The sequence below is a fragment of the Cytobacillus sp. IB215665 genome, assembly GCF_033963835.1.
GTDB lineage: Bacteria > Bacillota > Bacilli > Bacillales > SM2101 > Nanhaiella.
This window is the reverse complement of record NZ_JAXBME010000003.1, coordinates 288,358-346,028: the sequence shown is the minus strand read 5'-3', so window position 1 is coordinate 346,028 and position 57,671 is coordinate 288,358. Positions and strand designations below refer to the sequence as shown.

The window sequence follows — 57,671 nt, the reverse complement described above, 5'->3', positions numbered from 1 at the left end:
ATGATCCCACACATGTGATGAACTAAAATCAATGACAATTTCATCAGGGTCTGCATGATAATCGAATAACTCTACGAAGTGAGCCATCGTACCAAAAAACATTTGTCCTTTTATATGGTATGTTTTTATACCGTCTTTAACGACTTCGTTTGATTTGATTTTTGCCATCTTCCAACCAAAGAATAAGGCACTTAATAATACGCCTGAAAATACACCCATTGCAAGGTCATGAGTCGTTACAACGATCGAGACAGTTGCTATTAAGACAACAGCATCAGGACGAGGGATTTTGGCAATCTCACGTAATGATGTCCAATCAAATGTACCGATAGAAACCATGATCATAACACCTACAAGCGCACCCATTGGAATTTGTGTTACGATGTCGCCTAACACAATAATTAAAAATAGTAAAAAGAGACCTGCAACTAAAGAGGATAAGCGTCCACGACCACCTGAACGAACGTTAATGACTGATTGCCCTATCATAGCACAGCCTGCCATTCCTCCAAAAAAGCCAGTTACAAAGTTTGCAAATCCCTGACCTTTTACTTCTCTATTTTTATCACTTTTTGTTTCTGTCATCTCATCGACAATTGTTGCTGTTAATAATGATTCAATAATACCAACAAATGCTAATGGTAAAGAATAAGGTAAGATAATTAATAATGTTTCAAGTGTTAATGGTATATTTGGTAAATGGAACATAGGTAAAGATCTCGTAATTGCCCCCATGTCACCAACTGTACGAACATCAAGGCTTAAAGTAATTGCCAAAATCGTCATGACGATAATCGCTACAAGTGGGGATGGGATTGCTTTTGTAAATCTCGGTAAAATATAAATAATCGCTAAAGATCCAGCAACCATCGCATACATCATCCAAGTTTCTCCAATGAAGTGGGGTAGCTGAGCCATAAATATTAATATCGCTAATGCATTAACAAAGCCAATGATAACGGCTTGTGGAATAAATGTAATAAACCTGCCTATTTTCAAAATACCTAATATGAACTGTATAATTCCTGTTAATATCGTTGCAGCTAGTAAATATTCTAGGCCATGATCTTTAACTAAATCGACCATCAATAATGCCATTGCTCCTGTTGCAGCTGAAATCATTCCTGGTCGACCACCAAAAATCGAAATTAGCACAGCGATACAGAAAGAGGCATATAAACCAACCATTGGATCAACACCAGCTATAATGGCAAAAGCAATCGCCTCAGGGATTAGGGCTAATGCTACTGTAATTCCAGCTAATATGTCACCTCTTACATTTGAAAACCATTGATTCTTTAAAGTTTCAGTATACAAATAATCACCTCTTTGTTTATATGAAATGGTTCGGAAAATCTGGAAAAAAAGACTTGTGAAACAACTTAATAAAATGTGCAAATCCCGTGCTTGTATTTGAATTTTGCTGTTTTAGTAGGATTATTTTACACATGTATGTGCAAGTGTCATTTTGGACATCAATTTTTTTGCAGAGAATTAAGTCCACGAAACGATGCAGCAAAGATGTTTTTCCAAGGAGCTTCACTCCGATGCTACATTTCCGACGCATGTCCTTATTGTTGAACTACTATAATTAAAAAATTAAAGTAATGATGAGTTTTATTTTAATAGGCCCTTTTCGATTTATCTTGAAAATTTACTGTAAGATAAGTTTTTCTAAGCCTTATAAGATGAAAATAGCAAAGGTGCAGGATGCTAGTTGTATCAGTGGTTATACTGTTTGCACAAAAAATAACAATTAGCAGTTTAATAAAACAATTAATTATGTGTACACTATGAATTTGACATTAATACACAAATAAACATTATACACATATTTATCAAAAACTCCAATATAGTTTTTATGTAGTGAAAACGCCTACATTAAATGATTGCTCTTAAATGCTTAGCTATATGTAGAAAACCACCAAATTACATTGCTTTAAACAATATACTTTTCTGACTAAGATTTAAACACTTAACGCCTACAGATTTTGACATGTATTCACGTAGCTGTATAGTTTTGGTGAAATGGAAATAATAATTTATAAAATGTCTGCCAAAAAAACAACAAAAAGGTCCCAAGATTATCTTGAGACCTTAGCCATGTTATTTAGTTTTGTTTGTTATTACGGTTGTTGGTGACCACCAAGTTGTGATTCAGCCATAGAAACTAATCTCTTGGTAATTTCTCCTCCAACTGATCCATTTGCTCTAGAAGTAGTGTCAGGTCCTAAGTTTACACCGAATTCATTTGCAATTTCATATTTCATTTGATCTATTGCTTGTTGAGCACCGGCTACGACAAGTTGGTTTGACGACGAATTGTTTGCTTGTGGTTGATTTTGCATGATTTGTTTCATCTCCTCATCATAATTCTAATTTTGGTTGGGTAGGCTGGATTTGCACCAGCTGTATGGTCTTTAATCATATTCAGCATCTATTACTGAACATCATACATCCACATGCCAAACTTGGCTTTACCCAATAAATTAAATGTTTATCTAGTATTATGACGTATTTGAAAGATGATATTCATGAATTAGATTGGTAATGGTTGTTAGTTAACAATCATTACTTTTTCATGAAATAATACATTTATCCACCTCGTTATTAACAAACTAATTTTATGCGTATGTAAATGAGGTGGTTTAATGTTTATGTGCCCACTTTGTAATGGGCTAGGAAATTTCGCGGTTAATTGTCCTGTATGTGGAGAAGGAACTGAGGATAGAGGAAGGGTAATGGACTATTATGATGATTACAGTCCTTACATGGAAATTGACCATTTAAAGAGAAATGATGGATATGGGACTACGTTAAGTAACCATGAATGTCCACACATTTTATTTTGTGCATCTTGCCAACATGAGTTTGTGAGCTTAATTAAAGAACAAGAAAATAATATCATTTGAATGTTACCTAATTTGAACAAATGGACGGTAAGTAATAGCAATTGATTGAAACGTGTTTAGGTGTTAGTACAAAAAATACTAATTATGCGAAAACAGCCATATAAAAAAGAGCCTAACACTACAGTCATATTGTCTTATGGGATAATCCCCATTATACAAATATTGTGTAGTGCTAGACCCTTTTCTATTGTAGGTATTTATCGAATACGTTCTTCTGTTTCATTGTCGAAGAAATGAGATTTGTTCATATCGAACGCAAATTCCACTACATCTCCGTGAGAGATTTTTGAGCGAGCATCAACACGTGCGATAAAGCTTTGGTTACCAAGCTGTGAATAGAGCATAGTTTCTGCACCCATAAGCTCAGCTACCTCGATTGTAGCTCTGAATTTTGTATTTGGTGATGATTCAAGGAATACGGGCTCATCATGAATATTTTCAGGACGAACACCTAAAGTTAACTCCTTGTTCACATACTTTTTATCACGTAATGTTTTCATTTTTCCTTCAGGAACTGAGATAGTAATGTTACCAATTTTGAAATTACCATCTTCCTGTAATGTACCTTTAAAGAAGTTCATAGCAGGAGAACCAATGAATCCACCGACAAACATATTTTCAGGGTTTTCATATACTTCTGTAGGAGTACCAATTTGTTGAATAATACCATCTTTCATAACAACCAAGCGTGTAGCCATTGTCATTGCTTCTGTTTGGTCATGTGTTACGTAAATAGTTGTTGTTTGTAAGCGTTGGTGTAATTTTGTAATTTCTGAACGCATAGCAACACGTAGCTTAGCATCTAAGTTTGAAAGTGGTTCGTCCATTAAGAAAACTTTTGCGTCTCGAACAATTGCACGTCCAAGTGCAACACGCTGACGTTGACCCCCAGATAATGCTTTTGGCTTACGCTTTAAATATTCTTCTAATCCTAAAATTCTCGCAGCATCATTAACACGCTTTTCGATTTCAGCCTTTGGTGTTTTTCTAAGCTTAAGTCCAAATGCCATGTTGTCATAGACGTTCATATGTGGGTATAATGCATAGTTTTGGAACACCATCGCAATGTCTCGGTCTTTTGGTGCTACATCATTCATTTTTTTATCTCCAATATAAAAGTCACCAGAAGAGATTTCTTCAAGTCCAGCAATCATACGTAGTGTAGTCGACTTACCACATCCTGATGGTCCTACAAATACGATAAACTCTTTGTCCTTAATATGAAGGTTAAAGTCTTTAACTGCTGTTACGTCATTATCGTATTTTTTATAGATATGTTCTAATTTTAATTCAGCCATTGTTGTTGCCTCCTAGTAGGATTATTGTGAACGCTTTCTTAATATAGTAATAGTCTACATAATAATATATCTAATAGTAAATGTAAGGGTTGCACAAAAAAAGAAAGTACGATTGTGCATGTTTCACAAAATGGTACATAAAACACCAAAAATCCTATGCTATCGTCACTTTATTGTAACAAGTTTCTAGCAGTGTTCTGTAAAATGATTAACAAAATGGAGACAGCAAGTTGTAAACCCAACTTATATCGTCTCCATTAAACATTAGGAATATTACATTAATAGTTAACATGTTTATAAACAATTGCTACATACGTCGTAAAAGCACCTTTGAAGCTTTTAATATCAATCCCTGTTTTTTCTATAAAACGATCTATTCTATATTGTAAGCTATTGCGATGAATGAACAGTTTTTTTGATGCGAGGGAAATATTTAAGTTGCATTCAATAAACAACTTTATTGTTTGAAGTAATTCATCATCTTTTCCAATATTTGAAAATAAATTTTCTGCTACATGAGGCAAAATATTCTTTGATGGTTCATGTAAAAAGAGGATTGGAAAAACGTCTTCAAGCTTATATAACTTTTCATGTGAAAGTTTAGCTTTAGCCTGTTGAAAAAATACTTTTTCCTCGTGAAAATATTGTTTGACCTTCTCGGAGAATAGATGTACATGACCTACAAATAATTGGATGTTTATAAACAGATCACTAGCAATAATTTCAATAAATTCATGAAACTGAATTCTATCTTGCTTCGGCTCATAATATTCAATGATCGTACCCATTTGATTGCTTTCCCAAAGAATGAAAATTTTAGAGTAAAAAAGCTCTTTCATAGTATCTAGAAAGTCATCTTTATCGTATAAAGCTGTAGGGATGTAAAAGTGAATAAATCGTATTTGTGAAGGCTGAATGTCTGATTCATTATGTACCTTATCGTTAAACAGTACATTTCTCCAAAATACTTCTTCCTTTGATAAGGCTTCTTTATAGTTATGCACAGGTGTTAACAGCAGTGCTAGTAGTTCTTTCTCTTTCTCTGTTACTGCGTTTTTAGCTAGATAGATATCTGTGCCGTCTTTCGTTTCAAAACAATCATAATTATGTATGTTTGTTGTTGGTTTTTCTAGCAATACTGCTTCACCATATAATTGTTGCAATTTTTCAATCATCGTAACTCACCTTAATATGTATTTTTAGTTCAACATGATTTAGTAAAGTATATCACGCTATGAACGTTCATATCACCTATCATTATAACAGTAAACGACAGGTACGTTATGTACCTGTCGAGCTTCTTTTTAGAGGTTTATTCAGTGACAATTATGTTATTTCATGTGGAGGTTCCTCTTCAACAACATCTCTGGCTTCTTCAATATTAGTACAATTGTAGCATGAATGAACTGAACCACCAGCCATTCCTTCGTTAATCATCCGATCAATATCGAAGTAAGCTTTGTCTCGTCCTTCATTTAGAAGATCTTTTTTGTCAGTTCTTTCATCAGTCATCAATGAACACCTCCTATTGAAGTTACATTCATAGTTTGTGTAGAATTTAAAAAATTATTTTTAAGGGGCTTGATAAAATATTTCATGTAGGTGTTTTAAAGTCGGTGACTTCTTGAAATAGTTGGACGAGGTTGTTTATTCCATTTTTTTGTATAGGCTTTTCATCAAATACCATCGGTTTTGAATTGATTTCATAAATATACAACATACCTTCTTTCGATCTACCTATATCAATTGAAAATTCTCCAATAAACCCCATTTTTTTATTTAACGCTTGCCCACATTCATCAACCAAAGTATATAGTTCATTTATATTTATACGGTCTTGGATAGTTTCAAATGGAAGGAGCTTCCCTCCGTTTGGTACGTGGGTAGTAACATCTTGTGTAATAGACTGTCTTACACCGATACCACTAATAATAAATTGTTTTGCTTGCTTATGGGCAAAAATACGCAAATCATACCGCTTTTGATCTATTTCATCTGAATCAATTGCTTGCTGAATAAGATAACTGCCGTTGAAAAGTATAGGGTATGCATGTAAAAACATATCAATGCTCGAGAACTGTTCTGTTGTTTTTACATCTTCTACTTGGACCGTATCATTGTGTTTTATCGTAACTCTTTTAATACCTTCCCCTTTACAACCACGATTTGGCTTTATATAAACAACACCATAAGTGGATAACATGTCTTTGCACTGCTGGGGTTTTTTTAGCTGTGAAGTTTCAGGTAAATATTTTTTAGTTATGTTATTTTCAGCTAGTGAGGAAAATACATCTTGTTTTAAGAAAAAGGAAGGGTTTACGATCGGTATTTTACGATCCTGAAAAAATTTTATTGCTTTAACATTTGCTCCTAATTGTTCATCCTCTTGAGAAGGTATACGGTTATATATGATATGTGGCAATGGAGCATGAATTTGTAACCACCCTTTTTTCTTCTTGTAATATACGTAACCAGTTATGCCATTACTACGTATACCCTCATAAGAGAAAACTACACATACTCCTCCAAGTGACTGTAACGCTTCTTGAATTTGTCGAAATATATGATGGTTCCCAGAAAAAGCTTTGCCTTTTTTTGATGCACTTGTCATAATACCAATTAATGGTCCAATCATTGACCCTTTACATAGAACGGGGAAATGGATAAGGTGAGGCAATATTGTTTCTAAATAAGTAGTGAGCTGTTTGTTCTGACCGAAAAAAAAGGGGGTGTCCTTTGCAATAGATTGATGCCACTCTTGAGAGCTTGGGTCATAATATAACTGTTTCATTGAAAGATAACCTCGGGCTCTAATATTGATTTTTCTGTTAAATAAATGGCAAATAACATGGACAGCTTCCTGCTTAATAAATCGTACTCATGTAGTTTAGGATGATTAAAAATTGCTCTTCCTGGCTTAGAATTTGCTTCAAATAACCAGATATTTAGCTCTTTATCAATGCCAATATCAAATCCAATTTCTCCAATTAAGCCTACTGTTCGAATTTCAATGCTTTTACTAAGTGAGATAACAGCATCTGTTAAGCGGTCAATTATATCAGCTCTTTGTTCTTCATCTGTAAAAACTTCCTCTATTGTTTTAACCATTCCTCCATTTTTTAAATGAGTAGTAGCGCTCCCTTTCCCAGCAATTTTAGCAGCTATAACACTGACTTGCCAATTGCCCTCTCGATTTTTATTCGTATGGATACGAAAATCAACAGTTCTACCGTCAATTCTTAACAATGATATACCTTGTTGAACAATATATTGTTGAAGTTGGTTTTGTTTAAATAAATGATTAATCATTGATTCTAGATTTGGAAATTTTTGAAGCCGATTTTTCGTGAATTTGTCTCTATATCGACAATAATAACACTTCTCATCTTCAACATAAAAAAGTTGAAAGACACCATATCCAAGACTGCCATTAATAGGCTTTAAATAAACATGTCGATATTTTTTTAGCAAATCATTTAATTGTGATAAGTCAGCATATCGTTCTGTTTCTGGAAGAAAATGTGAAATGGAATGATCGGTAATTAACTGCTCGTGAATACTCCATTTATTAAAAAATCCTGGATTATACCAAGGAATAGAATATTCTCTTTGTAGTCGTTCTTTAATATGTTTAAAGTAATGTTGATTTTCTGTTTTTCGATTTGGTAAACGATCGTATACAACGTTTGGGAGAGGGACCTCAATTTGTTTCCATCCAGCATCTGTATAAAAATGTCCTGTTACCAATCCTTTCTCCCAGCATATATGATGAGCACCAAATACATAAGCGTAAGCTCCGATTGCTTCTTCTACAGCTAATAGCTTTGCAAAAAACAATGATCTATTCCCTATCGGGCGCAAATTTGACTCAGTAAAACCAGCTGTAAATATACCTATAAGCGGACCTACATATATTCTTTCCTCATCTGTGAAAAGGTGAACTTTACTACATCGAGGTATATGCAGTTGTTCATAGACATCTTTAGACATAATAACCTCATGATCATTGTATGAATGTGATTGTATCGAGCATGCGCATGATATCGTTCCGAAGAAAATTTGTTCCATTGAAGGTTTGAATATCTCTTTAGGAATATATACAGTTTGACTGTGTTCATTTGTAACTGTTAAGGAATACTTCATGCTTATTCAGCTCCTACTAAATCGTCTTAATGATTGTTTCATTTTAAAATGGCTCTTTTCGTAAACTATGTTGCTTGTTTTCCTCTTAAAGTTGAGAATCTGATGATTATTATGAAATGATTGTTCAAGTATTTATAGAAGAAAAGATGCCCCGAACGTTAGTTAACTTCGTGTTTAGCTCTTTTTACTCAAAGTAACAAGTAATGCGAAAACAGCCTATTACAAGGCTTTTTTCGTAAACTATGTTTTTTTATTTACTTATATTTAAGAAATAGTATCTAAGGAAGAAAAGATGCCAGGAAACTGTATTGTATATACGTGTTTATGTCTTAAATGGACAAAGGACTAATTATTAGGATGTGTAAAACGGTAAAAATTTCTTTATACACTAGTATTCAAGTAGCTAATACATCATGTAATTATTAATAAAGGGTTTCCTGACTCTTTTCTTTTATGAAGTAGTCATATTCTTCGTAAGGTGTTTGCTATATAGGAGGGGGGCGGCAAAGAGCTCCAACTCTTTATTCGAATTAAGTTGAAAAATAACGCTTCTCCCAGGTTTAGAGTTCGTGTCAATTAGCCAAATTTTATTATCTTGATCAAGTCCAATATCAATTCCAAGCTCAAATAGTTCAGAAAATTGCCCCTCTAATATTTGTGGTACCCGATCGATGATCGTTTCTAATTCATCTTTAATAATGTTATTTGTATTCGTTGAGAGTGCATCTAACCAATTTTCAAATGGAATGTACATACCCCCACCATGGATATTTGAAATTAAATCGTTTTGATGCCCCCTTCGAATACCACGTCCTCTTTCAATCCAATGACCTGTTTCATTTTTTTGTAGGAGAACACGAATATCAAATGGTCGATGTTTTTCATCGTGAAGCGACAACAAAGGTTGCATAAGGTAGGGTTGGACTGTTAACAGTTTTGTTAACCATGATATAAATTCTGGCTTATGTTGAAATTGTTTTGTAATAACTTTTTCCTTACGATGGGTTTTTGCTTCAATATATTGATCTTTAACTGAAAGGCTTATAACGCCTCTTCCTTGTGAACCACTTTCAGGTTTTAGTAGTACTTGTTTTGTTTTTCTAAGGGATTGGATCACTTTATGCCGAGATGTAACCTTTTCAGTTTTTGGAATATAGTGAGAAAGGATAGGGTCATTGTTTAGAATTTTATAGATTTCCCATTTATTCGGTAAGCCATAGCCGAGAAAAATAGTATCTGGCCTTGTCTTTAGCCAATTAACGATAGGTTTACTTTTCATTGAAATTTCATTTTGACTGTAAAAGCAACGGTCGTAAAGGACAGTTGGGATAGGAAATGTATCCTGCACCCACGTATTTGTTGTCAGATCAAATTTTTCTCCATGTACTAATTCAGTATTTGGATCAATTGATAAGGGTGTAAGTCGATAAACTGTGATATTAAATGCTTCAGCATGCTTTGCAATTTCGGTTGCATAACCTCGTTCTTGATTTGGAAGAAGGGTTAAAAAACCAAATTGTTTCATGTTAATTCACTCCTTCGTTAAAAAAATTGGCTAAATTAAGACAATGATTGACAATTGCCTTCGCTGAAGGTCTAATTGTATCTTGTTTTCGTTTTGGGTCATGATTTTTTGAAGGCTTAGTATTTATTTCGATAATCCATGGATGCCCCATGTTATCTACTGCTAAATCAATACCTAATTCACCATACAGGCCATCTATTGCTTTACTTATGACAGAAGCGATTTCAATTGCTAGCTCTTTCAGTAATTTATGAATATGTTTAGCAGTTGTTTGATCAAAGCTCTGTTGTAAACAGTCTGCAACACGTATGAATTCTCCTCCTTGATATATGTTCGATACGAATTGACCAGCAGCAGAAACGCGTGCTACTGCGGACGTGATAGTCCATTCTGTATGGTTTCTACAATGACATAGAATGCGGAAATCAACTGGACGATTGTCAACAGTTAATAAATTTAACCCTTGCTGACCGACAAATGCTTCTTTGATTAGCCGTGGTCTAAGTGATTTAAATAATGTAATAAATGAATCATATTTGTGTTCTATTTCAGCAGTAAAGGTTGTGTAATCAAGTATAAATTCATGATCTTTTCTTTTTATTTGAAAAATTCTTTTGCCTTGACTGCCGTGAATAGGTTTTATGAAAACTGTATCAAATTTTGTTATTAAGTCATGAATGTCTTGCTTATTTTGCAATAAAAGTGTCTCTGGAAGGTATGGTTGTAGATAATCTTCATTCGAAAGTATAGTATAAGCATCCCATTTATTAATATATCGGTCGTTAAAAAATGGTATATTTAATTCATGAAGTGCCTCTTTTACGTTTGAAAAAGTTGTTGATTGCTCGCTTTTTCTTGAATGTATTCGATTGTGTACAACATGAGGCAGCGGTACAGATGACTCAACCCAGTTGTTGTCTAAATTGTTATATATCAAACCTTTCATTTGTTGTTTGCGGAAGGTTTTGGGTGACAAGGTGTAAAATAGTACACCTACTTTATGACAATATTGAGCAATCTCTTCGCAATATAATTGGAGTGAACCAAAAGTAAATTGATCATCATTCTTTTTAATATCAGTTAATATTGCTATGAAGGGGCCAATCTCTAATTCATTCGATTGATGTATATGTTTTATTGAAGCAGTAAAAGGAATTGTAGGTAAATTAAGCTTATTTAGCAGTTGTATGCTAAAATATAAATTTAGGTCTTTTTCCTCAATACGAACGATTTCTGCGTTTTTGGTAAGCTTGTGACAAGTAATATTCATTGTCTCTTGACATTTTAATAGAGCAAATATTCTTTTAGGTATTTGAATAGTATCTGATTCTGTAGGTATTTCAGTAATTATTGGAGAAATTTGAACTCTTAATGGCTTTGTCATCATAAGAAACCCCATTATTTCATTATTTTATATAGGCATACGCTGATATCGTATCGTATGATAATGTTATATATTTTGTGACGATGAAAGGTTGATGGATGTTGGAAAGTGTTTTAGTAATATTTACTATGGTTTTGATCGGAGCAGCTATTGGTGGGATAACGAACTCCTTAGCAATTAGAATGTTATTTCGTCCTTATCATCCGGTGTATCTATTTGGAAAGCAGTTACCGTTTACTCCAGGCTTAATCCCAAAGCGAAGGGAAGAATTAGCAAACCAGCTTGGAAGAATGGTAGTTGATCATTTGCTTACTCCAGAAAGCTTACGAAGGAAGTTATTAGATAACAACTTTCAAGAAGATGCAGTGAAGTGGGTTAAGGAAGAAGGAGACCGTTTATTTTCTTCAACTTTTACAATTGAAGAGTTAATTACAAAAATGGGTGTGGAAAATCCTTCATTAGTTGTTGAACATAAATTGTCTATGCTTATAGAGAATAAATATATTCAAATGATGAATGACAACGGAGAAAAGTCTATTCGAGAAGTCATACCGACTGACTTACTATTAAAGGCAAATGATAAGCTTCCTTTATTGACAGAATATATTATTTCGAAGGGTGTTGTTTTTTTCGAAAGCAGCGAAGGAAAAGACAGACTATCACGTATGATTGATGATTTTTTGGCTAGTCGAAGTGGTATGCTAGGAGGCATGCTACAAATGTTTCTTGGCAACACAAGCTTGGTAGACAAGGTTCAACCAGAAATAATAAAATTTTTAAAGAATGACGGCACAAAACAATTAGTTGTCAACATGTTAGAAAATGAATGGCTTAAACTTCAAGAACGTAAAATAGGAGAACTAGAAAAAGATATTCCTCGAGACAAAATATTATCATTCTTAAAGCAAACCATTCATAAGCGCATAGCTGTGAACGTGTATATGGAGAAAGAGGTAAGTGAAGTATTAAAGCCGTATAAAGATCGGGTACTGAATGACATGGTTCCAAAAACAGTTGAGCTAGCTACGGATTTTATAGCGAATCGAACAGAAAGAATGATGGAGCGATTGCATTTAGCAGATATAGTACGTACACAAGTAGAATCATTTCCTGTTGAGCGGTTAGAAGAAATGGTATTATCCATTTCACGAAGAGAATTTAAAATGATCACCTATTTAGGGGCATTGCTTGGTGGTATGATTGGTTTAATTCAAGCTTTTATTGTATTATTTATTAAGTAATTATACAAAATGGATATAAAGTATACTTAATTAAAGTGTATATTGGATAATTGCAAGCACTGATGCATAACATCTAGTATGGATTTTGCATACTCATAGGTAAGAAGGAATGTGTTAATCATACTTTAGATGTTTGTTATAGTGTAAGAGTTCGCATCGTAAAAAAAACTAGGAGGCTATTTAATGTCAAATAATTTATATGATGTTGCTTACGAATTAGAGAAAGCAATTCGCAATAGTGAGGATTTTAAGCAATTACAACAGCTCTATAATGAAGTAAACAATGATGCTTCAGCTAAGCGTATGTTTGATAACTTCCGTGAAGTTCAGCTAATGCTACAACAAAAGCAAATGATGGGTGAAGATATTTCTGACGAAGAGGTAGAGAAGGCTCAACAGTCAGCTGCTTTAATCCAACAACATACGACCATCTCAAAACTCATGGAAGCTGAACAAAGAATGAGCATGGTTATTAGCGAGCTTTCCAAAATAATGATGAACCCACTAGAAGAGTTATACGGTAATATGGAGCAATAAAATCATTATGTGTTGTGAACAGTGAAACAGGGATGCAGTTTATGCATCCCTGTTTTCGATTGTTACAAAATGGAGTGTCATTACGGTATGGGGACTTGCTCAATTGTATATTTAGTTACAATTCAATTCCTAAAAAAAAGCTGTTTTCACATTGATTGTTGTCTTCGTATTAAGAAGTAAACACGTACACAAATAGAGTTCGTGGTATCATTTTCTTCTGTACAACAATGACTAACAAAATAAAATCACTTTTTTTAGTACTAATTTGATAACAAAACAATATTTACGAAAAGAGCAATAAAAAACAGCCCGCATTAGGCTGTTTACGTAATAATCGTTATTCAATGAAATAAACTCGGTATAACTAAAGGTTCACGGCATTTTCTTCTTTAAAAGGCTGTTTTCTAGCTAAGAATAAATACTTACACAACTAGAACGCCTAGCACATTTCCTTCTGTAAACCTATGACAAACGTATAAAACCATGTTTTACGCTCCTAATTTGATACAAATAGCAACAAAGTTTACGGTTAGAGATTTTGAACCGAAATTTTTTTAAATAATCAAATAACGTTTAGGGGAAGCACTATCCTTCATCAACACTTCTTGCTTTCTTTCTTCAATTTTCTTATATATATCTATATTAACTTTATTTTTTCGTTGGCGTCTAATGATTCCTTTTAACACTGTCATCACCCTTTACTTTTGATACTTTAAGTATAAGCCGATGCGCTATTTTTTAAACCGACCGTTAGATTGTTTTTCTCTCATCCTTAAGACTGAAATATCATCATCCCAATACTCCATAAGTTCAAGTTATTTTACGTATCAGAACTTTTTATAAACACAAATAAATTACTGACTAGTCTATATAACAAATCATAGAAATGAAATTAAGCTGAAAAAATTTTATTGAAGCTATCCTTTATTATAGGTCGGTACACGAGTAGTACTTTTAGAAGGTGAGTCCATGTTGTGCAGGTATACAACTACAGTAAAAGATGAGAATTGTATTGTTTGTGACTGCCCATTTGTCATTGATACATTTCAACGCAATGATGGTATACGGCGGGGCAAACATGTGTTATTTATAGTGGATAAAGCCTTGGGTTCACAGGAGCTGTTTGAGAGTATTTGAATCAAAGAAAATTTCAATTATACGAAAACGTACAATAGATCAGTTAAGGTTCTACAAGAATTAACTACTAGACTAACTCCAAAAATTAGAGGTGCATAAATGTGCACCTCGCTGTTTACTCATTTCACATAGATGACATGTGTTTATAGGTAATGAAAAATTATATTTACAAGAGTTAATTATCCGTTTCCTTTTGAAGAATATCATTAACAACATCTTCGATCGTTACACTTCCTAAAGCTTTTTCTAAAGCTAATTGGGCAACTGAAAAAAGGGGAGCAATAGTATCCTGAATGTTTCTTCCCACTGGACAAGCTGGATTTGGACTTTCATGAACACTAAATAATTCTTTTTCTTGAACGACATTAACGGCCTTATAAACGTCTAGTAAAGTAATATGAGATAAATCTCTAGCAAGGTCAGCTCCCGCTATACCTGGTTGAACTTTGACCAAATCTGCTTTTTTTAGCATCCCCATAATCTTTCGGATGACTGCAGGATTAGTGTTTACACTTCCTGCTATATATTCTGAAGTGCTAACACCGTCTTTGTTTATTTCGATGAGAGCTAGTATATGAATTCCAACAGCAAAACGACTGCTTATGGACATTGTAGTCACCTTCCTCATAAATATATTAATTTCAGAATAAAGTTGTAACTAATTATATTACAAGTATTTATTATAACTTAAAAATTTAAAAAGTGTTGACAAACATACTAATTGTAATTAATATAGTTACATGTAATCAATATAGTTACAATTAACTTTAGGAGGCTTTATAATGACAACGAATAAAGAAAAAGTAATTCAAGTATTAACTAGTCTTGAAAATGGAGATTCAACTGCTATTCAAGAATTTATAAATCCACATAAATACATCCAACATAATTTAACTTTTCCAAATGGCAGAGAAGTCATGTTAGGGGCATTAAGTGACCTTAAAGCAGCTGGCACAAAGGCTAATATACAGAGAGTCCTTGTGGACGGTGACTTTGTTGTCACTCACACAGATTATGACTTCTTCGGACCGAAAGTAGGATTTGATATTTTCCGTTTTGAAAACGGTCAGATCGTTGAACATTGGGATAACTTACAGCAAAAGGTAGATAAAACACCAAGTGGACATACAATGCTAGATGGTCCGATTGACATTCAGGATGAGGATAAAACAGCAGAAAACAAAGAATTAGTTAAAAGCTTTGTTTCGGATGTACTAATGGGTAATAATCCAGAAAAACTGACCTCTTACTTTGAGGGTGATCACTATATTCAACATAATCCAGCAATTGCCGATGGCCTTTCTGGATTGGGTATTGCACTTGAAGGTATGGCAAAACAAGGTATTGAAATGATCTATGATAAAATTCATATGGTTATTGGACAAGGTAATTTTGTATTAACAGTTAGTGAAGGAACATTTGCAGGTGCTCACACCTCTTTCTATGATTTATTCAGAGTAGAAAATGGTAAGGTTGCTGAGCATTGGGATGTAATGGAGACAATTATTCCTGAAGAGGAGCGTAAAAACAATAACGACAAGTTCTAGATGAACAGCATTCTCAGTTCATAAATTGTTATTCATAACCATTAACTTTATTTGACAAACAGTAAAGGAAATCTGTTGAACGTTCAATGTAAATGAATATATATAAATATCTAGTTATTGTTTAACAATTCATCAATTTGGGCAACAATATAAACCGAATAAGAAGCAATTATAAAAGGAGAGATTTTTTTGAAGCACTTAGTTATTTATGCACACCCAAATCCACAAAGCTTTAATCATGCTATACTCGAAACAGTGGTAGGTAGACTAGAAGATCAAGGAAATGAAGTCGTTGTTCGCGATTTATACGCTTTAAATTTTGAACCAGTGTTAAGTGGAAATGATTTTGCTGCTTTTCAATCTGGTAATACACCAAATGATATTCAGACTGAGCAGGAACATGTAAAGTGGGCGGATGTTATTACATTGATTTACCCAATTTGGTGGACTGGACTTCCAGCTATTCTAAAAGGATATATAGATCGAGTTTTTGCCTACGGTTTTGCTTATGCTGTGAATGAACAAGGAGGGTACGAAAAACTGCTAGCGGGGAAAAAAGCAGTAGTATTAAACACGATTGGTCATCCAGAGGATTATTATGAACAAATTGGTATGATTGGAGCAATGAAGCAAACAACAGATAATGGTATTTTTGATTTTGTTGGTATTGAAACACTTGAGCATAAGTTTTTTGGTTCTGTTCCATCAGTTGATGATAATACTAGAAAGCAAATGCTCGTAGATGTAGAACACATTATTGCTAGATTATTCGGATAAAATACGATTAGAATATAAATGGTCTTACTATAGATGTGAAACTTATCTATAGTAAGACTTTTTGTTTATCATTTTTTGGTCAGACTCCCGTTTCTGTCAAGGTCGTGAGGTTTGTTGAGTATTGGATAGTTCAATTCTTAAGCCAAGATAGTACTTAATGATAGTAATCATAAGCTTAGATCATATGTGACGAATATGTAGGTTGAGCAATCTAAGGTTATTGGCTGCTAATCATGGGCAACATTTTTATACTTTACTGGATAATTTGTCCCTTAATATGGAAAGGATAACGATAGTAAGGGATGTGAGGTGAGTATATTGTGGAAGTTTGGGAGGATTCTTTAAAAGTAATTATACGTATTATTACGATTCTTCCGTTAATGCTTGCTCTAGGACTTTTTATGGGGAAGCGATCAATAGGTGAGTTGCCAGTGTTTGATTTTCTTGTAGTAATCGTTTTTGGAGCTGTAGTTGGGGCAGATATTGCAGATCCAGAGATTGATCATATCCATACAGTGGTTGCGATGATTACAATCGCGATTCTTCAAAAAGCTATCGTGCTTGTTAAGTTGAAAAATAGAAAGATTGGCAAGCTGTTGACCTTTGAACCGACTATTGTTATATACAATGGTGAATTTCTCATGAAAAATATGAAAAAGATCCAATACTCAATCGATAACATATTACAAATGCTACGTGGAAAAGATGTATTTCATGTTGAAGATGTTGAAATTGCCATTGTTGAAGCAGATGGTAATTTATCTGTTAAAAAGGTTCCGATGAAGGAATTAATTACGAACGAGGATTTCGGTCTACATAAAAATGGACAAAATTATGAAATACCTGTTATTTTAGACGGTGAAATTCAATTAGATTTATTGAAATGGCTAAAAAAAGATGAAGCATGGTTAAGGACAAAATTATTAGCTGAGAATATTACGGATCTAAATACTATATTTTATTGTTCATTATCTCAAAATGATAAGCTCCAATTTTCCCTTAAAGTTGATGAACAAACAAATATCCCTCCAATTGACCATTAATAAAAGTTAACCTTTTCTTCTTATTATAGAAAAATGAAGGATTACAGGTTATAAAAATGATATGAATACTTAATGTGGTCAAACATGAGAGGAGTTACATAGTAAATTGTCTAATCAAAAGCAACTAGTTCTTGATATTGGAGGGGTTCTTGCTACAAATTTATCACCTTTATTTTGGGAAGAGCTATCTACAACATCAAAGATACATTATGACAAACTAATAGAATATAAAAATAGTGTACGTACTGGGCTTTGGACTGGGAAAATAACAGAGGACCAATTTTGGTCAGGTCTGTCCATGAAACACCCTTCATTTGAAAAAGGAGTAGCAAAGCCTATGCTGTTATCTCATTTGAAATTACTCCCTGCTGTACACCATGTTGCTAAATGGAGTCAGTTTGCTGACATTCATATACTAAGCAATCATCGTATGGAGTGGATTGAGCCAATTTTAAAGGAAATACAAAATGATGTTAAAAGCATTACAGTATCTAGTGAAGTAGGTTATTGTAAGCCTCATAAAGCCATATATACAACCATTCAAACTAAGCTAGACAGTGAAAAAGAAACGTTGTTTGTAGACGATCAAGAGCAAAACTTTGTAGAGGCTCGTACACTTGGATGGAGAACTTTGCTTGCAGACGAACAAGGAAGTTGGATAAATCAAATAATGCCACTATTATTGTCAGCAAAATTTAGTTTAGGGAATTAATTGTACAGCAATTCTTAATGAATCATTTAACAATTATAAAGGCTAACATAGTAACTCCATCATCTTATCTTGCCACTATTTTAATTTGATGGAGCAGTTTTTTTAAAACCTCGTAACACATCTCCTCAATTTTAGCTCACTTAACAGTCATTCAAAAGTTGTAGAGACATATCATTCTTACTCCTCATGAGATATTGTAGAACCATTTTGTACAATGGAATTAAGCTAAATGAATGAGAAGTTAATACTGAACATAGTATTATTGAGTCATAAAAGGTGTTTCATTCATATATTTAACCAGAGTCACTTAGTATGCAAAAATCAATTTAGGAGCTGTTATGAATGAATCAACAACAACTACCAAACTGGGCATGGAGATATTTGGAACGATTAAATTTGACACCACCTAGCACAGCTTCATATGAATTTTTAGAGCTGTTTTCAAAAAGGCATCTTTCTTTTTTACCTTTTGAAAATGTTAGTAAATTAATTTATTCTACTAGGAACAATTCAAATGGTTATTTCATTCCTTCTGTTGAACAATATGTTGATAATCTATTTAAATATGATTTTGGTGGAACGTGTTTTGTACTTAATCCGTACGCTTTACAACTGTTAACACTATTAGGGTATGACTGTTATCATGTAAGGTTAGGAGAGAGTCATATAGCGATTTTAGTACAATTACCAGACTTTCCTGATGAAAGACTATATTTGGATTTTGGATCAGCAGCACCTATTATGAAGCCAGTCCGATTTGAAAACATGCAAAATTCTTCATCATTTGGTGCAGATGACATTCAACTAATACCAGATGATGAACAACAAGGTTATTACAGATTTACACGTTTTCGTCATGGGAAATTTGTCAATAACCACTGGTCATTTAATCCTAACATTCGTAGTAAAGTAGGAGATTTTGATGAAGCGATTCACAAATCATATTCCAAAGATGCTGTTTTTATGACTCGACTTCGAGTAAATCTGTTTCAAATTGACAAAGGACGTACACTTTCTTTAATCAACAATAAATTAACAATTACAACGCTGGATGATAAAGAAATAGTACGGAAGCTAAAGGACATTGAGGAAGTTGAGAGCATAATTTCTGAAGAGTTTATGTTACCAAAATTGCCAGTTAGGAAGGCTATCAATTTGTTAAGAGATTTAGGTACAGATATATTTCACGTAGAAAACAGTTAAGAGCTACTAAAAGATTTTTCAAGTAGCTAGATTTTGATTTTACTTACTGTTCGATGAGATGCCAAGATTGATATTTAAATAATTAGTTTGGACAGTAAACCGTGTAATTGGCAAGTATGTAGGAGTTTGGACAGTAAACCGTGTAAATTGGCAAGTAAATGTGGGAGTTTGGACAGTAAACCGTGTAAATTGGCAAGTAAATGTGGGAGTTTGGACAGTAAACGATGTGAATTGGCAAGTAAATGTAGGAACTTGGACAGTAAACCGTGTAAATTGGCAAGTAAATGTAGGAGTTTGGACAGAAACCGTGTAAATCAGTCAGTAAAAACCTAAGAGTTAGATATATTAATAGTAAGTTGCTTTAATGTAATATTTAAATAGGAAATATTTCGATATGATTATGCATGTTTGCAAACATATTTATTAACTTTTTCCAAAGAGTTGACAAACTCTATTACAATCCTTAGGAATTACGCATTAAGTGATTTTTAAAATAGCATTCACATAGGCTTTTTTCGTAAAATTTGTTGCTATTTTTACTAAAAATATACAGTATGAAGAGTTTTATGAAACCTCAATAATTGTAAAAGTAGAAAAGACGAGGTTTTATACGTGCTAATATACAGAACGAAAAGCAACAATCAAAGAGAAAACAGTCTTCATTTAAAATAGTTCGCTTAACATATAGCGAACTATTTTTGTAAGTAAATAGAAAAATAATATATATAGTGAGGGTCACTAGTGTTAGTTTTAAGTAAAGGCTCTTTTTTATATGCAAAATTAGAACGGCATAGGCATGAATTTCTTTGTTCTATAATTGATATAAGTTACTGTCTAATCTTGGTTTGCTATAAATGAATGTGATAAAAGCCTTGATGAACTTTTAATTTTATTGGTGTATGATGGGTCTATATTCCAATTTTTAAAGGTGTGATTGAATGAGTAAAAAATATCAAGATATTATCTCTACAAGAGAAGAATTCGAATCTTTTCAACAGTTCGTAGGCAACCCGAGCCCCAGAGCTGCTAATAAGGTTATTTCATTTATCGATAGCCATTGTAGAGAGTTTATTGATAAATCTCCATTTCTATCTTTGGCAACTTCTAATTCAGAAGGACAATGTGACGTTTCACCAAGAGGAGATTACCCAGGGTTTGTTTCTGTTCTTGATGATCATCACTTGTTTATTCCAGAACGACCAGGAAATCGAAGAATGGACTCTGCTAATAATATAATTACAAATCCAAATATAGGACTCTTATTTTTTATACCTGGGTTAGGAGAAACGTTAAGAATAAACGGAAAAGCTTATATTTGTCGTGACCCTGAACTATTAGAAAATAGTAAAGTAAATGGACGTGCTCCGTTATTTGGAATTTTAGTAGAAGTGCAGGAATGCTATGCGCATTGTGCAAAAGCCTTTATTCGATCAAATTTATGGAATCCCGAATCATGGTATGCTAAAAAGACACTTCCATCGGTCCCACAAATGTTGGTAGCTCACTCGAAGATACCAAATGCAACTTCTGAACAAGTAGCAAAAGAGTTACAAGAGGGCTATAAAAATAGGCTCTATTGAATATATCTTGCTAAATAAACAATAGGGCACATTTCTCAGATAAAAAGAATGGGTGATAAGTAAGGTGATTAAATATTTTGATTAGTAATAGTTTGAAATGTCATTTAGAAGAAAAATACGGTGCATTTACACCTGTTCCTTTAACTGGTGGATATACGAATGAAGTTTTTTTATTAAAAGGTACTAACCCTACCATAGTTATTAAAATGGGTAAGATATTAAATAAAGATATTGTTAATGAAGTGAAGTGTTTGGAATTAACTAGAGAAACAGATTTAACTCCGAGGTTATATGAATTATTGGAAACAGATGAAACTACATATACAGTAATGGAATATCGACAAGGTGACAATGCTCAATCAATTCTCGATCATAGTAATGTAACGATATCTGAGTATATTTATATTGAATTAGGAAAAACACTCGCTAAACATATACATTCCTTAAAATACGATTTTAATTCTTATGGAATAAGAGAAAGCACTGCTAATGAACTTAATCTAAATCTAGCATTTGTACCTGAAGGTCTTATTAACAAATCTAAAGAACTATTAAAGAACATGAATGACTCAAAGGATGAGTGGGTATTGACTCATGGAGATTATGGAATACATAACGTATTATGCAATTCAGGCAGAGTACATACTGTTTTAGATTGGGAGTGGTCAGAATGGGGAAATCCTTTATCTGACTTAGCATGGGTATGTTGGTTCACTAAGTTACATTATCCAAAGCATGCGAGTGTATTAAACAATCATTTTATTAAGGAATATTTAAAAATCAATCCTATTCACTTATCCTCTAACACATTAAAAAGTTATTGTGTTAATAAAGTATGGAAAGTCTTAAATAGGGTACGTCATGCACCATTAGAAGTCCAGGAAGAGTGGTGTAAACGTCTAGCATGGACCTTGCATACAGATATTTTTGATTTTCTGGACAGCATAAAATAATGCACATTAATCTATATTATGAAATTGAGTTGATCTCACGCTTGCATAGTGAATGACAATTGAAAAAAGAGAATTGAAGTTCTATAATACACAATTGAATTAATAAATGTAGGAAATGAATTGAAATATACTTATTCATTTTGCGGTTATAAAAACTGAAGATGAAGAGATCCCCCGTAACATTTGAGATTTTCATGGTTTACTTTTGGAATAGGTGGTTATATTCAATATCTTACGCCTAATCTCGAAGGGGGATCAAAAAGTAATAATTAACTAAATTGGTTATTTTTGAATTTTAGTGTAAATTTGAAATGTAAAACCAAATTGATCCGTTACAACTCCGTAACAAGGACTAAAAGGGATTTCTTTCAATCGCATATGAACAGTACCATTTTCTTTTAAGCCATCAAAAATTTGCTTGGTCTCTTCCACATCTTATGTTGTAATACGTATTCTCACATGATTTCCCATTTGATAGGGCTGACTTGGATATGTATCTGAAAGCATTAGGATTGAGTCTCCGATTTTTAAGGTAGCGTATCCAACCAAGTCTTTATCGTCATGTGATATAGCATAATGGGTGTTTTCAAGCATTTCTCCTAAAGATTGGTGAGAAAAGATTCAGCATTCAGTGCTTTTTGATAAAATTGTATGACTTTATTCCTATTTCCATTCACCCTCAAATAAGGACAAACTTGTATTGACTCAACTCCATGTGTAACTTAAATATCCTAATTATACGAAAAGATTAGCCTTTTATAACATTTATTTCCATTTAGTATCGACTGTTAATTTATTTGCGTGTTTATTGAGTACACAATGGTGTGATAGAGCTTCGTAATATCCTAGATAAAATGATTGTTTGACTGAAAAAATGAATGGTGAAGACGGTATGTAATTAGCATGTTAAAATGTTAAAATTGGATAAAATAACTTATTGGTTACGGGAGTGAGATCTTTGGAAAAAACTGTTCTTGTCATCGATGACGACAAAGATATCGTAAGGCTTATTGTGGAAACATTAAAGTATGAGCGGTTTAATACAGTTTTTGCTTACTCTGGTATAGAAGCAATGAAAATGATTGATAAAGAAAAAATAGACTTTGTTATTTTAGATATTATGATGCCAGAAATGGATGGTATTGAAGTATGTAAAAAAATACGCGATCAACATAACATGCCGATTTTATTACTTAGTGCAAAAGATCGTGATATTGATAAGATCGTTGGTCTTGAAGTAGGAGCAGATGATTATTTAACAAAACCTTTTAATGTACATGAACTAACTGCGCGGGTAAAGGCACACTTTCGAAAAATTGGAAGATTAAAACAAGAGTTATCAGAAAGTTATCCTACACATTCAACAGCTAAGACTCCACTTAAGTTAAATGAAAATTCGTATGAAGGATTTCTAGAAGGAAAGAAAATACAATTATCTTCTAAGGAATTTCAAATCTTATTATTCTTCACTCAACATCCAAACCAAGTGTTTAGTAGGGAGCAGATTTATCAGCGTGTTTGGGGAGATGATTTTGGTGATTTAAACAATGTGACTGTACATATTAAAAATATTCGAAAAAAGCTTGGGAGAAATCATGATTATATAAAAACGATATGGGGTGTTGGCTATAAATATACTTTAGATGGTGTGAAGCTATGAAGCTAAAATATCACATTCCATTATTGTTTTTAATATTTGGTATTGTATTCTTTTTTATCGTTTTATTGTACATACAACTCGATGTTCGAGATTCAATTACTAGTGATTTATCCACAAATAATGAACGTTTTATAGAAAAACATGAAGACATTGCTGAAGAAGTAGGAAGATTATATCCTGATCAACAAAAAATGACGACATTTTTAAAGGATTTAGGAGGGAGGGAACAATTAACGATAAAATTGACAAACCCAGCATTTGAGCAAATATTATTTGAGTATGACGCCATAGAAAAAGAAATTTCTACAGGTGATAGGTGGTTACCTGTTAAAACACCAGGTACGAATGAGGTCGTTTTATTTATGTCTATAGAGCGTAAGCTCGACGAAATAAATGAAGCAATTTTCCAAGTAGCCATCGATATTTTTATATTTGTTGTTCTTACCCATCTTACTCTATTCATATTATTAACACTATATTTTCACGAGACAATTACGAACCCAATAACCAATTTAATAAACCGTTTTAAAATGGTTAGTTTACATAAACAGCTTCCAACGGTACATCCTACACGGAAAGGTGAAATAGGCGAGCTCTATCATCGCTTTTATGAATTAGAAGCAAGACTTCTTCGTGCATATCGAGAGCAAATTGATATGGTGTCGTCGATAGCACATGATTTAAAAACTCCGTTAACATCAATTAATGGGTTTCTCCAGCTAGCGGTATCGCCATTACATCAAACAGCAAACCAAAAAGAGGAATACATTAAATTAGCTCAAAAAAAAGCATTGTATATGACAGAGTTAGTACATGAATTCTCAATCTTTTCTACTAATGAAATTGCTCTACAGGAAATGGACCGCTTTGACGTTCTAATAGGTAAGTTTTTTGAGTCAATAGGAGAAGAATACGAAGCCGAGTTGGCTGGGTTAGATTATTCTTTTCATTGGGATCATGATTTTCACGACGACACATATTTTCTAGGAAATGAAAAGTTTCTTCGTAGATTGTTTGCAAATATTATAAGTAATTCAATTAAACATGCATATAATAATGAACTGAAAATTACTATGAAAGGCACAATAGAAGAATCATTTATCGTAATCAATATAGAAGATAATGGGGTAGGTGTTGATGAAGGTCACATACCATACTTGTTTCAAAAGTTTTACACAGTTGAAAAATCGAGACAACGTGAAAAGGGAGGTACAGGACTAGGACTAGCGATTGCTAAGTCAATCGTAGAAAATCATGACGGTTTTATTTCAGCATATCTGTCAAAAGGACTAGGTGGGTTAGGCATTAAAATACAACTACCTATCTCTCGTTTTCAACAATAAACGTTTTGTAATTAAAACGTTTATTTTTTTTTATTTTTATTTCATCTTAGTTTTATTTTTCAATGTTAAATTAAGGACGAATGGATAATAAAGGAGGATTTCGATGAAGACAATTATAAAATTTCGTTGGGCAATGATTATTTTTTGGTTAATTGTATCTGCTTTATTAATAACAACGATGCCTAATTTAGATGATTTAGTTAGGGAAAAGGGGCAGCCCAAAATACCAGATGAATATTCATCAGTTGTGTCTAATCAATTACTAGATGACTTGAAGGGTACAACTACAAGTAAAGAAAATATAGACGTCGTCGCCGTCTTTCATGAAGATGAACCTCTTACATCAGCTCAGCTAAATAACATTGAGCAACAAATAGCCAATTTACAGAACAAACAAGAAGAACTAGCGATCACTCATATCGCTACACATTTTAAAAACGAAGAATTATTAAATCAATTTGTTTCTGAAGATGGTACAACAGTAATGGCGGTTATCAGTGTAGACAAAGCTGGAAAGAAAGTGAGTGAAGTACGTGAAGATATCCAAAAGGAATTAAATGATAGTGAGGTGAAGACTTATTTAACAGGTAATGAATTTATTAATGAAGATCAAATTCAGAATACAGGAGAAGGTGTTAAAAAAACCGAACTTTTTACAGTTATTTTTATTATCCTTGTACTAATTGTCGTATTTCGTTCTCCAATCACACCGATCATTTCATTATTAATCGTTGCTCTCACTTATATTTGCTCATTAAGTATTGTAGCGCATTTAGTTGATGCATTTGATTTCCCATTTTCAACAACTACACAGACATTTTTAATCTTAGTTTTATTCGGTATTGGTACGGACTATAATATTTTACTATTAAGCAGGTTTAAGGAAGAGCTAAGTAATGATCAAGAAATAACAGAAGCGATAGTCACCACATACAGAACAGCTGGTAAAACAGTTGTATATAGTGGTTTAGCTGTGTTTATTGGTTTTAGTATATTAGGTTTTGCTCAGTTTTCTGTTTTTCAATCCTCTGTCGCTGTAGCTGTGTCAGTTGCTACTTTATTACTTGTGTTATACACAATGATGCCATTTTTTATGAGTGTAATTGGTAAATTCATGTTCTGGCCAGTGCAAAAGCAGAAAGGGCATAGTGAAAGCAGACTATGGTCTACATTAGGAAAGTTTTCAATTGCTCGTCCGCTTATTTCAATTATTATTGTAGCTATGATTACGATCCCATTTTTACTATTGTCTAAAGGAGAGTTATCGTATAACAGTATAGATGAAGTAAATGATACGTATGAATCAGTACAAGGATTTAACATTCTTGCTGAAAAATTCTCACCTGGTAAAGCATTACCTACTACGGTGGTTATTGATGCTGATGAAAGCTTAGATTCTAATGAAAAGTTAGCTCTCATCGATGATTTAACTGCATCACTTATGAATATAGAGGGAGTGGAAACAGTATACGGTCCAACAAGACCACAAGGAGAGAAAATAGCAGAGCTATATATTGAAGATCAAGTAGGTGAAGTGAACGAAGGTTTATCAACAGCTAACGATGGACTATCGGAAATTGCAAATGGATTATCAGGTGCGAATGAGAATTTCTCGTCACCAAAAGATTTTGCTGATTTAGATAGGCTCATTAATGGCACTGAAGAAGTTGCAAATAATATGAACCAGCTTACAAATGCATTACAGCAAGTTAATAATGGCTCAGAAATTGGAGTACATGGAGCAAGAGAATTAGCAAATGCTGTAGCAACTTTAGAAAATAATTTAACAAAGCTAGATACATCATTGGCAGGGGTACTTGCAAACTATGAACAGCTTCAAAGTGGGTATGGTTCATTTGCATATGATTACGATAATTTGGAAAAGCAATTAGCATTCATTCAGTCAACAACAAATGAAATGCAAAGCTTAGTTATTCAAATTGAAAGTGCATACCCAGAAGTGGAATCTGACCCAAATATGTTGGCACTGAATACAGCCATTGATACGTTAGCAGTACAGTCTACAGCTTTAACAGATGGTTTGATTGAGCTAAACAATCGATTTTCTTCGACTAATGATTTGTTTGCTCAAGCAAACGAAGGCCTTGAGAAAATCATTGCAGGACATACTCAATTAGTTACTGCATCGAGTGAATTGACCCAAGCAGCTTCAGAGCTTGCTGATGGCTTAGAAATAGGCAGCCAAGGACAATCAGCAATCATAACAAATATGGAAGGGATAGAAAATGGAATTTTAATGATCAATGATGGTCAGCAACAACTGAAGAATGAACTAGAGGAATTATCTTCTGGAATGAATGAATTAGAAAAAGGTCTCTCTAAAAGCTCAGAAGGGTTAAACGAAATTTCAGTAGGACTTCACGATGCAACCGACTATTTAGATGAGGTAACACAAGCGGAAGCACCTTCTTCGTTCTTTATTCCTGAAGAATTACTTGAAGGAGAATATCAGGATGTCCTAAATACGTACATGTCTGATAATAGAAGTACGTTCAAATTGACAGTTGAGTTATCTGTAGATCCGTATTCAACAGAAGCAATTTCAGTCATTAATCAACTAAGCTCTGTCATTGAAAGTGAACTAGTATCTTCTAACATAAAGGGCACAACGTATGCAATAGGTGGAATTTCTTCAATTAATAACGATTTAAATATGATGGCAAACGATGACTTTTCTCGCACAATTATTTTAATGTTAGTAGGAATTTTCGTCGTACTCGTCTTAATTATGAGAGCCTTTTGGATACCAATATTTATTATTGCATCACTCATTTTAAGTTATTATACAGCTCTATCAATGACTGACTTACTTTTTGTTCATGTATTCGGATATAGTGGATTGTCTTGGACCATTCCATTCTTTTCATTCATTATGATCATAGCACTTGGAGTAGATTATAGTATTTTCTTAATGATGAGATTTAAAGAAAATATTGAACATACAACAATTGAAGCATTAGTAATTGCTAAAAAACAAATGGGTAAAGTCGTTATTTCAGCTGCTACAATTTTATGTGGAACGTTTGCAGCAATGTATCCAGCAGGTGTGCTGTCGTTAACTCAAATGGCTACTGTAGTAATCATTGGTTTAACACTCCTGACTGTCATTATGCTACCTGTTTTTATACCAGCACTTATTTCTTTGCAAACCAAAATGAATAGGAATCATTTCACCAAAACTAATAGGTCTAAAAGTTTAACAGATTGATAACTATTTCCATGCCACTTTTCTGAATATGGAAGCGGTTAAATGAGTTGCTTTGAATGATAGATTTAACGAAGACACAAGTGGACATTCATCCTTTTAAAGAATACTGCAATTCATTAAAAGGATAGAATGTCCTTATACTTAACGACATATAGGCTAGTTATAAAAAAGTTAGCTTGGTCAGATAGCTATTAATCTTCATTCACTTTGTTGTAAATGTGCTATAGCTTTGTCTAAGGCATCTTCAGGAGCACATTTGATATTTGGTATGATACCTTCGCCCTCCCAGTTAGAACCGGTTATTTCAACAATAGGTTCCCCAGTTGAAATAGATAGTCTTATTCCATCAGTTAATGGATAATACGTATTTCTATTTGCAGCTCCTGCTGAAGGTTCACCTACAATAATTGCTTTCTCATGAGCTTGGAGTACATAAGTAAAGTACTCAGCTGCTGATCCAGTTTTACAGTTAATTAATATGTAAAGTGGATGATGATTTAGTTTGCGTTTGCCAACAACAAAAGGATGGGTGAAAGTTTGGAAATCTTTTATATTCATATCATGAGTAGTAGATAGTAGTATAGGTTCATCATCAAAAAAATAGCTAAGTATGTATTCTCCTAGCTCTCCATACCCCCCACGATTGTGACGTAAATCAATAATCGTTGCATCCGTATTTTCTAACATTTTCATCGCTGCAATGGCTGTATCTATACCTCTATCAGGATTCATAAACTGTGTTATTTTCATGTAACCGATATTATTTGGCATAACCTTTACCTCGGTAAACCCAAAGTTGTTTGTTCTTTCTGATTCCAGTTCTTTTTTTAGCCAATCCTCCTCTAGAAAGTTACCGTCTTCTTGATTAGTGAATAATTCAATGTATAAATGCTTGTCTCCACTAAGCTGCATCAACATCTCTGTTACAAATGTAGCAAATTCGCTTAGGGATTTAATATTTTTAAAATCGTCAGAATTCTTTTCGCGTAAGCCACTTAGTAATTTTTCTTTTTTAGATGCAACAACGTAATGCTGCTCTAACAGTTCTATCGCTGTTGAAAAGTGATTAAATAATATATCTTTGTCCATCGAATAACCTCCATCTATTATAATTGTTTTCGCTTCTGTACCTTGTTGAACAAGGCTTTACTTTTGATTTTATCATCAAAATATTATAAAAACTAATTATTTAAAAAATTATAAATAAAAAGAAAGTTATTTTTTTATGATAAACTTATTTATATAAATTACAAAATATTCCTGGTGGTTTGTAAAGGGGGTACACACAATTAAAAAGCTAGTACTTTTTTTATGCTGTTTATTACTAGCTGCTTGTAACCAATTCAAAGAGCCAAGTTTTCAGATTAAAGTGAACGTAGCAAATTTAACTGAAGAAGAATATCAATATGTAGGAACAGGAGGTTTAGTCAATCCAACAATAAATGATTTTAGAAAATTGATATTTCACTTTGAAATAAACTCTAAGCATAACGTTATAGACTTAAATATTGATACCCCAGAATATGGAGAATGGAAAAATGCAATTAATGCTATTGACGAGCAGAGGTATTGGTACGGTAAAGGTAGTTTTCAAACTAACTCAACATATAATCACGATTTTGTCTTTTATGCGAAGGGCTTAACAGAGAATGATATTACAAAAGCCTTTGATGAAATGATCATTTCAGCTTCTTGGAAGACGGATTATGGAGTTGAGCAAATAAGGAAATTTTTCATTAGTAACCTAATAGTGTTTGATGGTGAAAGCTAAGCTAATAAAAGCTGTTTACTATAGAAATACAGCTTGAGCTTGAGTCTTCAGGACAGGAGGAACTAAATTGAAAATTATTGAAAATAAAAGCGGTTTACAGTATCTTGATTTTATTAAATGCAACGAAGTACAGATGAAAAAATATGAACCGCTTAGCGGTTCTTTTGCGGTAATCATATGTGGAGAGCACATTCTTTTATGCTATAACAAATGGAGAAATCAATGGGAGATACCTGCAGGTAGAAGGGAAGAAGGTGAAACCCCGAAGCAGTGTGCTATAAGAGAGTTGTTTGAGGAAACAGGACAAGAAGTAAATGATTTATCATTTAAAGGTTTACTTAAGGTCAAAAATAAATATAGTGGAGAAGTAAAGTATAATCCTGTTTATTACTCAAAAGTAAATAAATTGCAACCTTTCATAGATAACGATGAAACTTCAGAAATTATGCTATGGGACTGTAAGGAGGATATTGGATATATTGATCTTGTAGATATACAAATTTTAGCTTTTATCTAGTTTATTTTTAAATACATTGCTGTTATTTACTTAATTAACAATCCCCTTGATGATGTTTACTAAGTAACAATGAATGCGAAAACACTTTTAACTGATAGATGTGTTCTGACATTGGTATCAGAAAAATAAAAAAAGGTGTAACAAATGTGAGTTGTAGACGTCTAATATTTCATAGTACATACATGAGGATTTATAACTGTAACATAGGATACCTCCATTCTAAAAAGGTATTATTTTAGTAAATTATGGGTAGAAAACAATATATAACAATGCTAAAATCATAAATAAAAATACAAAAATTCCCTTTGTAGGTGCCATGAATTTGGGAGGAATTTAGGGATGAATAAATCATCATTGTTAAAGATGTCATTCGTATTCGCCGCAACAACTTTATTATGGTTTAAGACATATATTGTCTATAAAACTAGCTTCGATTTAAAGATTGAATCTTGGAAGCAAGAATTTATCCTGTTTATAAATCCATTAAGCTTTTTACTTATTATTTTTGGAATTGCACTGTTTATTAATATCAAGAAACGTAATCGTTATTTAATAGTTACAAGCTTCATAGTTTCATTCACGTTATATGCGAATGTATTATATTATAGAGAATTTTCAGATTTTATTACAATGCCATTACTTTTCCAAACTAGCAATATAAAGGATCTACATAATAGCATTTTTGAGCTATTGCATGTTACTGATATTTTTATGTTTGTCGATGTGCTTGTGTTATATTTCATTATTCGTCATAGTAATAAGATGTCCAATGAAATAATTTATACAAAGAAAGATAAACGAGCTTATTTCATATTAGTTGCAAGCATTACTTTAGTAAATTTAGTGCTTGCGGAAACAGAAAGACCGCAGCTGTTAACGCGTACATTTGACAGAGAAATATTAGTGAAGAACATCGGGTCATACAATTACCACATTTACGATCTTTTGTTAACATCTAAAACAAAAGCACAAAGAGCATTTGCAGATAGTAGTGAGTTTGTTGAAATAGAAAATTATATAAATGCAAATTACAAAGAACCAAATCAAGACTTTTTTGGTATCGCAAAAGGTCGTAATGTGATAATCGTTTCAATGGAATCTTTGCAAAACTTTGTGATAAATGAAACCATTAACGGGGAAGAAATTACGCCTTTTTTAAATGATTTTGTGAAAGAAAGCTATTATTTTGATAATTTTTATCATCAAACCGGACAGGGGAAAACTTCTGATAGTGAGTTTTTAGTTGAGAATTCATTATATCCTCTAGGTAGAGGAGCAGTATTCTTTACTCATTCAGAAAATGAATATAGTGCGACACCAGAAATCTTGAAAGAAGAAAATTATTATTCAGCTGTATTCCATGCGAATAAAAAAAGTTTTTGGAATAGAGATGTGATGTACCCTAACCTAGGCTATGATCGTTATTTCTCATTAATCGATTTTGATGTTAATGAGAGTAATTCTATTGGCTGGGGATTAAAGGATGTAGAGTTTTTTTCCCAATCTGTAGATATATTAAAGACACTAACGCAGCCGTTTTATACAAAGTTTATTACGTTAACAAATCATTTTCCGTTTGTACTTGATGAAGAGGATAAGATGGTAGATGAATTTACGTCTAATAGCCGAACAGTTAATCGATATTTTCCAACTGTACGATATATGGATGAGGCACTTAAAGATTTCGTTGAATTACTAAAGCAAGAAGCCATATATGAAAATTCCATTCTCGTATTCTATGGTGATCACTACGGAATATCCGAAAATCATAAAAGAGCTATGGGGGAGTTTTTAGGAAAAGAAATGACACCATTTGATGTAGTGAATTTACAAAAAGTCCCTTTAATAATTCATATACCAGGAATTACCGATGAAAGTCCACTTGTAGTTTCGAAAGTATCAGGACAAATTGATGTGAAGCCGACACTTTTGCACTTATTGGGGATTGAAACAAAAAATGACGTTCATTTTGGTGCCGATATCTTCTCAACAAAAAAGAGTGATCTTACTGTCTTGAGAGATGGAAGCTTTATAACGGAGGATTATATATATACAAAATCTATATGTTTTGACAAACATACTGGAGCAAAGACGACTAGTTCCAACTGTGAACCATATGAAGAAAAAGTAAAACATGAGCTAGAATACTCAGATAACATTGTTTATGGAGACTTATTAAGGTTCTATGAAGGGACATCATATAATGAAGCTTTAACTGGTCAATGATGAAGCCTCTTGGAAAGTACGGGTATTTGATTAAAGCTTCAATGTGACACCTATTAGTAGTGGTTAGTGAATTTAAATATAAAAAGTCATGCACATTAGCTAAAAGCTACTTGCATGACTTTTTTATTTTGCTTGTTTTTGTAAAATTGTTGCTAAGATGAGGTTTTATCCTTACTACAAGGGGTTTATAGCAATAAAGGTGTCCCGATTGTTAGTTGTGTACGTGTTTATATCTTAGTACTACTCCGAAAACAACATTGCATTAAGACATAACGAATCTTATCTTCGGAAAAACAATAAAATTCCATTTTTCTATTCAATACCTCTGCCAAAGCTATTCTTTTCAGCTGAAAGCAATAAGATATATGGGCGTTTAGTCATGAATGACAGTTGATTTTTGCGTCATTTGTTTAGGCATATTTATGCCTTTTATATTTGCTCCGACAACACCTATGATAATCATAACAGTGCCGATCAAGTGATAAGTGTAAAACGTTTCATGTAGAATGAAAACACCTGCAAGTATACTTACAATTGTTGAAAGGTTCATGAAGACAACCGACTGTGAAGCTTTCATTCTAGATACCATGTAATTGCTTAAGAAAGATGTAACTACAGAAGATAAAATCGCTAAGTATAACATCGGTAAAACAAAATTAACTTTTAATAAAACTGTAAAGTCAGCTTTTTCAGGTGAGACAAAAAGTACTAAGTTAAACATGAACATGCCCATGCCCATCATTGCATACGTTAATTCGATTGGTGAAAATTGTTTAGAGAACTTCCTTGCCAATACTGTATACAAAGCCATTGATACAACAGATAAAAAGATGAGTATAATACCAAGCAAATTTGCTTCACCGTCAACGCCTTTCATAACAGTAATGTAACTTACGCCTCCTACAGAAAGCAGAATAGAAGCTTTCTGTATTATTGTCGTGCTTTCTTTTAACATGGTAGCTGCGAATAGCATGACAAAAATGGGGACTAATGCTGTAATAATACCTGCTTCACTTGAAGAAGCATATTTCATTCCATAAGTTTGAAATGAAAAAGAAAGTACAGGTTGAACGATTGAGAATAATATTAGCGGGAGTATGGGTTTATGTCGAAAATCTACACGTATTACTTTTAATAAAACAAATGCAGTCATGACAATAAATGCAATCGTAAAACGGTAGGATAATATAGCTAAAGGTGACGTTTCACTTACAATATTTTTTAAAAATAAAAAGCTGAAACCGACTATGCCAGCACTTAATACACCAGCAAGAATAGGTAATAGATTGTATTGTTTCATCTTTCATTCCCCCTAGTTACTATCTCTTATGTATAGCATACTTAAAGGAAGCTTATCGTACATCAATGAATAGGATGAACATGATCTACTACTTTAGCCTGAGGTACTCATCCAGTTAATATCTACATAAAAACTACCGTTGCGACTGACCTATTTGCTTACGCTTTTTCGTAAACTTTTTGTCATCCTTCCCTAAAAATAGTATTTTTATTTATATGTCATTGTTTTTCATATGAAATGCAAAGAACACTAGTTGTTTACGTTAGTACAAAAAACACGTAAACAGCTTTTACTTATATGTTATTAACTTGCCATGATTTGTCAATATTTTTGGTTACTTATTGCGGAACTAAGCTAAAAAAGGTAATAAAACATATAACAATACAAATAATATATTGATATAATTAATATGAAATACCATTTTATAACATTATATTTTTCTCATATTACAAACACAGTCCACAGTTATAAATTTCTTTGTTACTTCTTTTTCAAATTGAGTTACTAATGTGTAAGGTTAAATGATTTATTACAGTCTTTAAAGAAAAAATATGTCCCGAGCTTTAGTTGTTTTCATATTTAGCATTTTTTACGATAAAACATCAATGACTGCGATAACAGCCAACATTGCAGAATGACCAAAACGAAGAGAGTTGTATTATATGGTGTATTCCTATGGAAGTTATAGAACATAGCTTAAGGTGATTGTATATTTTCCTTAAGAAATTCTTCATATTTTTCTAATCCAAATGTTAAGAAATGACAAGTATAATAATGAGCAAATGAGTAGGAGATGAGGTGTAATGATGAACGAATATACAATTCTAGTTACCGATGACGACAAAGAGATAAGAGATGGCATTGAGATTTATCTTAGTAATGAGGGATATAAGGTCATAAAAGCAGCAAATGGAATTGAAACACTCCAACAGCTTGAAAATAATGAAGTGCATTTAATTATAATGGACATCATGATGCCACAGATGGATGGAATTGCGGCAACATTTAAAATACGAGACAAGTACAACATTCCTATCATTATGCTCAGTGCAAAAGCTGAGGATACAGATAAAATTCATGGACTCTCAGTAGGAGCTGACGACTATATTACAAAGCCATTTCATCCTATGGAGCTCATTGCGCGTGTAAAATCACAAATGCGCAGGTATGTACAGCTAGGCACATATCATGAACAACAAACAATTACTGAAGTAAATGGCTTAGTGCTTGATCAGGAAGCAAAAGAAGTGAAGCTAGACGGCAAATCAATTAAGCTTACACCGATTGAGTATAAGATCACTGAGCTATTATTACTGAATGCAGGGCGTGTGTTTTCCATTAATGAAATTTATGAACGAGTATGGAACGAGCCTGCATATAACGCTGAGAATATCGTAGCAGTGCATATTCGAAAAATACGTGAAAAAATAGAAGAAAATCCAAAAAATCCTCGTTATGTTAAGGTTGTTTGGGGAATTGGTTATAAGATTGAGAAGTAACCTTCTTCAAGAAAGTTTGCAAACATATAGATAAACAACGTTTTAATGGATTTTTTATAGCTTAGACAGTGAAAGAAGGGGGTCTGTAAAATGAAGAAGAATTTTTATAAAACAATTGGTTGGAGCTTATTAGTTAGCATAATTCTGATTGCCGTAACTTCAACTCTTGAAAATGCACATCGATTTATCGGTAATCAAGATTATTTTCAAACCGATGAATTTCAATCAGAATACCATAACTATATAAGGGAATTAAGTTCAATTGTGTTAAATAATCCTGATAAGGAGAAGTTGAAGGATACAGTTTCTGTTTCTCAACAAGAAATAGATCAGTATAGATTTTACTACGGGGACTTAACTACGCAAATTCAAAATATACAGGCGCAATACCAATCACGTATTTCAGAAGCGGAGGCTTCAGGTAACACTTCTGTGAAAGATGCCCTTACGAAAGAACGAGACGCAAAAATAGCTGACATACAAAAAAACTTTGAAGATGATGCATATGTCGAAAAAAAGATAAAAGCAGTTATTAACACAAATATTGATTCGTATATAGCGGAACTAAACGCGAAAAAACAAGACTTCGTGTCCGATTTCACATATTTCTCATATGAGTTGAAAAATATTGAGACAGGCGAAACCTTCTCATCTGGAGATGTATCAGAAAAAGCTGCGTTTACTATGGAGTTCAGTAAAAAGAATGGATATTTAAAGGCATCACAATATTTAGATAGTGCATCATATTATATCGGTGGAGAGTACAACGAAGAAACTGGAATCGATGTCAATAATAAAATAACCACATTATTAAAAGCTTCTCCATCAACATTTGAAGGAAAAATAACTATACCCGTTGCAAACATGAATCAAGTAGAAAGGGCACAATATTTCATTTATCAAAAAAATCTGTCATTAATCATGCTGGCAATAGCTGTTGTTGCTTTATTAATTATATTATTAATATTTAAATTTCGTAAATCTTGGTACGTAGATAGTTCTGTAAGACGACAATATGAAAATTGGCCATTAGACATAAGGCTTGTATTAATTTTGATCAATGGCTGGATTGTCATGATATTTACTTTCATGCTTAAGCAAGATTATTATTCATTATTTTCTTATTACAATTATCAGAGTGTTGAAGGGCTATTATTTAATCATTTCATTCATTTATTTGCAATATGGTTTGGCATATACCAAGTTGTATGGACGTATGATGAGCTAAAGCAAGGATTGGGCTTTATCGAAACACTTAAAAACGGTATTGTTGTTAAAAATATAAAGTTAGTAAGGGATGCTTTTTTAAAAACCGCTATCGGGAAGCAAATGTTGGCGATATTAATCGTTATCTTTTTTTGGGGGATTGGAACTGCAATTGCTTTTGCTAATTCTTACGATGATGGTTTAATCATGTTTTATCTTATTTGTGTCTTCTTCATCGGTATACCGTCAATTTTGTTTCTGATGAAAAGGATTCGTTATTTAAATCGTGTATTTAGAGCAACCGAACAAATGGCAAGTGGCACATTACTTGAACCAGTTCCTGAAAAAGGAAAGTCTGTTATAGCTAAGCACGCAAAACATCTTAATAAACTAAGAGCTGGATTTAAGACGTCAATAACAGAACAAGCAAAAAGTGAACGATTAAAAACCGAGCTTATAACAAATGTAAGTCATGATTTAAGAACACCTCTGACCTCAATTATCACATATACCGATTTGTTAAAAAATCAGCAGTTGACTGAGGAAGAGAGAAATGAGTATGTAAATATATTAGAACGAAAATCCAATCGATTAAAAATACTCATTGAAGACTTGTTTGAAGTATCTAAAATGGCGAGCGGGAATTTAGAGCTTCATAAACAACAGGTAGATTTAACACAATTAATACACCAAGTAATTGGTGAACACCAAGAGGATATTGAAAAATCCGGTCTTGATTTTCGGGTAACAATTCCAGACACTTCAGTTATGAGCTACGTAGACGGACAAAGGTGGTGGCGTGTGTTAGACAATTTAATCGTTAATGCACTGAAGTATTCACTTACAGGTACAAGAGTATATGTTAGTCTAAAGCATGAAAATAACCAAGCAGAATTTGTTGTTAAGAACATTACTAAATATGAGCTTGGTGAGAATATTAACGAACTACTTGAAAGATTTAAACGAGCAGATACATCACGAGCTACAGAGGGATCTGGCTTAGGGCTTGCGATTGCTCAATCGATCGTTGATTTACATGATGGTACATTACAAATAGATCTAGATGGCGATCTATTTAAAGTAATTGTTAAAATACCAACATATTAGAGTTGAGATTAGAATAAATTTACATTTATGTCAGGGGATCATTTATAATAATAAGGACACTTCTTCGTAGAATGATAGGCACATTTATCATATGAGAGAAGTGTCCTCTTTTTTATTTTAGCTGTTTTTGCATCGATTGCTCTGAATCCAAATTAAGAAATGATACACGCCCTCTACTACTTTTCCATTGTAATTTCTTCTGTTGTGATTTTAGTGAGAATTGTAACAATATTTAAGAAGAGAGCCTTAACTGGAATCTTTATCATATGAAAGGGAGAGAGCAGGAATGAAAAAGATATTATTTTTGCCATTGTTAAGTATGCCTTCTGGTCATCATCAAGTAGCAGAGTCTTTAATACATTCAATTAACAGGACTACCAATGGGATAACAACGAATAAGGTTGACCTACTTAGTTACTCTCATCCAGCTTTAGAAAAATTAATTACAGCATTTTATCTCAAATGGATAAAAGTATCACCTAAAACGTATAAGTGGGCATATAATAATTTCGGTTATTCAAAATCAACAACCTACTCATTACAATGGTATGAAAGGTTGTTTTTAAAAAACATGGAGCAACTTATTCAACGTGAACAACCTGATGTTATCGTAGCAACACATGGCTTTCCATCGTTTTTAGTTAGCCGCTTAAAGCAAAAGAGAATGATTGATGTTCCGTTAATTAATGTTTATACAGATTTTTTTATTAACAATGTCTGGGGAAGAGATGGTGTTGATTATCATTTCGTACCGAGTGAGCATATACGTACTTCCTTAATAGAGGATAGCGGGGTAACTGCAGAAAAGATAGTTGTGACAGGTATTCCTATTAATGACAAGTTTAATCGGGTGAATCGACAGTTCGAACAAAAAAAAATCCATCATATTTTGTTAGCTGGTGGGAGTTGTGGCTTAGGAAATATGGTAGACCTTCTAAGGGAAATAGATCATTCAGCAAAGCATTTTCATTTTTCCGTATTATGTGGAAATAACGTGAAGATGTATGAAGAGTTAACAAACTGGAAAAAACCATACATTACACCGTTGCAGTATCTTTCTTCGCGAGATGAAATGAATGATTTGTATGAAAATGTTGATGCTATTGTGACGAAGCCTGGCGGTGTAACTGTTAGTGAGGCTTTGCATAAAAAGTTACCAATCTTTGCAATAGCTGGTTTACCAGGCCAGGAAGAAATTAATTTATCTTATCTTCAAAGTGAAAGCTTAGTGTATAAACTTGATTTGAATATGTCTATCTCATCACAGATCATTGAGAAACTAACGAATAAGCAGGAATGGAATGAGCACCAACAAAGAATTGAGGGTTATGTGCAGACGTGCCAGTTTGCTTCTGAGAAATTATTAACAGTCATAAAATCTATTAACAACAAAAAGGTAGATAAGGTTGGGTAGTCTATGTCAAAGGTGAATTTAACAGATTAATAGGATAATTTGTGATTGTTGAAGTCTCAAAACCAGCATCTTATATAGGAAAAAAGGTGAAAGATAGATGAACATACTAGAACTTATACAAAATCTAGGTACGATTGGTTTATTTATATCCATGTTTTTAGAAGGCTCATCTATACCATTCCCGGGAATTGTGGTCGTTTTATCGTACGGTCTGTTGCTAAATCCTAGTCATATGGAGATTGTACTCATCTCGCTTGGTATGGCAAGTATGTATACGATAGCGAGCCTCATTCCCTATGTACTCGGTGCAAAAATGACCTTCTTATTCCCAAAGAGATTTTGGATAAGTATGGAGAAAGCTAGATGTTGGTTTAGAAAGTATGGAGTTTGGAGTATCTCTTTATCAAGACCATTCGGTATAGGAAATTATATTTCTTATGTAGCTGGTATAAGTAAGGTAAAGTTACGTATTTATCTTGTTCACACTTTTTTTGGAATCCTGCCATGGTCAGTTGCAGTTCTCATGATTGGCAAACTTGGAAATGTAACGAAAGTAAAGCATTTGTTTCAGGAATATGATGTATATATTTATCTCTTAGGCGCATTAATTCTCATTAGTTATCTTATTTTATTGTGGATAAAGGTAAAAAATTATGCTGGAACTTATATGAAGGAGGAAATCGAGAACAGCAAACAACAAGATAGTGTAGCTTTGAACAAGTGAAATACAGTATAACGACATCATCATGTGTTATTCTGAAAGCTGTTACCAACCTCTAATCAAAATATTGGGCTAGGAGGTAATTAGAATGATCAGAACAGGCTTATCGTTGAGTGGTGGCTCCATAAGAGGTGCTGCTCATATTGGCGTACTTAACGAATTAAATAAACAACATATGGAAATTACACATATCGCTGGAACGAGCGCAGGGGCTGTCATTGCCGGGTTATACGCTTCTGGTATGAAACCAGAAGCAATGGAAAAGGAATTAGACGAACTTTCATTAAGGAAATTAATAGATATAAGATTGGGTAAAAAAGGATTTGTTAAAGGGAAAAGAATTTATGACAAGCTACTACAGCTCACAGACGGCAAGCATTTTACTGATCTAGAGATCCCACTTGCAATAGTTAGTTTAGATCTATTATCTGGCAAACTAGTTGTCATTCGTTCAGGTGAGGTGGCTAAAGCTATTCATGCAAGTGTAGCCATTCCTGGCATATTTTCACCTGTTAATTATGGCAATCAGCTATTAGTTGATGGATATATATTAAATAATAATCCTGTCGATATCGTAAAAGAAATGGGTGCTAAGCATATTACTGCTGTTTGCCTACGAGGGTCAAAAGATCAACAGCCGAAAAATATATTACATCAGCTTTCAAGATACATAGGCGTAGCAAGTAAATATCATACTAATCAGCTTGTAGAAAAATATGCAGATGTAATAATAGAAATTGATCTACAAGGTGTAGGTGGATTTCAGAAAAAATCGTTAGGTAAATTTGTAGAATTAGGAAGAGAGCAGGCATGTGATGCTTTTTCCATTAGTGAGTTCAACCAACTTACGAACAATGGCATGTATCCTCAAGAATTTAGTGAGAAAAGGTTAACTGTCTAAAGTTAGTAAATTGAATGAAGAAAAGATACAAAGATTATTTTACAATGAAAAATTTTGAGAGATTCTTTATCGATGATTCTCTCAAGTTGATCGTACGACAATTCGCTATTGCAATGGGTATCTATATGATGGTGGATTTATTTTATCTATCAATATAAGATCATCGTGCTACTCATTGATAGCTTCTACATCGTGTTTTCCTATTGTTTCGAACTCCGCCAATAACTACTTATTTTAACCTCTTTTATATTAATATTATTATAGTGGATATTATTTCGGGTAAACCTAGTTGATTTCAGGAGGGTGAAAGAAATGTTAGGTGTGAACAAAGGTGAAGTTAAGTTAGTAGAAAATAAATATTCACATTGGAATAGCCTGTTTTTAGAAGAGAAAGAGACTTTGGATTTATTAATTGGTGACTATGTCAGAGATATTCAACATATAGGTAGTACAGCTATTCGAAGTATTTTGCCAAAGCCCATACTTGACATATTAGTTGGGGTTGAATCTTTAAGTGATATACAACAGTTTGATACAAACGTTCTGAAAGAAGAAGGTTATTATCATTTATCTAAAGTTGAAATAGAAGGTAAAGAAGTGTTCGCGAAATTTTCCAATCTTAATACTATGACTAAATCTCATATTCTTCATATCGTTGAATATAAAGGTGAGTGGTGGCAACAACACACGTTTTTCAGAGATTTTTTAAATAATAATCCTCAAATGGCTAAAGAATATGAAGAACTTAAAAAGACCTTAGCTATTAAATATCCGAATAATGTATCAGCCTATTCGGACGAAAAAAATAGTTTTGTAGCTAAGGTTCTAAGTCAAAGGCAAAATTAAGATCAGTTTAAGAGTTAGTTAATGAATTTGAAGGGCTCATTTCGTAAAATTTGTTGCATTTATGAAAAAATTAGAGTAACAAATTTATCATCTTGCACATCTTAAGGGCAGTATAATGACAAGGGGTAAGCTTCGACTAAAATATTTTATTAAAAATTCATTGGAGTAAAATAGTACATTTTTATGAAGAGCTTATAAAATAATAAATTTAATTGCTTGATAAGCAAATGCTAAAAACTATCATTGATAAATAGGTTTATTTCTTCCAATTAATGTATAATAAGTTGGAGGAGTGATAAATGTTGATAGTTAAGATGACAAGAAAACAATTTGACACGTTAGCTCATGAGGAGCTTTGTAAAGAATGCTTTGAACCTTTGATCATAGCCTATAAAAATAGTATGGCTGAGCAAACTTTACAAAGCATGTCCGTGTTTAAAGAGCAATTTTATGAACAGCTAACTACTGGACAACAAGCTTTATTCGTATTTCATATGTATTATGATCATGCAAGAAAATCTATAGTAGAGTTGTATTGGTGGAGTTCATATTTTTATGCCCAACCGAAAATTTGGTCATCAATAAAAGCTAGTGTTAATTACTTTCAGGATATCGATATGTTCAAGTTACTTGAAGAGATCGAAAGCGTCTTGCTACAACATCAATACCCTAGTAGTTTAGAAGATTATCATATTACACGAGAAGACTTAGCTAATGATAAAGAACTTGTTACTAAATTTAATCGTTTTCATCTTCAGTTTATCGAGAACACTCCTAAGACGATTAAGCTTATAAGTAAGGGTATTCGAAGATGTCCAACTGAGTTTGTATTCATTGAGGAATAAGGTTATTAATTGTACATAAACCAGCTTCCTTTAAGGGAGCTGGTTTTTAATAGTAAAACACAAACTTATTTGAAAAGGTATGATATATTAATTAAGATGGAAGTTAATGTAGGAGGTTAAGTTAAATGAAAGTTCGATTAAGTAAATATCGTATTAAAGAAGGAAAAACGAAACGTGTGGACGAATGGATGGACATGTTAAATCAAAACATGGATAAGGTACTTATTATATTGAAAAATGAAAACTTGTATGTTGAAACAATGTTTCGTGAAAAAAATGCTGATGGTGAATTTCTTTATTGGTATGCAATACAAGGTGATAATGAAATGAATGTAGAACTTACGGAAGATGAAATAAACAATAAGAATGAAATAATTAAGAAGCATATGGAGTATTGGGAAGAATGTATTGTTCAAGAGGAACAAACACCCATAGCTACAGAAGTTGTTATGGTACCTGATAAAATTAGTAAACATATCATTTAATTCAAACAGCTATTTATCTAGGCTAACGATACATACGTGAATGAAAATTAGGATTTGATCTAGTCGTTTTTAACCCCCACTTTTACACCTAGTGGGGGTTTTGGTTTTATAGGTGGGGTTCTACTCTACCTATAAAACTTAGATCAAAGTTTATTAAAGGTAAACATATTAATTTTGATTATTTAATTCATCAAAAACATTCATGAGAGCTCTAGAAGGCGAGCTTAAGTAACGCTCATGATGATAAGCAAAGACTAATGTTCTTGTTGGATTTGAATTTATTTTAAAGTATGTAAGTTGTGTATTAGAATTTTGATGTACGACCATATTCGGTACAATCGTCACGCCGAGGCCATTTTTTACTAGTGACTGCGCTGTTTCAATACTACTTGTTTCAAACTCTATCTGAGGTTGAAACCCACTTTTTGCACATAACTCTAATACCGAATTTCGAAACCCAAAACCTTGCTTTAACAGGATAAATGGACATTGGGACAAGCTTTCTAATGAAAGAGTACTGGCATGCTGTATTTGTGATGGTGTTAATAGATTTTGAATATGGCTCGGCATCCAAGAGGTTATTTTTGTAGGTAAAACGATGTTAAGTGACTCGGTAAACATTGTTTTTGTAGTTAAGTAAGTATCTTCTATTGGAAGAGCTAATATAGCAATGTCTATTTCCCCCTTAGCAGTTAAGGAAGTAAGCTGTTTTGTTGATTCTTCAACTAGCTTAATTTGAACATTTGGGTATCTTTGTTTGTATTCTTGAAGAAGTGGAGGTAACACATGACCACCTGTGACTGCTGTTGAACCGATGATTAACTCCCCGCTTGTTCCTTGATTAACTTCTTTCATTTCACGAATTAAGTCGTTCCGCATAAGGACAATCTTTTTCGCTTTTTTCAAGAATCTTACTCCAGCAGGAGTTGGAGTAATGTTACCGTGCTTACGAATAAATAATTGTACCCCTAATTCATTCTCTAACTTAGAAATTTGTTTACTCAAGGATGGTTGTGCAATGTGAAGACTCTCTGCTGCTTTAGTAAAGTTCCTGTTCTTGGATATCGCTAGTGCGTATTCTAATAATCTTATTTCCAACAATTTAACCTCCATAGCTAAAAGCTATTAATATAATAGATTATATATCTTAGACGAATACTTTTCCATTGGCTATGATGAAACTACCTTTAATTAATTCTAGAGGAGGGGTAAGCCATTGAATAGCTGGAATGCAAACTTGTATGATGACAAGCAACATTTTGTTTCGAATTTTGGCAAAGAACTAATAGAACTGCTTAACCCACAAGCAGGAGAGAAAATTCTTGATTTAGGTTGTGGAACAGGTGACCTTGCAAATGATATATTTCAATTTGGATCAGAGATAGTTGGAGTTGACTCGTCTCAAGAAATGATTCAACAAGCACGAAGTAAGTATCCATTCATTTCATTTCTCATCCAAGATGGTGAAACCTTTATAACTCACGATAAATATGATGCTGTATTTTCTAATGCGGCTATTCATTGGATGAAGCAGACATCAAAAGTTGTTGAAAATATTTCACATGCGATAAAGCCAGGTGGAAGGTTTGTAGCAGAGTTTGGTGGGAAATACAATGTAGAAACAATTATCAAAGGTATATCAAGTGTACTATATGGTGAGTTTGGGATAGATGCTTCATCAAGAAACCCTTGGTATTTTCCAAGTGTAGGAGAGTACACCACCGTACTTGAAGAGCATGGTTTTAAAGTTCGTTACGCTCAATATTATGATCGACCGACATTATTGGTCGATCAAGAAAAAGGGTTGAATCATTGGTTAGATAGTTTTGCTACCGATTTTTTTGTTGGATTTAATGAAGAACAGCAGCTGCATTTATACAGATTAATTAATGAGAAAATAAAACCTCAATTGTTTCATCAAGGATCTTGGGTTGCGGATTATAAAAGGATTCGTATTATAGCTGAAAAATAAGTTAGTTGTTTGCATTTGCATTTATTGTTGTTTTCTTCTATAAAACGATGACTGTTGAGTAAAACGACTTTCTAATCTTCAATGTAAGGAACTATAGCAACAAAGTTTCCAAAAGAGTCAATAAGTTAGATATATATGATTTATTTGTTATAAAAATCATATTATTATGAATATATTGAATGCTAAATTTTTATCTTCTATAATATATGTTAGCATCGGGAAGTGTTTAAGCTATGTAGAAAGGATGACGTCAATGGGGTATGAATTTATTTTTATATGAATTAAATGAGTTTGAACATCTGCTCTTAACTTATTAATTGGTTGCTACCCAAGAGCTCCTTCAATTTTTATTTGACGAACGTATAAGTTTGCAAAAAAAATTGAAGGAGTGTTAACTGAAATGAAGGAAAAAAATTTCCGCATCCTGTTATATTCATTTGTTTTATCAAGTGTAGCGGTTGCTATGTATCAGGGAGTTTATAAAAATTACTTATTAGATCATTTGTCCTTTTCTCCAAGCCAATATGGTTGGGTTGATGGAATGAAGGAGCTACCTGGATTATTTGCAGTTGGAATTGTCTTTATTGCGTCGCGGTTTACCCCAAAAGCTGTGTGGATCTGCTCTCTAGTTGTGATTGCAGCAGGGTTAGTTTTATATACTGTCTCTGACAATTTGTTATTCATTATTATTTTCACTTTAATTTATAGTACAGGGACACATTTAAGGTCGATACAAGGAGATTATTTAGTAACTGATTTCTCTACAGAACGAGATCGTTCCTATAAATTTGGACTAATTGCAAGCTATAATGCAGTCGCAAGTTTATTAGGAATGGGTTTAGTGTGGGGAATTAGTACGGTATCTTCATTTGAAATAATCTTTATTATAAGCAGTATTTTCGCATTGATTAGCGCAATTGCCGGGGTGAAGATCGTGCAAGCTAAAAGTTACTCTTCTCCCACAGCGAAATTAGTTTTTAAAAGGGCGTATACTCCTTATTACTTGTTGACTATCTTATCTGCGACAAGGGAGATGTTTTTTATTACTTTTGGGACATTACTCTTGATTGAAACATTTAATACTTCTGTACAATTAATGGCACTACTGATGGCTGCTCACAGTATATGTGCCATCATCACGCGTCCATTAGTTGGTAAGGCAATACAGCGATGGGGTGAAGGAAGAGCACTTGCGGTTAATTATATCCTAGTTACGATTGTATTCGTAGGGTATGCTTTGTTCGATTATGTCTATCTTATTTATTTTCTTTTTATCATTGATGATGTGTTAGTTGGTTTTGACGATATCGGTATATCATCTTTCGTAGGACGTCTAGTTCCCAGGGATGAATTAAGTGCGACGTTAGCAATGGGTAGTACAATAGCGCACGTTGTTGCAGTTTGTATCCCAATTCTAGGAGCAGTAGTTTGGACAATGTTTGGATCTATGATTATTTTTCTGATTGGTGCTATTGTAACGATTATAGCAGCGTTGTTTTCATTCAAGTTGTCAAACTTTAAACTAATTTAACATTGTTTAGTTGTTATAGAAAAAATGAGGCTATTTGAAAAGATCAATTTCAAATAGCCTTCCTTATGTTCTAATAAAAGCATGCAATATTATTATCTTGGTTATACAAGTTGTTAAAATGTAGCGTGAGCAAAATAAAAATGCTCAAAAGCGCTTAATAGATCATGTCTGTTGCTGAAATATCGCTTGTCAATATCCTCAGGAGAAAGGTGTTCGTAAAGTAGCATATCTATTTGCTGAAGTGATAAGTCCATCGTATTTGGGTCTAAGCCAGTTTTTAGAGGTTCTTGCGCTTGTTTAGCTATTTCTTGCATTTGTAATATACGTTTTGATGCTCTGTCTGGGTCAAATGCAGTATCATCTAAATAGTCAAATACAATTGAACTTCCAGTTGGTATAATTCTTTTTAATGCTTGTAATGTTTCAAATATCGTGTCTATCGTTAAATAATACGTTACACCTAACCAGCTGATAAACGTCAATTTCTTAGGTGAGAATGAAGATTTAATAAGCACATTAGTAATGTTTTCCTCTGTGAAGTCTATTGGGATAAAGTGCACGTTGTTAGGTATTTCCCACTTGAGTTCAGCCATTCGCTTTATTTTGAGAGTCTGAGTTGCAGGATGATCAAGTTCAAAAACTTGTAAATGGTTTATTAATTCCGTTCTGCGATACGCAAACGTGTCAAAGCCTGCTCCTAATATAATATATTGTTCAACCCCTCTAGTAATAGCATTTTCTAAACAACCCTCCACATATTTTGCACGGCTCACAGTTTGTGGAATACATTGGGTACTCATAACCCAATTTAATGCGTCAGTTTTATTGCTATATTTTGATGCGTTTTCTGGATTGAAAAATGATATGGCCTTAGCCCAATTATGTCCAATCATGGCACTTTCTTTGCCTGATATTAGCTCTTGTGCAAGGAAATCATCAAAGATGATGGGGTAATGGTGTTGTGAATGATAGGATCTAGCAAAGGCACTAACAATTGCGGTTAGGCTTGCTTTGTTATTCACTTAAACATCTCCTTAACATATTTAAGTAGCTAACTACTTAGTTCAATCAGCGCTAATCATATTTTAACACAGAAGTTGAAAAATGGAAATAAATATTTAATTATAGCATATAATTTATAATTTGTCAATGTGTTTTTAGAGTTCTATTTCTTTTTATTAATACATAAGTATTATAGATAAACATAGTTACAGCTAGAAGGGAGAGGTAGTAATGTATTACCGCTTACTCGCTATCAATATTGATGGAACTCTACTACGGTCAAATGGTCGGTTACAAAAAGGTGTAAAGGAAGCAATTCAGTTTGTTCAAAATAAAGATGTGTATGTAACACTAATTACAGGCAGAAACTTTTTGTCAGCTCAAAAAGTAGCGAAGGCTTTAAAAATAGATTCCGTACTTGTAACTCTTAATGGGGCTTTTATTGCTAATTCTATAGATCGTCCAATCTATGTAAATGGTTTATCAGAGGAGAGAACTTTTAATATTGTGCAAGTGTTAGAAAATTATGATTGCAATATAAGATTAATTCATGAAAAATTCTCTTTAGGCAATAGAAAAAGAGCAACAGAAAATATAGTTGCAAAAGCAGTTTTAAATAGTGGTGATCCTTTGTTTTATCCATTGCAATTTGTTGATTCATTAGGTGACCATTTACGCGATAATCCAGTCTCAGCACTAAAAATAGAAGTGTATTTTTCCAATAAAGATGAGAAGAAGAAAGTGGAAGATACGATTAGCAAAGCATTTCCAACACTCTCTATACTTGCAAATATTGAAAATAAAATTGAAATTATTCCAGAAGGGGTATCAAAGCTTAACGGATTGAAGAGATTAGGTGAGCATATTGGTATTCAATTGAATGAAATGGTTGCAATTGGTTATGGGTTAGATGATTTACCTATAGTTAAACAAGTAGGCTTAGGTGTAGCGATGTGGGATTCACCAAACGAGGTGAAAAAGGCAGCAGATTGGATTACACGTACGAGTAATCAACAAGGTGTAACATATATGATTAAAGAACATTTTCGTAAGCAACAACGAAAAGAATTTCTCCGTGAAGTAAGTCGTTCAGGAGAAAACTAAATAGAACCTTGCCCATCACGTTAATTGTTGCGGTTGAGAGTCAAATCGGGTATACCTCACTTTACAAACTAATTAAAAAAACTTTCCTATAAGTGATTTTAACTTGATCACGACACTTTATAATATCAAATATTTAGGAGAAGCTATAAGTTACAAAAACAATAGTTTTTAACAATACAGCATGAATAGCTATCGTGCTCGAAACACATTTTGATGTTGATTTGAAATAAAGGTAAGATATTTATAACAAAGATGAGATGTTTTGATAAAATCACGATGTTCACAAAAAAATGTGATGGTATTCCCCTTTGGATATGGTTATCTAAAGGGGTTTTTATAGTGAAAAGAAAATAGTATTTGAATAAATAGCTGTTAATTGACATAAAGCTGTTCCATTAGATTCAATACTGAACCTGAAATAAAGTAGTGCTGTGATACAACATAAAGCGATTAAAGTTTGCAGAAGGTACCTTTCTTCACTCTGATCAAGGAGTACACTATGCTAACCCAACCTTTCAGTAATATGTAAAAAAACTGGGATTTAAACAATGAATGTCAAGGTGAGGAAACTGTTGAGATAACGCTCCAATAGAGTCCTTATTTGGGCACTTTAAAGGTGAATCCTATATAAAACCGTGTAGCACTTTAGAAGAACTGAAAAGAGAAGTAAGAAGTAATATGATGTACTACAACAATTTTAGATATCAATGGATCTTAATGAAGATGACTCCTGTTAAATACAGAAATTATCTTCTACATGTGACATGATCTTTTAGTTAAGTCCTTTACAAGGGGGGACATTTTAAAAACTAGTTAACCTTATTCTACAATGTGGCTCAAATCTGAAATAAAAATTTGCACCTTGTTTTTAGGGTCAGATTGTTTAGGGAAATTCTTATATTAAGTAGCAGACTTTTAACTGCAATGAAACCCGAACACCAAAATGGTTCCTAATGTTTAGCGTCAGTATAAAGTAATCTTACCCCAAGTCCTACAATCAGGTCAGTTACTTTATCAATCGTGTTTTGAACCTTAGTAGAAGCTAGCCATTGCTTAACATAATCTACTAGAAATACAATCACAGTAAATCATAATTTAATCATAAGTTTGATTTTGTTACTGAAAATGCACTCTCAGAAGCTGATACTAAGAACCCAATTAATATAGTAGGTTTAGATATGCAGCCACAACCGTACATAATAAAGGAATATTTTATGGTAGAAATAAAGAACAGTAAACTTACAAGCTTAAACTCTTGAAGTATTACTTGGTTATTAAATGATTTGTTTTTTAAAAGCCCCCCTTTAAGAGACAAGGTGAACGAAATATATGTGGAAGGAGGTGGAGCAAATTTCAAAATAATATATCTATTAAATTTCTAAAATTTAAAACTATCTGTACGGGGGGAACTAAATGTTGAAGAAGACATTCTTGGTTATGATAATGCTAACATTAATATTACCAATGTTCAGTGGTAATATTGCAGCAGCTATTAACTACCAGCACGCAGTTAACAGTTTAACTGAAACTAAATCTCAAATTTCATTTACTTCAAACGTAAATACGAGCTGGGTAGATGTTCATTACAAAGTTAATACAGGTGTCCAGCAAAATGTAAGAATGAATAAAGAAGGGTCGACTTTTACACATGAATTAAGTGGGCTAGAAGCTGGTGACATTATTGATTACAGTTTTACTTATAACAATGGTACTCCAGCATATAACACACCTTGGTATGAAAGTCCGCATGGATTGGAAGTGAGGCCAGAACCAGAGTCAGAACCAGAGCCAGAACCAGAACCAACACCTGTACCTGAGCCTAATACAGATGTCGAGCGACTTGTGATTGACGATTTTAACAGGTGGGAACAATGGAACTCAAATAAAAACGACTTAAACGAATCTATTATACGTAACGGAGGGGTTTACAACCTTGAAGGTAATAGAAATCTCTATTTTTTCTTTAACGGTGGATCGAGAGCTGAGTCATTTGATCAATACATAAATCGAGATATTTCTGCTTATGATACATTGGAGCTAACTTTAAAAAGTCCAAGTGTTGTTGAGGAAAATTCCATTAACATCGTTTTAAATGATGGAACAAATCACTCGCTAAAATTATCTGACTACGGCAATATCACAAGCAATTACCAAACAATCTCAATACCATTAGTTGATTTTCAGGCGGAATTAACGAATGCAATATTTTTACGCTACGAAGGCATAGGAACTGGTAAAATTGTTCGTATCGATGAAATGGTCCTTACATCATCTACTGGAGTTATGCCAGAACCTGAGCCAACAGAACCAACAGAACCAACAGAACCACCAACAGAACCAACTCCTGAACCAGTTCCAGAGCCAGAACCATCGAATCTCAATACAATTAATCCGTTTGAGAAAATCGAAGCAGAAAATTACGATTTTATGAGAGGAATTGACACGGAAGTTACTACTGACGTAGGTAGTGGACAAAACGTTGGTTGGACAGATAATGGCGACTACATCGCATTTGAAAATGTTGATTTTGGAACAGAAACCCCGAAAGGAATTGAAGCAAGAGTAGCTAGTCAAAGCATCGGTGGAACAATTGAAGTGAGGTTAGATGGTGTTGATGGACCTTTGCTGGGCACAGTAGATATTCAACATACTGGTGGATGGCAAAATTGGGTTACAAATACTTCTACTATCTCTAATGTCACTGGCACACATGATGTGTATTTAGTTTTCAAAGGAGTAGCTTCAGGGATTGGAAATTTAAATTGGTTTGTATTCACTAGTACAACAGGTCAAGTTGAGTCAGTAGAAGAGGAGCCAGATGAACAACCAGAAAATTCAGCGGGAGATGACAATCAAAATCCCTCACAATCTGATAGATATGAAATACAAGAAATTGGAGTAGGGGACTCTTTAGCACAAGTTCTTGAAATCTTAGGCCCACCACAGCGTGAGGATGTTAGTAAATATGGATTTACATGGTATATTTATAATCAATCCTATGAAAACTTCATAATGGTTGGTGTAGAAAATAGTAAAGTAGTTGCCTTATTTACGAATGCGACAAATTGGACAACGCCATCTCACTTAAAATACGGAGATAATAAGACGAATGTAGATGAAATTTATGGTGAGCCACTAGAGTATTATTTGAAAGGAAACACGAGATTTTGGATAAACGAATCACCTAATGAAGTAGCTACATATTCAGTTGAAGAGCTTTATATAACATTCTTCTACGATATATATGAACAACAGGAAGTAGCTGGTATATTATATATAAATAAGGATACAGAAGACCAATTTCGTAGCTATTATGGCAACCCATCTACAAATTTAACTGAAGTATATGCTAAACAAATATTTGATTTAGCTAATGTAGAAAGGGTAAAAAGAGACTTAAAGCCATTTATTTACGATGAAACTGTTTCAAAGGCTGCTTTTAATCATAGTAAAGATATGGCATTGCGAAATTTCTTTGATCATACAGACCCAGACGGCAAAAATGTAGTTGATCGGTTGAGAAATGAAGGGATTTTATCCTTTTCTTTGATTGCAGAAAATATAGCAGCTGGTCAGTATAATGCCATTTATGCTAATGCAGGTTGGATGAATTCATCAGGACACCGTGCTAATATTTTGGGTAATGCAGAAAGGTTAGGTACAGGTGTTTACTATAACCCAGATAGTCAATATAGAATTTATTATACCCAAAATTTTTATACTCCAAGATAATAACTTTTACATAATTTATGCAAAAATACTCAACTAAGTTTAGTTTTATAATCTAGTAAAATAAAAAGCTAACTTATAAATTAGACAAGTTCATTAGTTTGCTTACAGGGTCTGATTCCGGTTTAGAGGTGGAATCAGGCCTTTAGTTTTGTCCTTAGTATGTCCATTGAGTCGATTAAGAATTAATTGTATATTTTTAGGATAGACGTACAAAACTGATGCAATGTTTGGAGAGTTAACAACTAATCTAATCACTAGATCTTTCATACTAAATGGTATTGGTGGACTATTATTCGGATACTTATTTTGGAAGAAAGGTTTTGAATATGCAATTTTAGCACACATGTTTTTTTACAATTTACATTTATTCCACTCTTTTATTAGTTGTGATGAAACAACCAATTAGATTACAAGAGATCTTTTTTAACCCCGTCTCAAAAAAATTAGGACGGGGTTAATGAATTCGAAGGCTAAGAATTAAACAAATTTATTTGTTCATACAGTCTACTCATAGAACAAAATTTCTATCTAATCTCAACTCCCGCAGCACTCGTGTGTCCTCTCAAAATAATTTGAGATATCATAACGGACATTTCTTCTGGAGATTTATGATTTTCCTCTCTTAACCACCAATCTATTATTCCGACAAAAGCTGAGCTAGAAAAATGAAGAAGTACTTCTTTTGGAATTTTAAAATCAGCATCTGTCATTTCTAGATTATTAAAATTTTCTTCGAATTTACCAATCATGACTTCCTCTAAGTTTTTTCTAAATTCATAAACTCCATGTTTTCCGAACATTACTTGGTAAAAGAAGCGATGTTTTTCAACACTTTCATAAACTCTCTGAATGGTCATTTGATGATTTTTTATTTTAAACTGTTGCTCTTCGATATGATTATTAGAATCACCATAAGATGTTATGAGTTCTTTTAATACTACATCCATCATCTGCTCTAATAAATCATACTTGTCTTGATAATGTAAATAAAATGTCGCGCGGTTAATCATCGCTTCATCTGCAATGTTTTGGATTGTAATGCTGTCAAAACCTTTTTGTTGGAGTAATTTTAAGAAGGCTTCTCCAATTAGTTTTCTCGTACGAGTGATTCGTAAATCTTCTTTATTTGCCATAATGTACCAATCCAATCATTTTATTATTATTTTAAACAACAATTCATTTTACGATGTCGTGTATAAAACAAATGAAGAAACATTGATTATTGTCTCATCGTAAATTTCAAATATAATAACAGTATAAACAACAGGTTATTAAATAATCAACATGTTGTTGGGTAATATACACTTATTAAATTGTGCCCTTGGAAGGAGAAGCAAAAAGTAATGAATGTTGTAAGTTTAACAGATTGTATAAAACTAGAGAAAGTGTTGGTAGGTTCAAAAGCGATGAACCTATCTAAAATAAAATCAACAATACCTTCAATACCAGATGGGTTTATATTAACTTCAGATTCTTTTAAAAAATTTCTTACACATAACAATATCAGCTCCAAGAATAACCGACACATTCAAGAGGAAATTTTGACTGCTGAATATCCAAGGGAACTGGAATTATCAATATCAAAATCTTTCAAGGATATAAAAACCAGCCCTGATGTAACGATAGCCGTTCGTTCCTCTTCAGCAATGGAAGACCTAAATAACGCATCTTTTGCAGGGCAATATGAAACAATTTTGAGTGTGAAAAACTTAGATCAATTATTGGATAGTATTAAACGATGTTGGGCTTCGTATTTTTCAGCACACATACTAGACTATGCTAAAACCAATAATATATCTCTCTCCGATGTTCAGATGGGTGTTTTCGTTCAACAGATGATTCACGCAGATGTATCGGGAGTAATTTTCAGCTCTAATCCAGTAACGAATAACCAAAACGAAATACTAGTAAATGCAAGTTATGGATTAGGAGAAGCGATTGTGGATGGTAGTGTAACTCCAGATATGTATGTAATCAACAAAGAAAACAAGCACATTGTAAAAGAATTAGGTGATAAAGAGATACAAATAATTGCTATGGAAGATGGGAATGAAACCGTAGTGGTTTCTGCGGATCAACAAGAAATATTTTGCTTGGGTGACGAAGAAATTCTAGAACTAGTTGATATAACAATGAAAATAGAAAATTTCTTTGAAAATCCGGTAGATATAGAATTTGCTATAAAAAATAACATCATTTATATTTTGCAAGCAAGACCTATTACGACTTTTAAAGGAGAAAATGTATAATGACATCCAATGTATATCATGTAGATTTAAAGGATTTTAAACAAAATTTAATAATATCGGAGGAAGAGAAGCAATGGTTTTGGGAATACAATGATACGCATTTCTCGAAGCCACTTACTCCCTTATTTGCTTCATTCATGGGCCCTTCAGTTTCTAGTGGGACCTTGGAAGCTTTTGAAAAATTGAAACTCCCATTAAAACAATTTCAATTTAAAATTTCGAAAGGCTACCATTACCAAACAGTTAAAGTACATGATAACCCTGAGACGAGAGTAGCGGAACATAAAGAAGTGATGACAACAGTTTTTCCAAGAGCATCAGAAATTCTTTTTGAATATGTAGAAAATACTCTACTTCCATACTACAGCATACTGGATGAAGCAAAAAAACAAAAGTTAACCTTAGAAGAAGCAGAAGAAAGAGTGTTAGAACTTTTTCAGATGTATTTGAAAATTTGGTCCATACACTTTGAAGTAGTGATGCCAAAAATGTCAATGGGGCTAGCTCTTGAGGAGATATACGGGAAGTTGTTAAATACCAAAGACACAACAGGAGTATATGATTTGTTATTAGGAACCATGAATAAATCAATTGAAACAGACCGAGAACTGTGGAGGCTCTCTTTAATTGTTAAAGATTCAGCAATTTTATCTGAAATATTTAATAATTCATATGTGATTCATTTAAGTGATTCACTTAATAATGTGGATGAAGGCCGTCAGTTTTTAACTACTGTCAACACTTTATTGGAAACATATGGTTACCGTGCGAGCAATCATGAATTTAATGAAGAAACATGGGTGGAAAATCCGAATCATGCTTTAACATTGGTTAAAAACTATATTGAAAAAGACTTTGATTTCGAAGCTGAGCTGCAAGAAGGGATCAATAAGAGAGAGCAGAAAGTGAATGAAGTATTAGCTAGAATGCCTGATGGGGAGTTAAAAGAAACATTTATTTCACTTTATGGTATGGCACTTAGAATGTGGGGAATTAATGAAGACCATCATTTTTATATTGATGCGATGTTACCGGCAAAAGCACGTCTATTTTTATTAAATGTTGGAGGTTTATTAGTTAATCATTCTGTGATCGATAAGAAAGAAGATATTTCTTATCTTTATTTAGACGAATTAGTTGAATTATTAAGACAACCTAAGTCAGTATTTGACTTGATCAAAGAAAGAAAGGAAGAACATAAGAACAATGAAGCAATTACTCCTGTTCCTTTCTATGGTAATCCACCGGAAGGGCGTTCGTCAGATCCAATCGCAGAAAGAATGTTTGGTACAAGAATGGCCGACTTAAATGAAGAGAAGAAAACATTTACTGGTTATTCTAGTAGCGTAGGAGTACACACTGGAACAGTAAAGGTTGTTAGTGATCAAAGTGAATTTGATAAGGTGAGAAAAGGAGATATCCTTGTCTGTAAAACGACTACACCATCTTGGACAGTATTGTTTAACTTAGCAGGTGCTATTGTTACAGATGTAGGTGGAATTCTATCACATGCTGCTACTGTTGCAAGAGAATATGGAGTTCCTTGTGTAACTGGAACGAAAATTGCAACCTCTACACTAAAAGACGGAGATGTGGTTAAAGTGGATGGTGCTAAAGGTGAAGTTACCATTCTTGAATAAAACAAATCTAATTTTGTTGTCTATATTAATAGGGACGTTTTTAGTCCCTGTTAATTCAACAATGATCGCTGTTGGGCTTCCTAGTATTGCATCCTATTTAAATGTTTCAATTACTGATATATCATGGGTGGTTACTATTTATTTAATTGTTATGGCAGTCGTGCAGCCCATTGCGGGTAAATTAGGGGATTTATATGGGAATAAACAAGTAATGCAGATCGGGTTTATTGTGTTTCTTATCTCATCGATGGCTTGTGCTTTTTCTTTTAATTTGTTTTCTCTTATTCTATTCCGTTCTTTACAAGCACTAGGCGGTGCATTATTAACCCCAAATGCTACCGCGATTATTCGCTTCGCGATTCCAACAAAAAAATTGAGTCATGCTTTTAGTATTTTTGGCCTTACGATGGGTTTAGGTGCAGCGATAGGCCCCCTACTGGGTTCATTTTTAATCCGTTCATTCAGTTGGGAAGCTATATTTTGGGTTAATATTCCTTTTCTGGTCATTGGTGTGATTGCCACTTGGTTTATTGTACCTAATGTGAACGATTCCCAACCTAATAACAAAACCTTGGATATAGCAGGTACTTTATACCTTGGTGCAATATTGACATTCATGACATTATTTGCAACCAAAAATGAATTAATAACTGGTTGGACGACTCTTGTTTTATTTATCTTAGTTGCCTTATTTAGTTATCAAGAGCTAGTAAGCAAAGCTCCTTTAATTGAATTTAGTATGTTTAAAAATATCCATTTTACTACTGCAAACTTATTTATTATGATTAATAACTTTTTCATGTACAGTACGGTTCTATTTATTCCTATTTCACTGAATCAGTTTAGTATCAGCACAATTGGTATGATGTTATTCTATTTTGCCATTTCTATGTCATTATCTTCATGGATAGGGGGGACATTGGCCAATAAGATTGGTAAGGATAAAGTCATTTTTATATCGTTTTTCTTATGTTGTATCACAGCACTACTTTATTTCACGTTTAGTAATGAATCTTCGTATTTGTTTGTTGTAATTGCATTAATTTTTGGTGGTTTTTCTTCAGGGATTGGAATTTCCTCTATGCAGATCAATAGTTTGAAATCTGTACCAAGAGAGAAAGTGGGAATTGCTTCTGGCATTTACTCTACTTTTAGATATTTGGGTGGAATAATGGCATCCGTGGTAGTTGCTATTTTAATAGGCAATACATTCTTTTTTTTATTATTACTTTGTTTTTCAATCATAGGTCTTATCCTTTCACTTGGATTAGTTCTGAAAAATAGTACAAATTTAAATACAAAAAATATGAGGTGAAAATATGAATACACTCATTATCTATACACATCCGAATCGTTCCAGTTTATGTTATTCATTTTTG

Annotated in this window: 49 protein-coding genes and 1 pseudogene (2 of these 50 only partly in view); 34 read left to right on the top strand and 16 right to left on the bottom strand. The window is 33.2% G+C overall.

What is annotated here, in order from left to right; all coding sequences use genetic code 11:
- On the bottom strand, positions 1 to 1,317 hold the 5' portion of the coding sequence (locus SLH52_RS05840) for a SulP family inorganic anion transporter (protein WP_320208340.1). The gene continues 135 nt to the left of window position 1, outside the view; 1,317 of the gene's 1,452 nt are visible here — the first part of the coding sequence; its start codon is at positions 1,315 to 1,317; its stop codon lies off the left edge, out of view.
- A gap of 809 nt (positions 1,318 to 2,126) precedes the next feature.
- Positions 2,127 to 2,348 carry an alpha/beta-type small acid-soluble spore protein gene (locus SLH52_RS05835; RefSeq protein WP_214483391.1) on the bottom strand — a complete coding sequence of 74 codons (222 nt, stop codon included), beginning with the start codon at positions 2,346 to 2,348 and terminating at the stop codon, positions 2,127 to 2,129.
- A 303-nt stretch (positions 2,349 to 2,651) separates the two neighbouring features.
- Between SLH52_RS05835 and SLH52_RS05830 the strand changes: the two genes are divergently transcribed.
- On the top strand, positions 2,652 to 2,912 hold the full coding sequence (locus SLH52_RS05830) for a hypothetical protein (RefSeq protein WP_320208339.1): 261 nt from the start codon (positions 2,652 to 2,654) through the stop codon (positions 2,910 to 2,912).
- Positions 2,913 to 3,109: 197 nt separating this feature from the next.
- Here SLH52_RS05830 and SLH52_RS05825 read toward each other — a convergent pair whose 3' ends face one another.
- The 7 genes from SLH52_RS05825 to SLH52_RS05795 all read right to left on the bottom strand — a co-directional run bounded on the left by SLH52_RS05825 (position 3,110) and on the right by SLH52_RS05795 (position 11,262).
- Positions 3,110 to 4,210 carry a sn-glycerol-3-phosphate ABC transporter ATP-binding protein UgpC gene (locus SLH52_RS05825; protein WP_320208338.1) on the bottom strand — a complete coding sequence of 367 codons (1,101 nt, stop codon included), beginning with the start codon at positions 4,208 to 4,210 and terminating at the stop codon, positions 3,110 to 3,112.
- A gap of 278 nt (positions 4,211 to 4,488) precedes the next feature.
- Positions 4,489 to 5,385, bottom strand: a complete 897-nt coding sequence (locus SLH52_RS05820) for a PucR family transcriptional regulator (RefSeq protein WP_320208337.1) — start codon at positions 5,383 to 5,385, stop codon at positions 4,489 to 4,491.
- 151 nt (positions 5,386 to 5,536) lie between these two features.
- Positions 5,537 to 5,722, bottom strand: a complete 186-nt coding sequence (locus tag SLH52_RS05815; protein ID WP_320208336.1) for a hypothetical protein — start codon at positions 5,720 to 5,722, stop codon at positions 5,537 to 5,539.
- An 82-nt stretch (positions 5,723 to 5,804) separates the two neighbouring features.
- Positions 5,805 to 7,001, bottom strand: a complete 1,197-nt coding sequence (locus SLH52_RS05810) for a YheC/YheD family protein (RefSeq protein ID WP_320208335.1) — start codon at positions 6,999 to 7,001, stop codon at positions 5,805 to 5,807.
- Positions 6,998 to 8,353 (bottom strand): YheC/YheD family protein, encoded by a 1,356-nt coding sequence (locus SLH52_RS05805; RefSeq protein WP_320208334.1) that lies wholly within the window; start codon positions 8,351 to 8,353, stop codon positions 6,998 to 7,000. The genes SLH52_RS05810 and SLH52_RS05805 overlap by 4 nt, the downstream gene beginning before the upstream one ends.
- 451 nt (positions 8,354 to 8,804) lie before the next feature.
- Positions 8,805 to 9,878 carry a YheC/YheD family protein gene (locus SLH52_RS05800; protein ID WP_320208333.1) on the bottom strand — a complete coding sequence of 358 codons (1,074 nt, stop codon included), beginning with the start codon at positions 9,876 to 9,878 and terminating at the stop codon, positions 8,805 to 8,807.
- 1 nt (position 9,879) lies between these two features.
- Positions 9,880 to 11,262 carry a YheC/YheD family protein gene (locus tag SLH52_RS05795; RefSeq protein WP_320208332.1) on the bottom strand — a complete coding sequence of 461 codons (1,383 nt, stop codon included), beginning with the start codon at positions 11,260 to 11,262 and terminating at the stop codon, positions 9,880 to 9,882.
- Between the two features lie 101 nt (positions 11,263 to 11,363).
- Between SLH52_RS05795 and SLH52_RS05790 the strand changes: the two genes are divergently transcribed.
- Entirely contained in the window at positions 11,364 to 12,503 is a 1,140-nt protein-coding gene (locus SLH52_RS05790) for a DUF445 domain-containing protein (RefSeq protein ID WP_320208331.1), read from the top strand.
- A 183-nt stretch (positions 12,504 to 12,686) separates the two neighbouring features.
- Positions 12,687 to 13,040 (top strand): YlbF family regulator, encoded by a 354-nt coding sequence (locus SLH52_RS05785; protein ID WP_214483400.1) that lies wholly within the window; start codon positions 12,687 to 12,689, stop codon positions 13,038 to 13,040.
- 554 nt (positions 13,041 to 13,594) lie between these two features.
- On the opposite strand, the gene SLH52_RS05780 is transcribed toward SLH52_RS05785, so the two are convergent.
- Entirely contained in the window at positions 13,595 to 13,726 is a 132-nt protein-coding gene (locus tag SLH52_RS05780; protein WP_320208330.1) for a hypothetical protein, read from the bottom strand.
- Positions 13,727 to 14,352: 626 nt separating this feature from the next.
- Complete coding sequence (locus SLH52_RS05775; RefSeq protein ID WP_320208329.1) at positions 14,353 to 14,787, bottom strand: Rrf2 family transcriptional regulator; 435 nt, start codon at positions 14,785 to 14,787, stop codon at positions 14,353 to 14,355.
- A 172-nt stretch (positions 14,788 to 14,959) separates the two neighbouring features.
- Between SLH52_RS05775 and SLH52_RS05770 the strand changes: the two genes are divergently transcribed.
- From SLH52_RS05770 to SLH52_RS05720, 11 genes are all read left to right on the top strand, one after another.
- Positions 14,960 to 15,724 carry a hypothetical protein gene (locus tag SLH52_RS05770; RefSeq protein WP_320208328.1) on the top strand — a complete coding sequence of 255 codons (765 nt, stop codon included), beginning with the start codon at positions 14,960 to 14,962 and terminating at the stop codon, positions 15,722 to 15,724.
- Positions 15,725 to 15,913: 189 nt separating this feature from the next.
- Positions 15,914 to 16,501 carry an NAD(P)H-dependent oxidoreductase gene (locus tag SLH52_RS05765; protein WP_320208327.1) on the top strand — a complete coding sequence of 196 codons (588 nt, stop codon included), beginning with the start codon at positions 15,914 to 15,916 and terminating at the stop codon, positions 16,499 to 16,501.
- A gap of 320 nt (positions 16,502 to 16,821) precedes the next feature.
- Positions 16,822 to 17,544 (top strand): DUF421 domain-containing protein, encoded by a 723-nt coding sequence (locus tag SLH52_RS05760; RefSeq protein ID WP_320208326.1) that lies wholly within the window; start codon positions 16,822 to 16,824, stop codon positions 17,542 to 17,544.
- A 106-nt stretch (positions 17,545 to 17,650) separates the two neighbouring features.
- Positions 17,651 to 18,256 (top strand): hypothetical protein, encoded by a 606-nt coding sequence (locus SLH52_RS05755; protein WP_320208325.1) that lies wholly within the window; start codon positions 17,651 to 17,653, stop codon positions 18,254 to 18,256.
- Positions 18,257 to 18,598: 342 nt separating this feature from the next.
- Positions 18,599 to 19,459 carry an arylamine N-acetyltransferase gene (locus SLH52_RS05750; protein WP_320208324.1) on the top strand — a complete coding sequence of 287 codons (861 nt, stop codon included), beginning with the start codon at positions 18,599 to 18,601 and terminating at the stop codon, positions 19,457 to 19,459.
- 160 nt (positions 19,460 to 19,619) lie between these two features.
- Entirely contained in the window at positions 19,620 to 19,772 is a 153-nt protein-coding gene (locus tag SLH52_RS05745) for a hypothetical protein (protein ID WP_320208323.1), read from the top strand.
- Positions 19,773 to 20,397: 625 nt separating this feature from the next.
- Positions 20,398 to 21,039: a pyridoxamine 5'-phosphate oxidase family protein gene (locus SLH52_RS05740; protein WP_320208322.1), complete on the top strand. Its 642-nt coding sequence runs from the start codon at positions 20,398 to 20,400 to the stop codon at positions 21,037 to 21,039.
- Positions 21,040 to 21,116: 77 nt separating this feature from the next.
- A complete protein-coding gene (locus SLH52_RS05735; protein WP_320208321.1) occupies positions 21,117 to 21,992 on the top strand; it encodes a phosphotransferase family protein in 876 nt (291 codons plus the stop codon).
- Positions 21,993 to 22,950: 958 nt separating this feature from the next.
- Positions 22,951 to 23,652 (top strand): response regulator transcription factor, encoded by a 702-nt coding sequence (locus SLH52_RS05730; RefSeq protein WP_320208320.1) that lies wholly within the window; start codon positions 22,951 to 22,953, stop codon positions 23,650 to 23,652.
- Complete coding sequence (locus tag SLH52_RS05725; RefSeq protein WP_320208319.1) at positions 23,649 to 24,995, top strand: HAMP domain-containing sensor histidine kinase; 1,347 nt, start codon at positions 23,649 to 23,651, stop codon at positions 24,993 to 24,995. The genes SLH52_RS05730 and SLH52_RS05725 overlap by 4 nt, the downstream gene beginning before the upstream one ends.
- A 103-nt stretch (positions 24,996 to 25,098) precedes the next feature.
- Positions 25,099 to 28,224: an MMPL family transporter gene (locus SLH52_RS05720; protein WP_320208318.1), complete on the top strand. Its 3,126-nt coding sequence runs from the start codon at positions 25,099 to 25,101 to the stop codon at positions 28,222 to 28,224.
- Positions 28,225 to 28,422: 198 nt separating this feature from the next.
- On the opposite strand, the gene SLH52_RS05715 is transcribed toward SLH52_RS05720, so the two are convergent.
- Positions 28,423 to 29,313: a S41 family peptidase gene (locus SLH52_RS05715; protein ID WP_320208317.1), complete on the bottom strand. Its 891-nt coding sequence runs from the start codon at positions 29,311 to 29,313 to the stop codon at positions 28,423 to 28,425.
- A gap of 280 nt (positions 29,314 to 29,593) precedes the next feature.
- Between SLH52_RS05715 and SLH52_RS05710 the strand changes: the two genes are divergently transcribed.
- From SLH52_RS05710 to SLH52_RS05700, 3 genes are all read left to right on the top strand, one after another.
- Positions 29,594 to 29,995 (top strand): hypothetical protein, encoded by a 402-nt coding sequence (locus SLH52_RS05710; protein ID WP_320208316.1) that lies wholly within the window; start codon positions 29,594 to 29,596, stop codon positions 29,993 to 29,995.
- Positions 29,996 to 30,062: 67 nt separating this feature from the next.
- Positions 30,063 to 30,512, top strand: a complete 450-nt coding sequence (locus SLH52_RS05705; protein WP_320208315.1) for an NUDIX hydrolase — start codon at positions 30,063 to 30,065, stop codon at positions 30,510 to 30,512.
- Between the two features lie 339 nt (positions 30,513 to 30,851).
- Entirely contained in the window at positions 30,852 to 32,738 is a 1,887-nt protein-coding gene (locus SLH52_RS05700; RefSeq protein WP_320208314.1) for an LTA synthase family protein, read from the top strand.
- Positions 32,739 to 33,111: 373 nt separating this feature from the next.
- On the opposite strand, the gene SLH52_RS05695 is transcribed toward SLH52_RS05700, so the two are convergent.
- Positions 33,112 to 34,038, bottom strand: coding sequence for a DMT family transporter (locus SLH52_RS05695; protein ID WP_320208313.1), 927 nt, complete (start codon positions 34,036 to 34,038; stop codon positions 33,112 to 33,114).
- Positions 34,039 to 34,844: 806 nt separating this feature from the next.
- Here SLH52_RS05695 and SLH52_RS05690 point away from each other — a divergent pair.
- From SLH52_RS05690 to SLH52_RS05655, 8 genes are all read left to right on the top strand, one after another.
- Positions 34,845 to 35,537: a response regulator transcription factor gene (locus tag SLH52_RS05690; protein WP_320208418.1), complete on the top strand. Its 693-nt coding sequence runs from the start codon at positions 34,845 to 34,847 to the stop codon at positions 35,535 to 35,537.
- A gap of 90 nt (positions 35,538 to 35,627) precedes the next feature.
- The gene (locus SLH52_RS05685) at positions 35,628 to 37,850 is read left to right on the top strand and encodes a HAMP domain-containing sensor histidine kinase (protein ID WP_320208312.1); all 2,223 of its coding nucleotides are present in this window, start codon (positions 35,628 to 35,630) and stop codon (positions 37,848 to 37,850) included.
- Between the two features lie 286 nt (positions 37,851 to 38,136).
- The gene (locus tag SLH52_RS05680; RefSeq protein ID WP_320208311.1) at positions 38,137 to 39,264 is read left to right on the top strand and encodes an MGDG synthase family glycosyltransferase; all 1,128 of its coding nucleotides are present in this window, start codon (positions 38,137 to 38,139) and stop codon (positions 39,262 to 39,264) included.
- 97 nt (positions 39,265 to 39,361) lie between these two features.
- Positions 39,362 to 39,988 (top strand): DedA family protein, encoded by a 627-nt coding sequence (locus SLH52_RS05675; RefSeq protein ID WP_320208310.1) that lies wholly within the window; start codon positions 39,362 to 39,364, stop codon positions 39,986 to 39,988.
- 85 nt (positions 39,989 to 40,073) lie between these two features.
- Positions 40,074 to 40,886 (top strand): patatin-like phospholipase family protein, encoded by an 813-nt coding sequence (locus SLH52_RS05670; RefSeq protein WP_320208309.1) that lies wholly within the window; start codon positions 40,074 to 40,076, stop codon positions 40,884 to 40,886.
- A 312-nt stretch (positions 40,887 to 41,198) separates the two neighbouring features.
- Positions 41,199 to 41,732 (top strand): GrpB family protein, encoded by a 534-nt coding sequence (locus SLH52_RS05665; RefSeq protein ID WP_320208308.1) that lies wholly within the window; start codon positions 41,199 to 41,201, stop codon positions 41,730 to 41,732.
- A gap of 299 nt (positions 41,733 to 42,031) precedes the next feature.
- Positions 42,032 to 42,577, top strand: a complete 546-nt coding sequence (locus SLH52_RS05660) for a hypothetical protein (RefSeq protein WP_320208307.1) — start codon at positions 42,032 to 42,034, stop codon at positions 42,575 to 42,577.
- Positions 42,578 to 42,702: 125 nt separating this feature from the next.
- A complete protein-coding gene (locus tag SLH52_RS05655; protein ID WP_320208306.1) occupies positions 42,703 to 43,062 on the top strand; it encodes a DUF6176 family protein in 360 nt (119 codons plus the stop codon).
- Positions 43,063 to 43,230: 168 nt separating this feature from the next.
- Here SLH52_RS05655 and SLH52_RS05650 read toward each other — a convergent pair whose 3' ends face one another.
- The gene (locus SLH52_RS05650; RefSeq protein WP_320208305.1) at positions 43,231 to 44,160 is read right to left on the bottom strand and encodes a LysR family transcriptional regulator; all 930 of its coding nucleotides are present in this window, start codon (positions 44,158 to 44,160) and stop codon (positions 43,231 to 43,233) included.
- A 118-nt stretch (positions 44,161 to 44,278) separates the two neighbouring features.
- Here SLH52_RS05650 and SLH52_RS05645 point away from each other — a divergent pair, with 118 nt between their 5' ends.
- On the top strand, positions 44,279 to 45,034 hold the full coding sequence (locus SLH52_RS05645) for a class I SAM-dependent methyltransferase (RefSeq protein ID WP_320208304.1): 756 nt from the start codon (positions 44,279 to 44,281) through the stop codon (positions 45,032 to 45,034).
- A gap of 400 nt (positions 45,035 to 45,434) precedes the next feature.
- Complete coding sequence (locus SLH52_RS05640) at positions 45,435 to 46,565, top strand: MFS transporter (protein WP_320208303.1); 1,131 nt, start codon at positions 45,435 to 45,437, stop codon at positions 46,563 to 46,565.
- 113 nt (positions 46,566 to 46,678) lie between these two features.
- Here the strand turns inward: SLH52_RS05640 and SLH52_RS05635 are convergent, their stop codons facing one another.
- Positions 46,679 to 47,587: an SAM-dependent methyltransferase gene (locus SLH52_RS05635; RefSeq protein WP_320208302.1), complete on the bottom strand. Its 909-nt coding sequence runs from the start codon at positions 47,585 to 47,587 to the stop codon at positions 46,679 to 46,681.
- 211 nt (positions 47,588 to 47,798) lie between these two features.
- On the opposite strand from SLH52_RS05635, the gene SLH52_RS05630 reads away from it, so the two are divergent.
- The 3 genes and pseudogenes from SLH52_RS05630 (at position 47,799) to SLH52_RS05620 (ending at position 52,403) form a co-directional block, all read left to right on the top strand.
- Entirely contained in the window at positions 47,799 to 48,671 is an 873-nt protein-coding gene (locus SLH52_RS05630) for a Cof-type HAD-IIB family hydrolase (protein WP_320208301.1), read from the top strand.
- A 471-nt stretch (positions 48,672 to 49,142) separates the two neighbouring features.
- A pseudogene (locus SLH52_RS05625) lies at positions 49,143 to 49,439 on the top strand (IS3 family transposase); the annotation flags it as partial.
- 645 nt (positions 49,440 to 50,084) lie between these two features.
- The gene (locus tag SLH52_RS05620; protein WP_320208300.1) at positions 50,085 to 52,403 is read left to right on the top strand and encodes a carbohydrate-binding protein; all 2,319 of its coding nucleotides are present in this window, start codon (positions 50,085 to 50,087) and stop codon (positions 52,401 to 52,403) included.
- Between the two features lie 524 nt (positions 52,404 to 52,927).
- Here SLH52_RS05620 and SLH52_RS05615 read toward each other — a convergent pair.
- Entirely contained in the window at positions 52,928 to 53,536 is a 609-nt protein-coding gene (locus SLH52_RS05615; protein WP_320208299.1) for a TetR/AcrR family transcriptional regulator, read from the bottom strand.
- A 210-nt stretch (positions 53,537 to 53,746) separates the two neighbouring features.
- Between SLH52_RS05615 and SLH52_RS05610 the strand changes: the two genes are divergently transcribed.
- The 4 genes in view from SLH52_RS05610 to SLH52_RS05595 are tightly spaced (at most 4 nt apart) and all read left to right on the top strand, a layout consistent with a single transcriptional unit that may run on beyond the window.
- Entirely contained in the window at positions 53,747 to 54,652 is a 906-nt protein-coding gene (locus SLH52_RS05610; RefSeq protein ID WP_320208298.1) for a PEP/pyruvate-binding domain-containing protein, read from the top strand.
- Positions 54,652 to 56,292: a PEP-utilizing enzyme gene (locus tag SLH52_RS05605; protein ID WP_320208297.1), complete on the top strand. Its 1,641-nt coding sequence runs from the start codon at positions 54,652 to 54,654 to the stop codon at positions 56,290 to 56,292. The genes SLH52_RS05610 and SLH52_RS05605 overlap by 1 nt, the downstream gene beginning before the upstream one ends.
- Entirely contained in the window at positions 56,285 to 57,607 is a 1,323-nt protein-coding gene (locus SLH52_RS05600; protein WP_320208296.1) for an MFS transporter, read from the top strand. Before SLH52_RS05605 ends, SLH52_RS05600 begins: the two co-directional genes overlap by 8 nt.
- A 4-nt stretch (positions 57,608 to 57,611) precedes the next feature.
- Positions 57,612 to 57,671 carry the start of an NAD(P)H-dependent oxidoreductase gene (locus tag SLH52_RS05595; protein ID WP_320208295.1) on the top strand. Its footprint extends 531 nt past the window's final position, so the window shows 60 of its 591 coding nt (coding positions 1-60); its start codon is at positions 57,612 to 57,614; the stop codon falls past the right edge of the window.

Excerpts from the sequence above, each read along its gene's own strand:
- SLH52_RS05615 (WP_320208299.1), bottom strand. The coding sequence starts at position 53,536 with ATGGCAAATAAAGAAGATTTACGAATCACTCGTACGAGAAAACTAATT.
- SLH52_RS05720 (WP_320208318.1), top strand. The coding sequence starts at position 25,099 with ATGAAGACAATTATAAAATTTCGTTGGGCAATGATTATTTTTTGGTTA.
- SLH52_RS05820 (WP_320208337.1), bottom strand. The coding sequence starts at position 5,385 with ATGATTGAAAAATTGCAACAATTATATGGTGAAGCAGTATTGCTAGAA.
- SLH52_RS05665 (WP_320208308.1), top strand. The coding sequence starts at position 41,199 with ATGTTAGGTGTGAACAAAGGTGAAGTTAAGTTAGTAGAAAATAAATAT.
- SLH52_RS05810 (WP_320208335.1), bottom strand. The coding sequence starts at position 7,001 with ATGAAACAGTTATATTATGACCCAAGCTCTCAAGAGTGGCATCAATCT.
- SLH52_RS05740 (WP_320208322.1), top strand. The coding sequence starts at position 20,398 with ATGAGTAAAAAATATCAAGATATTATCTCTACAAGAGAAGAATTCGAA.
- SLH52_RS05680 (WP_320208311.1), top strand. The coding sequence starts at position 38,137 with ATGAAAAAGATATTATTTTTGCCATTGTTAAGTATGCCTTCTGGTCAT.
- SLH52_RS05775 (WP_320208329.1), bottom strand. The coding sequence starts at position 14,787 with ATGTCCATAAGCAGTCGTTTTGCTGTTGGAATTCATATACTAGCTCTC.
- SLH52_RS05690 (WP_320208418.1), top strand. The coding sequence starts at position 34,845 with ATGAACGAATATACAATTCTAGTTACCGATGACGACAAAGAGATAAGA.
- SLH52_RS05685 (WP_320208312.1), top strand. The coding sequence starts at position 35,628 with ATGAAGAAGAATTTTTATAAAACAATTGGTTGGAGCTTATTAGTTAGC.
- SLH52_RS05785 (WP_214483400.1), top strand. The coding sequence starts at position 12,687 with ATGTCAAATAATTTATATGATGTTGCTTACGAATTAGAGAAAGCAATT.
- SLH52_RS05695 (WP_320208313.1), bottom strand. The coding sequence starts at position 34,038 with ATGAAACAATACAATCTATTACCTATTCTTGCTGGTGTATTAAGTGCT.
- SLH52_RS05815 (WP_320208336.1), bottom strand. The coding sequence starts at position 5,722 with ATGACTGATGAAAGAACTGACAAAAAAGATCTTCTAAATGAAGGACGA.
- SLH52_RS05795 (WP_320208332.1), bottom strand. The coding sequence starts at position 11,262 with ATGACAAAGCCATTAAGAGTTCAAATTTCTCCAATAATTACTGAAATA.
- SLH52_RS05825 (WP_320208338.1), bottom strand. The coding sequence starts at position 4,210 with ATGGCTGAATTAAAATTAGAACATATCTATAAAAAATACGATAATGAC.
- SLH52_RS05620 (WP_320208300.1), top strand. The coding sequence starts at position 50,085 with ATGTTGAAGAAGACATTCTTGGTTATGATAATGCTAACATTAATATTA.
- SLH52_RS05700 (WP_320208314.1), top strand. The coding sequence starts at position 30,852 with ATGAATAAATCATCATTGTTAAAGATGTCATTCGTATTCGCCGCAACA.
- SLH52_RS05630 (WP_320208301.1), top strand. The coding sequence starts at position 47,799 with ATGTATTACCGCTTACTCGCTATCAATATTGATGGAACTCTACTACGG.
- SLH52_RS05770 (WP_320208328.1), top strand. The coding sequence starts at position 14,960 with ATGACAACGAATAAAGAAAAAGTAATTCAAGTATTAACTAGTCTTGAA.
- SLH52_RS05805 (WP_320208334.1), bottom strand. The coding sequence starts at position 8,353 with ATGAAGTATTCCTTAACAGTTACAAATGAACACAGTCAAACTGTATAT.
- SLH52_RS05610 (WP_320208298.1), top strand. The coding sequence starts at position 53,747 with ATGAATGTTGTAAGTTTAACAGATTGTATAAAACTAGAGAAAGTGTTG.
- SLH52_RS05725 (WP_320208319.1), top strand. The coding sequence starts at position 23,649 with ATGAAGCTAAAATATCACATTCCATTATTGTTTTTAATATTTGGTATT.
- SLH52_RS05830 (WP_320208339.1), top strand. The coding sequence starts at position 2,652 with ATGTTTATGTGCCCACTTTGTAATGGGCTAGGAAATTTCGCGGTTAAT.
- SLH52_RS05660 (WP_320208307.1), top strand. The coding sequence starts at position 42,032 with ATGTTGATAGTTAAGATGACAAGAAAACAATTTGACACGTTAGCTCAT.
- SLH52_RS05835 (WP_214483391.1), bottom strand. The coding sequence starts at position 2,348 with ATGCAAAATCAACCACAAGCAAACAATTCGTCGTCAAACCAACTTGTC.
- SLH52_RS05640 (WP_320208303.1), top strand. The coding sequence starts at position 45,435 with ATGAAGGAAAAAAATTTCCGCATCCTGTTATATTCATTTGTTTTATCA.
- SLH52_RS05715 (WP_320208317.1), bottom strand. The coding sequence starts at position 29,313 with ATGGACAAAGATATATTATTTAATCACTTTTCAACAGCGATAGAACTG.
- SLH52_RS05750 (WP_320208324.1), top strand. The coding sequence starts at position 18,599 with ATGAATCAACAACAACTACCAAACTGGGCATGGAGATATTTGGAACGA.
- SLH52_RS05800 (WP_320208333.1), bottom strand. The coding sequence starts at position 9,878 with ATGAAACAATTTGGTTTTTTAACCCTTCTTCCAAATCAAGAACGAGGT.
- SLH52_RS05605 (WP_320208297.1), top strand. The coding sequence starts at position 54,652 with ATGACATCCAATGTATATCATGTAGATTTAAAGGATTTTAAACAAAAT.
- SLH52_RS05675 (WP_320208310.1), top strand. The coding sequence starts at position 39,362 with ATGAACATACTAGAACTTATACAAAATCTAGGTACGATTGGTTTATTT.
- SLH52_RS05670 (WP_320208309.1), top strand. The coding sequence starts at position 40,074 with ATGATCAGAACAGGCTTATCGTTGAGTGGTGGCTCCATAAGAGGTGCT.
- SLH52_RS05655 (WP_320208306.1), top strand. The coding sequence starts at position 42,703 with ATGAAAGTTCGATTAAGTAAATATCGTATTAAAGAAGGAAAAACGAAA.